The sequence below is a fragment of the Cohnella sp. LGH genome (assembly GCF_017671885.1).
Taxonomy (GTDB): Bacteria; Bacillota; Bacilli; order Paenibacillales; family Paenibacillaceae; genus Cohnella; species Cohnella phaseoli.
Genome location: NZ_CP072117.1, coordinates 7,086,628 through 7,144,298 on the forward strand (window position 1 = coordinate 7,086,628; position 57,671 = coordinate 7,144,298).

A 57,671-nucleotide genomic window follows, 5' to 3' on the forward strand; every position below is an offset into this window, starting at 1 on the left:
CGAGAAGCCGCCGTCCAGCCGCTTATCTCCAACCATGCGGTAGCCGAGATTGGCAATATGCGTCGAGACGGCGGGCACGCCGCCCCAGATCGCTTCCGTACTCAGTCCCCAAGCGGAAAACCAATCGATGTTCCAGTCGAGCATCGTCCTGAACTGCTTGGCGTCGGAAGACCCCTGGAAGCTGTGGGCGACGATCCGCGAATACAGCGCCTTGGAATCGGAGCCGGAGTTGATGCGGCCTTCGTCGATGCCGTACTTCAGATTCCCCAGCCCGTTGGCGACGGCGCGCTTGCGCAGCGTCTCGATCGTATCGACGAAGCTTTTGCCGTTCGGCATCCGGACTCCCGGCTTCAAATCGTAGAACGATGCGGTCAAAAAGTCGATCTGCGTTCCAGGCAGCCCCGTCTTATAATTGGTGCCGTTCGGGCCGACTCCCGCGACGTGATCGATGAAAGCCAGCTCGTCCCATAATCCTTCGGTTACGGTCATGCTATGGGCTCCGACCGTTAAGTTGGACGCCCCGATCGCGTCTTCCAGCGCCGCTACCGTATAATCGTAAATTTTGAAAAAGGCCGTCTGGGTGGATGCGGAACTTATGCCGTCGTCGAACCATTCCGGGTTCTCGTATTCGGTAAAGACGCCCCATGTCCAGGTTTTCACTTCCGCAAGCCCGAACTCCGCAACAAGCGCATCGGCCAACGCTTTAATGTAAGCGTAGTACTGATCGTAGTCGCTAGGAGGCTTAAGATTCGCTTCCATAACGCCTACCTCCGGGTCATCGGACAGCTTCATCGGGATGTTGCCGGTTTTGATGTGCGGCTTCAACCCTTGATCCACGACGTGATGAAGCGCTCCGATCAGCCGGGAGAAGTCGTAATCCGTCAGCGTCGTGCGGTCGGATGGATCGGCGAACAGGTCGCGGTTGGCGCTGCAGCCGGGGAAACCGACATAGCAGCCTCCGGTTGCCGTCATGAACTGAACGTTCTTGACGAACGGGTAGTTGGTCGCGAACGTATTCGCCGGCTTGCCCGCCGCTTTTGTCGTCCAATCGATCTCGTAGTCCCAGGCGTTAATATCGGAAAAGGCATTATGAATCGTACGGCCTTGCGCGGTCAGATCAAACGACAGCTTGGGGCCTGAAGCCGCGAAGCTCGGCTCGGCCGGAATCAGCAGCAGCGAACCGGATAACGCGAGTGCACAGCCCAATGAAGCCATCCTTTTTCCCATCCCAGACGTCCCCTTTCGCTAGGGCGTGTATGCCCTAGGTCCGATTATTGTTGTTTCAGAAGCTCGAAGATTGGCGCAAGCTCTTGCTGCTGCTCGACCGCTTTGTCATGCCAGTAAGCGAAAATATCGTCGACCTTGAAGTCGTCCAGCCCGGCGATGAAATTGTTTTGCAGCTTCTCGAACTCGGCGTCGTCCTTGGCGAGGATGAGATTGAAAATATTTTTGAACGTATAGTTCTGCAGATTGGTTCCTTGCGTCTTCAAGTTCTCGGGCAGCTCTCCGAGACGGTACAACGCATTCTCCTGATACACTTTGACTTTGGACGAATAGAGATCGAACAGGCTATCGGCCTTGTAGTGCTCCAGCATGTCTTGGTGAACCGGCTTCAGCTGACGGCTGACCGCCTTATCCGACCACTCGAACAGGTTAACCGGCACTCCCGTCTTCGGATCGACCGTTCCGCTGCCGAAGCCGACGAAGTGGTAATACATTAGCGCGCCCGTCCGCTTGTTGAAGGCCAGATCGCTGGAGCTTTGCTGCAAATAGTCGTCGGTCGGAACGGGCTTGCCGTTCTCCATGTTCCAGTTCTCGCCTTCCGGTCCGTTCCAGACCGTGCGGGCGTTATCATAAGAAGAAAGCCAATTAAGCAGCTGCATTGCTTTCTCCGGGTTCTTCGCGTTCTTCGAAATCGCGAACGTCCGTCCTCCGGAGGCCAAGTTGTTGATCAGCATGAATGCGTCGGTGTTCATCGGCGGCAGCGCCACCATGCCTTTATCCGGCATTCCCGCCTTCTCGTAGTGGCTGTTGATATCGGTGACGAGCCAGCCCGGCACGTTGTACAGATAACGGCCCGACTTTACTTTTTCCTCGTATTTGTCGGACTTCTGCGTGAACGACTCCGGATCGAGAATGCCCATCTGATTCGCTTTGTTATAGAACTTCAGAGAGCGCCAGAACATGCCGTTCTTGTCCTTCAGATCGTTGTTCGGGGAAATCTCGTTCGTCGCCAGATCGTAATAGACGGTCCGATCGCTTGTCAGATAGCCTTTGCCCTCCGTGAAGGACAGCGTGTAGGTGATCGGCCAGTCGCCCCAGCCCAGACCGTCCGCGAACCAGCCGCCGATCGCGTACACCTTCTGCCCGTCTTTATTTTTTGGCTCCAGCTTTTGCATCTCGGCCAGCACGTTAAGCAGGTCCGTATCGAAATTCTCCAGCTTCGGATAGCCGAGCTGCTTGTAGAGATCCCAGCGAATAAAGTTCGCGCCGAGCGGCTGAGTGCCTGCGGTCGTCGCCCCTCTCAGCATGCCGATCGTGTACAGCTTGCCGTCCGGGCTTAACGTCTTCTTATGCAGCTCGATCATCGCCTTGCCGCTCGGATCGGAGGTGATATTATCGCCGTACTGGGCCAGCAGATCGTCAAGCTCGTACAATTGATTAGCTTTGACCATCATCGGAATTTGCTTGGCCGGGTCCGGAACCCAGAACAGGTCCGGCAGATCGTTGCTCGCGATCATCGCGTTGAGCTTCTCGCCGAAATCGGCTCCGACCGCTGTCATGTCCATCTGGATGCCGAGCTCTTTCTCGATCGTTTTCGCGACCGGATTTTGCATAACCCCGTTCGGCTCCGCCGCCGCGATGCTGGCGGCCACCTTGATCTTGACGACCTCCTGCTGCTTCTCTCCTCCTGCGGAGGCCGATGCCCCGGCCTCGCCGGAACCGGAGCTGCCGCCGCTATTGCCGTTGCCGTTCGAGCAGCCGAACAAGAGCGTTAGCGCAAGCGCCGCTGCGACTCCCTTTGTCACCTTTGTTCTCATTCCAATACCCCTCTCATTCTAGTAGTTTATATGAAAACTCCCGCGAAGAGCCGGAGATTTTCAGCTTAGCCTTTGATCGCGCCCAGCATAATGCCTTTGACGAAGTATTTCTGCATGAACGGATAGATCAGCATGACGGGAATAACCGTAATGACCGTGATCGCATACCGGATTGACATCGGCGTCACCCTGCCCGTGCTTGCCAGGTCGGCGCCCAACGTCGTACCGGAGGCGCTTGTCCTCATGATATCCGCCATATTCGATTTGAGATTCGTATACAGCAAATATTGCAGCGTATTCAAGCTGCTGTCCGTCACGAGGTAGAAATTGTCCGCCCAGGAATTCCATTGCCCGACGGCGGTGAAGACGGCGATACAGGCGATAATCGGCAGCGACAGCGGGAGGATGATTTTGAAGAAGATCGTCAGAATACCCGCTCCGTCGATCTGAGCCGATTCCTCCAGCGTAGAAGGAAGCGATTCGATGTACGTTTTCACCAGGATAATGAAGAAGGCGGACACCGCTCCGGGCAGAACGTACAATAGAAAATTGTTTTTCAAATACAGCGTCTTCATCAGCATGTACCAGGGAATCAGCCCCGAGCTGAAAAACATCGTAATGATGATCAGCCGATAGATGAAGCTGCGGAACGGCAGCTCTTTCTTGGTCACCATGTAGCCGACGAAGGCGCTGCAAAACACGGTAATGATCGTGCCGACGACCGTCCGCGCCACGGAAATGAAGATGCTCTGAAAGATGGTCGGAATCTGCATCAATTGTTCATAGGAGGACAGGGTAATCTCCCTCGGGAAAAAATAGACGCCCTTGGCGCTCTCCGTCGGATGGCTAAGCGAATTGATGATGATAAAGTAAAATGGGTAGACGCACAGGAACGCAAAGATCAGAAGCGTACCCGAGTTGGCGAATTGGAATAGATATTCTCTCCAGCTCTTGTTCATGGGGCGGTATTCTCCTTTCGCTGGAACTCCCTCATATGATGCTTTGCTTGCGAATCGCTTTGGACAGCCAGTTGGCCGACAGCAGCAGGACGATGCTCACGATGGACTTGAACACCCCGATTGCAGTCGAGAACGCATACTCGGCCCGAGCGATTCCGAGCGTGTAAATATACGTGTCGAGCACTTCCAGCTTGTCGATGTTCAGCGGATTCTGGAAGACGTAGTACTGCTCGAAGCCGTTGCTCAGTATGCCCGAGATGGCCAGCAGCAGCAGAACGAAATAAGTCGGCATCAGACTGGGAACGGTAATGTACCAGATTTTCTGAAACCGTCCCGCTCCGTCGATATCGGCGGCTTGGTACAGCTCCTGGTCGATGCCCGCGATGGCGGCCAAATAAATGATCGCTCCCCATCCCGTTCCTTTCCAGGTTGCAACCATCAGCTGGAAAAACCAGGCATAGCCGTCGCTGCCGAGAATGTTTGTCCCGGTCTCGATCAGCCCCATATCCATTAGCAGCTTGTTGACGACCCCGTCCTCCAGCGAGAAGAACGTAAAGAAAATCGCGTATACGAGCACCCAGGAAATAAAATGGGGAATCGCTGTCACCGTCTGTATCCATTTGGACAGCCACTTTCCGCGAACCTCCGCCAGCGCAATTGCAAAAATCATCGGAAGCGGCGAGGTCAGAAGGCCCAGCATACTCATGGCCAGCGTGTTGCGCATGACGATTGCGAAATCGTTGCCTCCCTCGAAAATGATCCGAAAGTACTTAAAGCCGACGAAATGCTGCTCCATCAGCGGAACTCCCGGGCTGTAATCGACAAAGGCATACGACCAGCCGAACAGCGGCAAATAATTAAATACGAATACGAGTGCGACGAAGGGGAGTATGAGCAGCAGCATGCCCGCTCTCTGTGTCTTGTTCATCCTAGGCGCTCCTTTCTATAGTTCACATCATAGGGCACGCCCGAATGCGCTCTCAATTGTAAAGATTGCAAATCTGTAATAAAAACTATAGATAGGCCCGATCCAAGGCAGGAATCGGGCGCTCTTCGTCAAATTTCTACTGCCTAGAAGCCGACTTCACGACAGACACGAAGGGTGGGACAAACGATGCGCTCTCTCTTTTACAATTACATTCGGAATCGATTTTTCAATAAGCTGCTGCTCCTCTATTCCGTCATTATCCTCCTCACCGTCAGCGCTCTTATTTTTATCATTGTTACGAATATTACCGGCCTGCTGAAGGAGCAGGCGATCACCTATAACAAGCAGGTGCTTCAACTCGTCGGAGACTACTTCCACGAACAGAATCGCAACCTGAAAAATCGAATGACGAGTTTGTACACCTTTAACGATCCGGACAAGAAGGATTCGGTCTACGAAGCGTTCGCCGACATCAGCCACGGAGCGGCTCCGGGCGAGATGACGGGCAATCTGCGCGAGAAAGCCGCCTACGTCAATCGTTATATGATGGATACCGTTCTCTCCAGCGATACGAACATTCTGGATATGGTGATGATGAATCGGACCTTCGACTACGAGATGAGCGCGACGCGGTATTCGGCGGGAACGAAGCTAAGCGACTATGTCGAGCACGTTCGCCAAGCTTTAACGGATAGAACCCCCGCCGACATCAACGCCCGAAAAACGTACATTCTTCCCGCGTTCGACGGCTCTCGCGGAAGCGATCCGCTCACCGTCTATGCCGTCTACGACTACATTCGCTTCCCGAACGATCCTTCCGGCTTTTCCGGGTACATGCTGCTGACCTACGATACGGAATCGTTCCGGCGCGCCTATGAGCCCTATCGCAAGTATTTGATCGGAACGCAGCTCGTGCTGACGACGGAGGGAGAGGTCGTCTACGATTCCTCGGGAAAATATTACAAGCAGCCGTTTCCTTATTGGGACCTCGTGCAGGAATCGTCGGACAGCCGCATCGTCGACGGCCGCGAATCGATCGTTAACGTCAACAAGGACGACGAATTCGGCTTCGTCACCGTCGGGATCATTCCGCTTGGCGAGGTCAATCAAGGCATTAGCTACATTACGCGGATGGTGCTGATCGCCGCTTCGGTCTGCCTTCTGGTCACCATTGTGCTGACGGTTCTCAGCACGAGACATTTTTCCAGGCGACTGAAGGACGTTCTGTACAGAATCAAGGAAATCCGCAAAGGCAATCTGACCGCCATACCGGTTAAGGAACACCACGACGAAGTAGGCATCATCTCCAGAAACCTGAATCAGATGAGCGAGCAGCTGGACGATTACATTAAACGCGAGTTCGTGCTGGAGCTGCGCCGGAAGGATTCGGAGCTGAAGCAGAAAACCGCCGAGCTGTACGCCCTGCAATCGCAGATCAATCCGCATTTTCTATACAACACGCTGGAAGCGATCCGGATGAAGGCGCTAAAATCGGGAGATACGGAAGTCGGGCAGATGATCAAAATTTTGGCCAAGCTGTTCCGCAGCAGCATTAAAGAAGAGATGATCGTCACGGTGCGCGAGGAGATGAACTACTGCCAATCCTTGCTGGAGCTGTACTACATCCGTTTCCAGGGCCGGCTCGAAATCGAATTCGACGTGGAGGACGGTATTCTCGATTTCGGCGTGTTCCGCCACATGCTGCAGCCGATTATCGAAAATTCGATCGCGCACGGAATCGATCTGGGCAAAACGAGAAATCTCATTACCGTACGCGGACGCCGAGCCGGCGACTCGATCGTCATTTCCGTGACGGATAACGGGGAAGGCATCGACAAGGCCAGGCTGGCCTCCATTGCCGAGCAGCTCCGCCAACCGCTAGTTTACGGCTCCGGAAGCATTGGCCTGCTCAATGTTGAAGCGAGAATCAAACTGATCTTTGGAGACGAGTGCGGCATACACATCATGAGCGAAAAGGGTCGGGGAACCGAAGTCCAGGTAACCGTTCTGGCCCGTTCGAAGGAGGCGCTTCGAGATTATGTACAAGGTTTTGATCGTGGATGACGAGCCGCTTATTCTGGACGGCTTGCAATATGTGATCGATTGGGAGGAGCACGGCGCGGAGATCGTCGCCATGGCCGGCAACGGCGTCGAAGCGCTTCGCGCGCTGGAGCAGAGTTCGATTCATATCGTCGTCACCGACATTAAGATGCCGGTCATGGACGGATTGGAATTGATTCGCCAGACGAAAAACCGAGGCTTAAACGTCAAGTTTATCGTGCTCAGCGGCTACGACGAATTCGAGCTTGTGAAGAAGGCCGTCGTGTACGGCGTGGAAAACTATTTGCTCAAGCCGCTTGAAGAGGAAGAGCTGTCCAGCACCTTGCTGAATACGATCGAAAAGCTGGATCACGAAATCCAGCTCTCGATTCACCACCGGCAGAACTACAGCATCGTCAAGGAGAACATCCTATTCCGTTGGGTCGCGGGCCGCATCGGGCACGACGAGTTGACCAGCCGCGCGGAATTTCTCGGGATCGACCTCTCCTTCGAGCACTACCGAATTGCAAGAGTGATTCAGGAGGGGCCGCCTCGGGAGGGGGAAGCTTCGTCAGGCCTGCTTGCTTCGGCCATTCTGAACGTCTGCGAGGAGACGATGAACGGATTCGCGGGCTGCATTGCATTTCGGAGCTTGCATGGAGAGCCGATTCTCCTGTTCGGGTGGAGCGGCGAAGAAAGCATGAACGGAGACGAACTGGAGGAGATGCTGGAAGAGAGGCTGGCAGCTTGCTCCTCCAATGTGAGGCGTTATTTGAAGCTGGACGTCTCCATCGTGCTCGGCCCGGTCGTATGCGGCTACGGTTCCGTAGCCGCGAGCTACAGAGAGACGTTCCGGACAGAGGAGGCTCCCGGAAGCGTAAGAACCGGCGACACGGAGGCCGCTCATCCGACGGTCTTGAAGCTGATTGAGTACATCGATCGAAACTATGCAGAGGAGATGTCCCTTAAGACGCTCTCCGACATCTTCAACCTTAACGCCGCCTATCTCGGCCAGCTTTTCCGCAAGACGACGGGGGACATGTTCTCCGTGTATCTCAATCGCATACGCATCGAGAAATCGAAGCGACTGCTGGAAGAGTCCCATCTGAAAATGGGGGAAATCGCCGCTGCGGTCGGCTTCAGCAACGTTCAATATTTCTCGAACGTCTTTCATAAGCTTGTAGGCGTCTATCCGACCGATTACAAAAGAAAAATCGCCTCGGCGGAATAAGAAGCTGCGAGCTGCCGCAGCTATGCCGAGACGATTGTGTAGTGGGGAGAATGAGCAGAGCTTAAATCAAGCCGGCTTGTTTGAGCAGACGTTTGACAATAACCGCTACCTCAGCTCTTGTGATATTCGCTTTTGGCGCGAGCGCCGATTCGCTTCTGCCCGATATCAATCCGGATTTTACGCTGCTTGCAATACCGCTTCTGGCCCAAGCCGATGCATCGGCCGCATCCGTATAGGAACGCAGCGTCTCTTCAGCCGCTTCGGCAGTCAGGGTTGCCGCTCCGGGTCCGTTTGTCATTTTCATCGCTTTAGCAAGGATAGCCATCGCTTGTTCGCGTGAAATCTTGTCATTCGGCCGGAAAGTCCCGTCTTCGAATCCGTCGATCAAGCTATAGGCATACGCCGTTTGAACGGCGTCGCTGTACCAGTCGGCGGATTTCACGTCGGAGAACGCTTCCCGGTCGTTTTCAAGCTTTAATCCGAGCCCGCGCACGATAATCGCCGCAAATTCCGCACGCGTAATATCGACATCAGGACTGAACCGTCCGTTTCCTGAACCGTCGATCACCATCCTCGAGCCCATATCGTTAACATCCTCTTTCGCCCAATGGTTCGCCATATCGGCAAATTCAAGAGGATGCCATACAACAGTGTAAATACTGTTCGTCAGACTATGGATATGCGCGATATAGTTCCCATCGACAACTTCAATTCGGGTCGGGACATGGCGTACCGTTCCATCCGGTTCAATCGCGACTCCCGTCGTCATTTTGCTCGCATTTGTACCTTTCGGCAAAGTGATCGTTCGTTCAATGTAAGTATTGAACTTCGATATTTCCTCAATCTTGCCCGCATGCGAAGCTCTTATCGTGAAACTCGCAGGAGGAGCGGCAACCGTAAACGATCCTTTCTTAGCGGCACTTTCCAGCAGCTGCGTCATTTCCTTTGTCGGAGCTGCTATCTCGATCTGTACAACAATGTCGTGCAGGTTAATCGAATTGCCGTACTGTTTAACCAGGTCATCGATGTTAAATTGCTGTGCAGGCAGCCTGTACGTAGCTCGCTTTGTTTTTAACTCTATTACGGCTTGCATTTGCTCCAGAGTCTTAATGATTTGCCCGTTCAGTTCTCCGATCAGAACGTCGGATTCCGTATTCATCGGAATCGTGAGCACTGCTCGCGGCCCTTCTCCCGCAAGCATTTTTTCCAGTCCGCGCTCATCGATCGTAAGCGTTGCGACGGACCGGCCGTTTTGTCGGCTGGTTGTCAACTTGCCGAGCTTAAACGCTTTGCCGTTAATCAAAACGTCCGTATAGAGATCGGGTTCATTTTCTTTGGTAGCCTCGGGCGTATTTTCCGTAGTGCCTCCGGATGTACTTTCCGTATAAATCACAAGGGTCAACTCGGCCTGAACCTCGCTTTCGTTCCCGGCAGGATCGGTTGCGTCAACGGTGATTGTGTACGTTCCATTAGACAAGTTATTTACCGGCCTGAACTGCCACTCGCCGTTACTGTCCGCTTGCACGCGGCTTTCGTTGCCATTGATTGTAATCGCAACCGTACTTCCCGGTTCCGCTGTTCCTTTAATCTCCGGACGTTTGTCGGTCGTTCGCGTTTGGTTGCCCGGGCTTAAAATAATCGGTACCGGAGGCGTCTTGTCGAAAACGACAGTGCTTGCATCCGTCGTCTCGACGACCGCTGTCCCTGCATTTCCCGCCAGATCGCCAAACGCAATCCGCAGAGGAATCGCGCCTTCCGCCTCGGCCCCGGTCAGCTGATAGACTGCGGTGTATACGCCCGCAGCTTCTGTCAGGGAGGCAGCCTGGTCCGCAATTGTCACCGTCGGCGAATTCGCCAGCGTTTCGTTCGCGCTGAAGGTTACCTTTACCGTATTCCCAACCTTCGCAAGTGAAGGCGACGTATTGTCGCTGGAGATACTCACCGATGTTAGTACGGGCGCAGTAGTGTCGTAGACGGTGCTGTAAGGCGTCGCAACCGCTAAGTTAGCGTTGCCCGCCGCATCGATTGCCACGCCGGCCGCAACAATTACCGTTACCGGCCCATCTGACGCTGGCGTAATTTCTGCCGTATAGGTCACATTGTCCGAAGTAGCCAGGTTGCTTGCGGTTCCGTTCGTTACTGAAATGTCTCCTAGCACAAAACCGGTGACCGCTTCGCTGAAGGTGAACGTCGCCTCGAACGGAGACTGGTTGGTCGGATTCGCTGCCGACGAAGTCACGCTTAGCGTTGGCGCTGTAGCGTCGTAGACAGTGCTGAACGAGGTCGACGCCGCTGTGCCCACGTTGCCCGCCGCATCGTTCACCACGCCCGCCGCCATATTAACCGTTACCGTTCCGTCGGCTGTCGGTTGGATGACTGCCGTGTACGTCAAGCCATCGGCCGATTGCAGTTGGCTGGCCGTCCCGTTCGTTACCGCAATATCGTCGGCCGAAAAATCGAGCGGCGGCTCGTCAAAAGCCAGCGTAACGACAAACGACGACTGATTCGTCGGATTCGCGGCCAATGAGGAAATATTCACCTTGGGTCCAGTCGTATCATAGGTAACGACATAAGGCGTTGCCGCCGTGTTCCCATGACCGTAATTGTCCTGCGCCGCGTTGGCGGCAATATCGATTGTAACCGGACCTTCTGCTGCCGCAGTAACATCCGCCGTGTACAGTATACCGCCTATTTCCTGAAAATTGCTGACACTGCCGTTATCGACGGAGAGGCCTGCCGCCGAGAATCCCGTTACCGGCTCGCTGAATAGAATCCTAATAGCAAATGTAGCTTGCGCAGTCGGCCTATTTATGGCCGATGAAACCGCTACGGACGGTGCAGTAACATCCGATACGAGTACATGGGCAGTGTTGCTTTTTACGCTTGACGTTTTCATACCGGGCGCGCTATTCGTCACCACTACGTAGTAGTACGAATCGTGAGCCCCGCCTGCCGACACCGTTAACGTACTCGTTGTCTGACCGCTCAGAAGAAAACCGCTCGACGTGCTGTTCGTCGTATTGCGATACCACTGATAGCTTAATGATCCGCTATAGACGCTTGCCGAAACGCTGAGAACCGGATTCGGATCGCCCTCTTCCAGATCCTCGTCGCCTACCGGCTGTGTTGTAATCGTCGGCTCGGGAGCGATCGGCAGCGCGTTCACTTTTAAGTGGGCCGATCGGCTTGTTACACTGGTTACACCGTCGGAAACAACAACGTAGTAGTCCGACTCAAAGGCAGATGCCGGGATCGGGATCGTTAATGTGGATTGCTCTTTACCTTGCAGTAGAAAGGTGCTGCCTCCATCAGACCTATACCACTGGTACCTCAAGGGGCCATCGCCTGTTGCCTCGACAGAAAGCGTTTGATCCGGGGAACCTTCAGGCACCTCAATATCCTCCGGCTCTTTAGTGATGGTCAATGTGGAAGCCGCATGCACGTTCCCTTGTGCTGAAGACAAGCTCCAAATCAAAATAAAGCAGATGGTTAGTATAGCGAATATCCGTCTCTTAAACGGGCTTGTACGACTAGACCCGGCGTCTGTTCCCGATATCATAGCTTCAAACTCCCTCCCCTGTAAAAACAGAAGTTTCACTCGAATTTTGACGACGATTTTATTCTACAGCAATCCTTTAGTCCTGACTAGAAAAAAATTCCTGTTATAAAAGTAATTGTATATCATAAACCTATAAAATTTACTAAAAATTCCACACCCTCGGAAGGAATTAAGATGCCGGAAAAAAATCAACGGCTGTCCCGTAAGCGGAGTTGCTCGCTTCCGGGACAGCCGTTGATGTTCTACCTATGTTTTCCTCAAACCAGACGCTCCAGCTTCGTTTCCTTGATCTCGCCCGCGAAGCCTTCCGGAAGCTTGATCCGCACGCTCACGTCCGCCGGATAAGAGACGGATAGCTGCATGCGCCCAGCCGCTTCGTCCGCGGTCCAACTGACATCGATTCTGCCGCCCGCCGGATGCGGCACGCTGCCGCGAGCCCACGAGAGTCCGCATGGAACCGGAGCGATCTCGACCTCTGTCCAGCCGGCCGAGAGGCTGCGTACCCCAAGCGTTTCGCGGCCGAGGAAATACGCCGGAGCGGAAGACCACGCGTGACAGTGGCTGCGCGTCAGCTCGTCGGGGTTGGCGCGGTTTTCGGCGAAGTTCGGATATTGCTCCCAGCAGGTCGTCGCGCCGTGGCGAATCATGTTGCCGTAGTTTTTGCGGATATCGTCCAGAATGACCGATACGCCGCCAACCTTGGCCAGAGCCTCGTAATAGAAGAACGACATGAACGGACTTCCGATCTGCACGAAATTCGTCGGCGTAGAGAACAGATAGGCGTCCATCTTCCGCTTGCGTTCGCCTTGAGCAACGCCGGTTAGCGAAGCGACTACCTGCGTCTGCATGCTCAGCACGCTCGAACGGCGGCCGTCCGCATGGATGCAGTCGATGTAGGCTTGCTTCTCCTCGTTCCAGAGATGTTCGTTAATGGCCGCCGCCAGCCGATCGGACGCTTCGCGATACCGGGCCGCTCCCTCCGCATCCCCGGACAGCTCGCCCATTTCCGCGGCTACGCGCAGCGTCTGCGCCAGGAACAGGTTTTGATGCGTCACGACGCCCTCGTTCGGCTGATCGATCGGGGACCAGTCGAGCAGGTTCCAGCCTTTGACGTTAAAGAGCCCATTTTCGTCGATTTTCTGCAAATAATGCTCGATCGTGAAACGAACATGCTCGTACATCTCGACCGCAAACGCCCTGTCCCCCGTCTGCTCGTAATATTCCTTGCAGGCGATTGCCCAGAAGAACGTCCAGTTCGGAATAACGCTGCTCCATCCGCTCGGAACTTGATCGGCATATAGCGGCGACTGGTCCTTCGATCCCGGAACAAGGCGCAGGCAGCGCTTCAGAATGTCCTGTACGCCGTACAAATAGTTGCTGACGAGCGCCTCGTTGCGGCTGTCGCCGACCCAGAACGTCTGCTCGTAAGCCGGGCAATCGACGAACGTATCCTCCATGCATAGCTTTGTCGTGTGCCGGCTGATTTCCCAGATGTCGTTCAGCAGCGGATCGGAGCATTCGAACCGTCCGACCTCCGCGACCGGGTAATTGCTTTGCGTGAACGCGACGTTGTATATTTTCACCGGGGCGGAAGCTCCGCGCACGTTAAGCGCCAAATACCGCAGCCCTCTGCGGACAGGCGTCGAATACGATTGGCGTCCCGCCTTGGTTACATACCGAACCGTATTGTCCAGTCCGTACGTCTGCTGACGGTACTCTCCGGCCATGTACTCGAAGCCGTACCAGTCCAGCACCGTTCCTGGCTCCGCTTCAATCTCGAACGACAGATAACCGGAATACTCCTTGCCCAGATCGAACAGCACCTCGGTGTCGAAGCCTTCGAACACAGGAACGACTCCCGCTTCCTCATGCGGGATGACCGCGTTCTGAAGCTGCGCGGGAACGGCCAGCTTCACATCGTCTTTCCGCCATACGCATAGACCGAAGACGTCCGCCTCCGCCACGTATTTCAGCGGAATCGGCTTCGACACGGCCGCGTACCGCCCCAGGTCCTCCGCTCCCTTTACGTCTCCAAGCACGGACTTGTACGCCTCGTCCTCCCAGTTTACCTCGCGTGAAGGCTTATGATCGTAGTTAACCGCCGAATCATAAGGCCCGACCGCCAGAAACGCGGACTCCGACTCGCCCGCACCCGGATAAACAAAGCTCAGTTCAGCCGGATCATCCGCATATATGCCGATGTTCAGCTTGCCGTGATGTACTCGCTCCGTGGAGACATCGATCAGCAGCAGATTGTCCCCTTCCTTCAGCTCGACGTCCACATACCGCTCCGGCATAATGCCGTAGAAGCGATCCGACCCGACGATCTCTCCATTCCAGGAGAAGCTCTTCAAGCACTCTCCCCAAGCCAGGAAGCCCAGCGTCGCACGCGCAGCTTTACCGGCCCGAATCGTCGTCGCGACGTAGCCGGTGAACTGCACGATATCCGAATGCTCCTCGCTGCCCGGAGCCATGACGCTGCGCACGTCGATGACGGTCGACAGCTTAAACGTGCTTACCTTAGCCAACGCTTCGACGCGAACCGGATAAATAAGCTCTTCCGTCAGCATCGGGATGTCGCGAGGCTTCATGGACGTCCACGGAGCCATTCCGACTTCTCCCAGCTCTACCGAGCCCGTCCATCCCGAGTCGTCGTAATCGGCATTCATCCAATTGCCGTCCCAATCCCTCGCATCCACATACTCCGCGAAAGCCTGCTGACACGACATGCGCGGCGATCTCGGATGCTGCCCGTTATGGATGGAAGTGAGCCAGGAGGCGTCCGTTTTTAGGCCGACCTCGCCCATGCCATAGTCGAGCTGGGCCAGCAGCCCGCCGCGCCCGCGCAAATAATAGAAGGTCGAAACCCCAAAATGGAGGACAAGCGCCGCAATCGTGTTAGGCTCTCCCGCCCGCAGAAGATGGCCGACCTCGTACGTATCGTAAGACTGCTCGAACGGCCACGACCGTACCGGGCCTCTTCCTAACTGCGTTCCGTTAACGAACAACACATATCTTGAATCCGCCGAAATCCGCAGCGAAGCCGATTCCGCTCCTTGGGCCGGAACGTCAAACGTTTTGCGGAAGCATCTCCACTCGTTGCGCGGGCTTTCCTCTCCGTCTCCCCATATCCATAACGCCTGCCAGCTCATAGGTACACACCTTTCGTCAATGTAATCTCTCTTAATTGTAGAAAATCGGGCGGGTAACGTTATGGGTTGATCGCGACTTGGAATAGGTTTATGATGACTTCATTCACATTCAAGCAGCGACGAGTGGACATGAAAAGGCGGAAACGGAGGATGAAGATGAAGAAATCGGGGATTTGGCTGGAAAAGGGAGAGCTATTCTTTCATAACGGGTTGAATATTTTCGTCAACAGAGTGAGCGAGCGGTTCGACCTGCCCGAGCACGAGCACGATTTTATCGAGATCTGCTACGTCTGGTCGGGCGGCGGATTCCACTATATCGGCGACGAGACGATCCGCGTCTCCCAGGGAGATCTGTTTTTCCTGCCCGTCGGCGTCTCCCACATCTTCCGTCCGTCTTCTCCAAGCGCCAAGGAGCCGCTGCTGATCGTCAACTGCATTTTCGACGAGAAGCTGTTTCGATTTCTGACCTCGCTTCTGCCTGCCGAATACGGATTGTACCGCTTCCGCCGGCTCGTGTCCGAGCCGGGCAGCTGGCTGCGGATGCGGGAGACAAACGGCGAATTCGGGCGACTGTTCGAGTCGCTGCATGCCGAGTTCGAGAGCAAGCGAACCGGCTTCGAGACGATGCTCGTCGGCCTGCTGCTGCAGCTTCTGATCGGGATGGAGCGCGCCATGGAACCGGGTGCAGACGCCGTTGCTGGAGACGCCGTTCCTTACCGGATCGAACGAGCGCTGCAGTACATTCGGGAGCGGCTTCACGAAAGGATTACGCTGGCGCAAATCTCCAGGCACGCCGGCATCGGCGAAAGGCAGCTGCAGCGCGATCTTGCAGAGCAAACCGGGCTTAGCTTCTCGGCGCTGCTCCGCAAAGAAAGGATCGACCGCAGCCGCATGCTGCTCGCCGATCCTTCCCTGAGCTCCTTAACCGTCGCCGACATTGCCGCTCAGTCCGGGCTTCCCGATCTCAAGCGGTTCCACCGTCTGTTTAAGCAGGCGACGGGGATGACGCCGGGGCAGTATCGAGCCGGGCCGCGCTAGGCGACAGAGCGCTTTAACGGGACTCGGAGCTTCGCAGCTGCTTGCGCCATTCTGCCGGGCTTTGCCCATAATACGACTTGAACAGCCTTGTAAAATGATGAACGCTGTTAAAGCCCGTCTCCTGCACGATGTCCGCGATCGCCAGATCGCTGCCCGACAAATAGCTGGCGGCGGCCTTCAGGCGGAGATCCCGCAAATATTCGAAGGGCGTCTTATTCATATGCTTCTTGAACAGCCTGACGAGGTACGACGGATCGAGCGCGACAAGCTGAGCGAGCGCCTCCAGCGTCACGTTCTCCTTATAGCGCCAATCGAGGTAATCGACAACCAGGTCCACCGCATCGCGGGCCCCGACCTTGGGCTTGCGAGAAGGACTTGCAGCTCCGGAATTCGCGGAGAGTCTCAAAATATGTGCGATCAGCCGATAGATTTTGCGAATTTCGAGCAGGCACACCGCCTCCAGATCGTCGTCCTGTCCGGCCGCTCCCGTCGTATGCAGATGATAGACGAAGTCGAGAGCCTGCAGGACCGAAGCGGCAAGCACCGTTTTGGCGTACATGTCCTTGCGCGCCTGCATGAAGTTCCATTCGTCCACCTGACGATCGGTAAACCGGAAATCCTCCGGCTCGAACAGCTCCAAAAACCGAAAACGGGACTCTGTTTGCAAGCTTTCGAGCTCGTGAGGCGTCGAATCGGGCAGCATGAATACGGCCGGCGCTTCCGCCTCGCACATATTCCCTCTCCACTTGAACCGAACCTTTCCCTCAGTAATATACAGAAGCTCGTGGCAGGAAGGATGCATGCCGCCGCCCGGCTTCTCCGCCCCTCTCAGCAGCGTGCCGGCTCCGCACAATCTGATCTTCATGTCGCGCCCCCTCGATGTCAATAATGATCAAAAAGATGGTCCATGACCTACGGAATAACCATTGTAATTAAACACTAATTTGATATAAACGAAAACAATCATATGCAAATACATTTCCTCCCTATTGTACATCTAACTCGGAGGGATTCAATAACGGAATCGGAAGGCGGAGCGCCGTGCCGCGCCGCACTTCCTTCGCCCCAGAAATTCTTGCCTTATCAACGCTTCTCCTCCCTGCATCGCAGCTACCGCGATCTCGTAACATTCCGTTCACGCTCCGTTCATAATGCACGACTACAGTTATAGGCAAAACCATCTAAGTTGAACCAAAGACGTCAAAAAGATAACCAATTGAAATGGGGAAAGGGAATGGTTTTGCCGCAGTTTTTGAGGGATATCCCATAAACAGAATTGCCTGAGATAGAATCACGATCCACAATGTTTCCATATAATTACCAACAGTTATCCGTATAATCATCGAAGACGCTTTAGTGACATTCCCCCCTTGATCTTTGGTCGCTTTGTACGATTTTTCGCATAAACGTCTGCCATTTATGCTTGATTCGGGCTGCTTTGTACGATTTTCCCTACAAACGTCCGCCGCCTATGCCAGATTCGGGCTGCTTTGTACGATTTTTCGGACAAACCTCCGTCGTTCGCTCATGCCTGATTCGAGCTGCGGTTTATGATATTTCCGTTGTAGAACAGCCCCAACCCAACAACCAGGCCGAAGTCGGCAAAACAAATTTATATACAAGGAGAGATTTTCGTCATGATCGCTTACAGCAAATGGTTGATCCGAATCGCGGCGATATATTCGCTAATCGGCGCGCTGATCGGTTCGGATATGGCCGGCAAAGAAGACTATTCGATGACTCCCGTCCATGCGCACATTCTTGTTGTCGGCTGGCTAACACTGTTCGCTTACGGCATTTTTTATTACGTCTTCAAAGAGATCGGCATGGTTCGAACGGCCAAGCTGCAAGCTTGGGCCGCTCTGATCGGGGGCGGATTAATGCCGTTCGGCATGCTGGCTTACTACAAAGCGGAAAATACGGCGACGCTGCTTTCGTTCATTATTCCGGCATCCATCCTTCTCGTCGCCATCGTGCTGTTTATCGCGATCTTGTTTTTCGATAAGAAGCTATTCACGCGGAGCCATGCAAGTTAGAGATTTCGAAATAAAAATACGGCCTGGCGCTCGGGGGAATCTCCCCAAGCTGCCAGGCCGTTTTCATCTTTCACGTCATTGCTCAGATCTACGTCGAACCGCATTAACGATATAGGGAATCGTTACGCCGTCAACCTTTAACAGCGCCGCTCGTAATGCCTTTATAGAATTGCTTCTGGCCGAACAGGAAAACAAGCACCAGAGGCATGACGGTCACCGTCGTTAGCGCATAGACCGCTCCCCAGTCTTTTGTCTTCTCGGACATGAACGCATAGATGCCGAGGGCGATCGTATGCTTGCTCTCCGAAGAGATGAACAGAAGCGGCGTCATGAAGTCGTTCCACAGCGCGATAATATTGGTGATAACGACCGCCGAAGTCGCGGGAAGCAGCAGCGGAAACACAATATGAAAATAGGTTCGCAGAAAGCCGCTTCCGTCGATGTGAGCCGACTCCTCCAATTCCCGCGGCACGGATTTGACGAAGCCGGTGTAGATCAGAATGACCATCGGCATCGCTCCTCCGATCGGAATCAGAATGAGCAGCAGCAAATTGTCGATCATATGCAGCGATTTGACCATCTGGTACATCGGAACGATCGAGCCGATAAAAGGGATCATCATTCCGCTGAGAAAAAACAAGTACACGCCGTTCGCCCACCGCTTCCGCGAACGCCCGATCACATAGCCGGCCATCGAACCGACGATAACGATCAGGATCATCGATACGGTCGTAACGAACAGACTGTTTCCGAACATTCGGAACACATTGGATTCGGCAAATACGGTGCCGTAGTTGTCCCAGTTCAAGCTGCCGGGAAGCGACAGAGGCTTGGCGTTTTCCTTCATCGTCTTGAAGCTGGACACCGTCATATAGAGCAGCGGAAGGAGCATCAGAAGCGCGGCCGCCCCCAGCGCCGTCTCCGCCAGCCAGCGCCAACGCTTGCTTGTCGCCGTCATGCCTCCACCTCCCGCTTGCGCGTCACGAACAGCTGCAGCCCCGTCAGCAAAGCAATGAACAGCATCAAGACTATGCTGATCGCGCAGGCCAGCGCGACCCTTCCGCCCGCGTTCAGAGAGAAGATGAACGTCGCGATCGTGTTCGTCGCTCCGGCCGGACCGCCCTTCGTAATGATGAACGGAAGCTCGAACAGCTTAAGTCCGCCGGAGATGCCGAGGAAGGTCAGAATCGTCACCGCAGGCATGAGCAGCGGGAACGTAATGTGGCGGAACCTGCTGCCCGCCCCGGCGCCGTCGATCTTCGCCGCTTCGTAATAGTCCGTCGGAATGCCTTGCAGCGCCGCCAGGTAGATAATCGCCCCGAAGCCGGTCCACTGCCATACGTTGATGCCCATCAGCAGCCCGAGCGCCGTATCTCCGTTGCCGAACCAGTCGTTCACGAGGGATTCCAAGCCCGCGGAGCGCAAAAACTCGTTCAAGGCGCCGTTGTAGCCGAGCAGATAGGTGAAGATCGAGGACAGAACAACGCCGCTGAGCAGCGCGGGAATGTAGAAGGCTACGCGGGCGAAGCTTCTCGTCTTCAGCTTGCTGTCCAGAACGAGCGCCAGCAGAAGCTGGAGCAGGTTCTGGATAACGGTCGTGAAGACGGCGAATTTCAGCGTATTGACGAACGGCTGCAGCAGATCCGGAAACGTGAACAGACTGCGGTAATTGTCCCATCCGATAAACCGGACGCCGGACATCGAATAGCCGTCCCAATTCGTAAACGAAAGCACAAAATTGTACAGCAACGGATAAATCACGGTTGCGATAAAGAAAAACAAGGCGGGAACCAAAAACAACAACGTCCAAATTTTATTCCTCATAGGCTCGGATTTCCTTTGCCATCATTGCTCCTCGAATGGAACGGCGACTTTCGGATTTTGCAGTTCCTCCTTCAATTGCTTATCCAGCTCCGCAAACCGCGCGTCCGTCGCCCCCTTGCCCGTAATAATCTCGGGAAGCAGCTTTTCGGTAAACGTCTGGTACGCTCGGCCCGGCAGATAGAAGCCTTGAGAGAAGGAGCGAAATTTGGCCGCGCTCGCTCCGAGATCGAGAAGCGCTTGCGGCAAAGCTGCGTTCGTGTCCCCTAGCGTAGGGATGGCGTTTAAGCCTTCGATATGCATTTTCATAATATCCGCACGGGCGAAGAAATCGATGAACTTTTGCGCCAGCTCGGGGTTTTTACCTTTGCTGCTGTATACCAAGGATTTGTCCACGATCATGAGCAGTCCGGGATCGCCTTCGTCCGCAGGGAACGGAAAATAGCCCAGTTGAGCGTCGGCCTCCAAGGTCGAAGCCGTTCCGACAACATAGCTGCCGGACGCGATCATCGCGGTCTTGCCTTCGAGCACGGAAGCGACGGATTGCTGATAATCGATGCCCAGCGCGCCTTTGTTGATATAGCCTTTGTCCTGAAGCTCGGCCAGAGCCAGGAAAGGGCGTTTGAACGCGGCGTCCGACATCGACGCTTTCCCGTCGTACAAATCTTTGCCGAAGTTCGGCTCGTTCGGCTTGGTCATGCTCGCATACATCGGCAGCGCCATATTTTCGATCGTCCAGGAATCCTTGGCGCCAAGCGCAAAAGGTTCGATTCCCGCGGCCTTGATCGTCTCGGAGACGGACAGTAATTCCGCAAAAGTTTGGGGAGGGGTCAGGTTCAGGCTCTTGAACACGTCCTGATTGTAGAACACGCCGTAGGCCGAGTAGTCGACCGGAAGCGCGTACAGCTTGCCGTCCGCCGATTTCTTCTGGAAGCCCGGCAGCAGCCGGTCGTAGAAGCTCGCTCCCGACAGCTCCCCGATCAGACCGTTCGCGGCCAACTCGTCGACCCTGCTTGCGAACATGAAGAACAGGTCGGGCGCATCGTTGGCCAACAGCTTCGTCTTCGTAATGTTCTCGTACTGATCGCCCGGGATAATGCTGAAGTCAACCGTGACTCCGGGATTTTCCTTGGCGAATTGCTCCCCGATCTTCTCCATGGCCGGCTTCATCTCCGGCACCCAACTCGTTACTCTAAGCGTGACTTCCTTGGCCGGAGCCTCCGCGGATGCGGAGCCGCCGGACGGCTGCGCCGCGGAATTGTCCGCACTGCCGCTGTTCCCGTTATTCCCGTTGTTGCCGCCGCAAGCCGATAAGGCCATAAGCAGTGTAAGGCTTGCTGCAATCGTCGTCATGCTTTTTTTCATTGGATAGACCTCCTCGTATTTTGCGAAAAACGTTACAGCAGCGCTCTGTATGCCCATTCTAGCCCAATGTCCGGCGGTGAAACAATTTGACGATTTCAATCTTCGCTGGTACTATTTCAACCTGTTTCGAAGATGGCGGCACGCAAAAAATTCCCTGACCAAAGTCAAGGAATCATTTCAACGGTTTTGCGGAACTCTTGCGGGGAAAGGCCTTGCGTCTTGCGAAACTGCTTGTTGAAATAGCTGTAGTCATCAAACCCGACCATGCGCGCGATGTCCGACAGCTCATATGCCTTATGGCGCATCAGCTCCTTGGCCATGCTCATCCGATAACCGAGCAGAAAGTCGGTGAAATTCCCGCCCGTCTCCTGCTTAAAGATTTTGCTCAAATAGACCGGATGCATGTATAAGTGCCCGGCAAGCACCTGAAGATCGACTTTCTCGCCGTAATGGGCGTACACATACTCGCGCATCTTGCGGACGGCGCTCGACTTCTCGCCTTGATCGCCCGCGTCGTCCGCAACCAGCAAGTAGCGGTCGGCGACGCTCTTCAGCAATTCCCGGAATTCGTCCGCCTGCGTCATCCCTTCCGCCCGATCGTGGACCGCCCTTTGCTCCTCCTGCAGATGAGAGGTGGAATGCCCCTTGCGCGCCGCCATCATGAAGATTAAGCCGCAAATATGACGGAATAGAAAGCCGAGCTGTAACGGTTGGCGAATCCGACTCCCGTTCAGCGAGCCGAACAGCTTGTCGATCCGTTCGTTAAACGCCGGTCGGTTTAAGCCGTCCAGCAGCTTAAGCAGCTCCGTCTCTTCCTCGACGGGAAGCAGGTCGAAGCGATCTTCCCGCTCCTTGCAATCGGAAGGAGCGATCACGCGGTCGTTGCCGAGCTCCACCCGGTAATCCAGACTTCTTCCGGCCTCCGCGTTCGATTCGCTCAGCCGTCCCAGTTCGTCGACAAGACCGCTCATTCCGATCGTGACGGTGAAGTATTGGTACTGCTTAACCGACGCGGCGATCTCCTCGGCGACTTGGCGCACGTAAGGCTCCGTCTCCTCCCAGGCCTCCTGCTGAACGTTCAGCACGACGGCAAGCTCCCCGGAAGGAAGCTCGGCCATCGCGCCGATCAGCCCGTATTTCGCGATCACTTCTGCGGCAATGTTGCGCAGGGAGAACGACATCAGCTCGATGTCGTTGAAATTCAGATGCTGCCTAATAGATCGGTAGTTGTCGATGGCGATGCGCAGCGCGACGAAACCTCCGAACGGGAAGGCGAGGCCGAACTGCTTAAGCTTGGCGGCAAGAGCGGCCTCGGCAAATTTCGTGCCGTCCAGCAGCGCGTTCAGGAATTGGTTTTTCAGCATGCCTAGCGAATGCCTCGCCATAGCCTGATCGCGAACGTTCTGTTCGAGCTGGATCGTCCTGCTCTTGGCGTTAAGCAGCACCTCCAGAAGCTTGCCTGCGTCGATCGGTTTTAGGATGTAGTTGAATGCTCCCAAATTCAAAGCATCCTGCACGTAATTGAAATGGCTGTATCCGCTGATGAAAATAAACAATGTATGCGGGAGCTTCATTCGGACCATCTTAAACAGCTCGATGCCGTCCAAGCCGGGCATGCGGATATCGGCGATGACGATTTGCGGCCGCAGCTCCATAATTTTGCCCAGCGCGTCCAAGCCGTCGTCCTCTTCGCTCGCGATCTCGAAGCCGTGCTCCTCCCAAGCGATGGAATGTTTGATCGATTGCCTAACCCACTTCTCATCGTCAACGATAAACACTTTAATCATCCGTCCCACCCCGTCATGTTCGAATCTAATGCTGTCTGGTCGGCGACGCCGATACGCTCCGGCTAGGTTTAAACGGCAATTGCAGCTCGGCTACGACGCCTTCCCCCGTTTCTTCGTTGCTTCTCAGGCTCAGGCCGTATTCGTCCCCGTATAGAAGCTGGACGCGGGCGTTGACGTTAAACACGCCCGCCTCGCGATCGGCAAGCGACCTTTGCTCCTCCGCCCCGGTTTGCAGAAGCTCGTTAATCTCGGCAAGCCGCTCCTCGGCCATGCCCGCTCCGTTATCGGCGATTCCGACAATCAGGAAGTTGTCGCGCTTCCGGGCGTAGATGAGCACCTCGCCTGTCCCTCTTTTAGGCTCCACGCCGTGAATGATCGCATTCTCGATCAGCGGCTGCAATGACATTTTGAGCGCCTCGCAATCCAGACAGCCCTCTTCGATCTCGAAGCGGCAATCCAATCGATCGTCGAAGCGGATCTGTTGCAGCGCCAAATAGTGCTTCGCGTTGCCGAGCTCGTCCGCCAGCCGGACGGTCTGCTCATGCGTATCGAGATTATATCTGAAAATGTGCGACAGCGAGGCGATCATCCGGATCGCCGCGTCGTTGGCTCCCGACTGCGGCGCTTCGCCCGATTGCAGCAAACCGATGATCGACGACAGGGAATTGTTCAGAAAATGCGGATTGATCTGGTTTTGCAGCACCTTCAGCTCGGCCTCGCGCTTATGCAGCTTCATCGCGTATTTCTCGTGAATAAGCGAGTCGATCTGCTTGACCATTTGGTTAAAACCTTTGCTGAGCTGCGCGATCTCGTCGGTCCCCCGCACCTCCGCCCGAACGTCGAAGTTTTCCTGCTCCACGCTTTTCATTTTCCCCCGAATCTGCACGATCGGCTTGGAAATATGATGAGCCAGCCCCAGCGCGATGCCCAGCGTCGTCAGCAAATAAATGACAAGAAAGTAGCTAAAGTAGTTCTTGACCCGATCGCTCTCTTTGAGAACTTCCGATTCCGGCGTTAACAGCACGACTTTAAAGCCCGAATACGGCGATTCGCGCATCGCGAGCAAGTAGGGGCTGCCGTTCAGCATCGCCCGGTTATCGCTCACGCTGCCCGTGGCCCCCGCCACATCCTCCATCAAGCCGTCCAGCGAGCGCGAATCGACAAGCTCGGAGTTGCTGCTGTAGACGAGCTCCCCTCCGTCGGTCAGGACGGCGACGTCGCTGTCGTAATCCATCTGCACATCCAGCAGGTTTTGCTTGATTTCCCGCTGATTTTCGTTCACTCGGATGACGCCGATAATCGTAAACGCGTTCAAATCGTAAATCGCACGGGACATGGACACGACGAAGTCCTCGCGGCCTTCCCTGGCCACCCGCTCCAGAAAAATATGCCGCTCTCCTTTCTGGGCCAGCGTATCCCGGAACCACTCTTCCTCGGCTTCCTTGCCCGTCGTCAGGCTGCCGTTCACGGCGATAACCCGATCTCCCTGCAGGTTGAACAGCTCAAGGTCGTAAATTGAATTGCGCGAATAAATGGAGTTGTAAAACACTCCGGTAAGCAGCTTGTAATTGCTGAAATAGTCAAACTTCCCCGTGCCCATAAGCAGGTCCGTCAGCTCGTCCGAATAATAAACGGGGGTAATGATTTTGTCCAGCTCCTGCATGTTGCTGTCCAGATTACTCGTAATTTGCTGCACTAGCCTCTGCGTGTAGTCGTTGTATTTGTCGTTCGTTTGATCTTGAAGGTAACGGTAGAGGAAAAATCCAAAAACGACGATCGGAATAATGCTGACGAACGTGATTCGATAGAAGAGCTTCCATTTCAAGTGGCCGTTCAGCCGTCTGAGCAAATTCAGATCGCTTCCCCCTTGCGGATAAATAGGAAAAACAAGGAGAACGGTTTAGCTCTTCTCCCTGTTTTTTCCTTTGCTAGTGAAGCAAATCGTTCTCCATCCTCTTGAGCATCCGGAACAACGCTGCGGCGGCTTCCCCCCGGGTCAGCTCCTTCCGCGGATGCAGCAGCTTGCCGTCGCCCTCCATAATGCCCTCCGCAGTCAGAAGCTCCAGGCTTGAACGAGCATACGGGGACACTTCGGCATCGTCCGCATAATGCGCCAATCCGTTGTCGTTTCCGTCGGACGGCGCTTCCGCCGCTCCGGTCCGCGAGAGCAGTCGGGCAAACAGCACGCTCATATCCTGCCTGCTGAGCGAGCCGGCGGGGTTAAACGTATTGTACCTGTCTCCCTGTGCGATGCCAAGCGCTTTTGCCGCTCTGACCGCATTGTAATAGTAGCTGCCCGGCTTCACATCCGGGAAGTCGGTCTCCGCAGCAGCTTCGACAGGCTCGCCTTCATCGAGCATTCGCATCAGCATGACCACGAATTCCGCGCGGCTAACGGGGAGATCCGGCTTAAACTCCGTACTTGTTACTCCCTTGATGATATCCCTGGCCGCAAGCATATGGATCGGCTCCAACAGCCAGCTTCTATTCCCGAGATCGCTAAAGCTTTTCCTGACGACGGCGGTCTCGTAGCGGAATAAGTCGCTTCCGTTACACCATACCTCGCCTGCCGCGGAGTCGAACCTGGACAGCGCCAGCGTCGCGGCTCGGCCTTCCTTATCGATTCGGCGGACAACCGCACGATCTCCTTCCTGCCCGAATGCGGGAACCGGCAGGGCCAGGCGTATCGATTCCGGGAAGGAAATTGGCTTGCCGTCGGCCGTCCAGCGTATAGCGACGGACGAGCCTTCGGTCGCTAGCGCAATTCCGATGCGGGCAGCGTTGCTCCACACGCTGCCCTCCGGCAGGTTAAGCGGGACAAGCAGCTTGCCGAGCGGCGTGACGATTTCGAGCCGCTGACCGGCCTGACCGTCTCTTAAGGCAGAGGCGGGCAGCTCCAGAGTGTAGGAGGTTGCGCCTGCCGCGGCCGGAAGCTTGATCGCAACCGTCTCCACCCCGTTCGCCGAAGGCTTCGTTCGGGCGAAGCCCTGCCCTAGCAACGCTGCGTCGATGCGAAACGCGTTCGTGCCGTCGGCCGGTTGCAGCAGCGCAAGCTCCGGTTTGCCGCCCGAGCCGTCGGCCCAGCTCGACGCCCCGCCTCCGACCTGGCCGGTCTGCGCGCCGCCGGCTCCGCTGCCGCTATTGCCGCTACCTCCAGAATTGCCCGTTTCTCCTCCGTTTCCGTTATTTCCGTTGTTGCCAGTTTCCCCGCCGTTGCCTTCTCCGTTCCCGTTGCCATTACCGGGATCGACTGCGGGCGGTTTCCCGTAGATCGAAAACTCCACGCTGGAAGCCCAGTTCGGCCATTCGCTCTTGGCGCCGGTCACCGTCATCTTCACGTAACGGGCGGTTCCGTCAACCGCGTGAGAGAACGACGAGGTCGCTTGTTGGTTGGTCGTACGGTCGATCCACTCCGTCCAAGCAGTGCCGTCTGTCGAGCCTTCGAGCCTGTATTTCCATTGATCCTCGTTAAAGAACGTCTGGTCGATCCGATCGACTTCGTAAACCTGCTGCAAATCGACAACGATCCATTGCGGGAACGTGCCGTCCGATGCGATCCACGCCGTACTCTCGTTCCCGTCCGTCGCCGCCTCCGCCGGGCCGTTCACGCTCGAAGCCTGCACCGGCTTGTTCAGCGACAGCAGCTCGCTCTGGGGCTCCGTCGACTGCCCCGAGATTGCGACCGACACGCTGGCTTTCACCGCCGAACCGTCAAGCGCCGCAGCCGTTACCTTCACGGTTCCGTTCTTCTTGGCGGTCAGCAAGCCGCCCTTCGAGATGGAAGCCAGCGTAGTCGGCGCATCGTCCGTTCCGGTTACGGTCCAGACAACTCCAAGCTCGGACGCATCGGAGGGCTGGGCCGTCGCCGTCATCTGCAAAGTCCCGCCAGCCGAGACGATTTCGTTCACGCCTCCGGCTCCTTGTACCGTCAGTTGCTCGATCAGCTTATCCCCGGGAGACAGATACACCTCCAGCTCGTTGATTCGCGCCACCTTCTCGCCCGGCTGACCTTCCGAGGGCTCCGTATCCTGCTGGACGTTGCCTCGCGTCATCCATACCCGCAGCTTGGAGGCCGCGACCGGCTCGAACACGTGCGCCCGATGATCCGCCGTGTTATCCGTCACCGTCGGGAACAGATCGGTCCAAGCGTTACCGTTCCAGATCTGCATCGTATATTCTTTTTGCTCATAGTTTTTCTTCGTATACAGGTCGATCCGGTTAAACGTCTTCTCGCTGCCGAAATCCAGCTCCACCCACGCCGGGAACAGCTTGGCCGCCCAGCCCGACCAGGTCAGCGTATCGCTGTTACCGTCAATTAGGTTAGCCGCGGAATAAAACTCGTTCTCTACGGATGAGACGGTAACGGCCGCCGTCCTTGCCAGATTAACTCCTTTGTTGGATACCGTCTGCACGGTATAGGAACGAACGGTCGAGCCGTCTTCGGATTCGACGGACAGAGTCATGCCGTTGCCGACGCTTCCCTGCGTAACCTCCGTAACCCCATCTGCGAGCAGAAGCCGCATAGACGCATTAACGCTCGGAACGACGTCGTCCATAAACTGCTGCACCGACGTCCCGGCCGGCACCTTGCTGACCGTCCGTTCACGGTCGTCTACCAAATACGCGGTCGATCGGACAGCCGCGGCCGAATTGATTTTCGCGTACACCTTGAACTCCGTGCTCGACGCCCAGTCGTTGGAGGAACCGGTCGCCAGCAGGCGGACGTAACGAGCCTTGCCGCTGACCCGCTCGGCAAACTTCGTACCGTATACGGGCGCGCCCGTACGGTCGATCAAGCGCTGCCAGCTTTGACCGTCCGTCGAGCCTTCGATGGCGTAGTTCCAGTCGTTCGCGTTATAGAACGTTTGCTCAATGCCCGACAGCTCGTAGATTTTGCCCAAGTCCACTTGCAGCCATTGCGGGAACTGGCCGTCCGCCGCCGTCCAGAACGTGCCGTAGTCTCCGTCGAATGCCGCATCGGCGGGAACGAGCGTGCCTTGATTGATTGTCGAGGCGCTTGCCGGCTTGCCCTGCGATACGAGCGTTTCCAGCGACGCGGGGACAAGCGTCGAAGGCGACGGAGTCAGCTTCTTCACCAACAGCAGCCAATCTTGAGCGTCCGGCTTCTCCGGAACGGACCAAGCTCCGCCGGCCGGCGTAAACGAACCGTTGATCGTCGTATAGGCTCCCGTGCGCGGATTAAACCAGCGGCTTTCGTAGGCGGTCTGGGAATCCAATTGCGTAAGCGTACCTTGCGAAGAGGTATCCGCATTGAAGTACACCGTCACCGCATTGGCCGCATCGTCGGCGCGAAGCAGCGGATCGGTCAGCTCTTCCGCATGCTCGCCTGTCCAGGTCGCCCACCCCGTTGGGCGATACGTCATTCGCTGCCAATCAAGCGAACGGTAGAAATCGATCAAATGGGTCATCTGGTCGGCGCCGACGAAATCGATCGCGTCGTACCAGTTGCGATGCCCGTAGCCGTAGTCGTTCGCCGTGTCCGCATCGTCCCACGATGCGTTCCAGATTCCGTGCGCGCCGTAACCGTAGCCCATCCCCCCGGCTTGAACGGAGCGGTAGGCGGACTGCCGCACAATCGTATCGGTGGCCCATCCGTTATAGATTTGCTCGTAATTCGCTTCCGACTCCAGGAACGGAAGCCCGTATTGCCGATGATAGTAATCGTAATCCCCGCTCGGCACCATTTTCTGATGGCCGCCCTGGAACATTTCGAAGTCGAACCAGCCCTCCCCTTCATAGAACTGCGGCAGACCGAGGCTCTCCTTCTCCGTCAAAGCCGTGCTATGAGCCGTCTGCGGATGATTGTAGCCGTCGTACTTGTTGATTGCCTTGCCGACGCTCCTCCAACCGTCAATCCGGGCTTCGCGGGGACCTAGGTCGTAGCCCGCTCCTTCACCAGACGTAATCCAGACGACCGGATAAGCTCCATAGCGCGCCGCGACATAAGCGGCCAATCTTTCGGAGCCTTGCACGAAGCCGTCGATATTCGAGTGAAAGCCGATTCCGAATGCGTTGACCAGGCCGCTGTCGGCGATGTAAGCCATTTTGCGGTCCAGCTCGTTCTTGAAATAATCCGGATTGATCTCCGTTCCCTGCTGTCCTGCGGCCCAGTAGGAATCGTGCGGGCCAAAAATGACGCTCTGGTACACGGTAAAATTCTGTGCGACTCTTCGGTCGACTATGCTTTTAAACTGCGAGGACGTGCCGGGCTTGTTCGAAGTATCCCAGGACTCGTTTTTATCGAAGAACCAGTGGGTGTCTCCCAGCCAGAAAAACGGCGTTCCGTCCGCATAGGACAGATGCGACCCTTCATCGCTAACGTGAAGAAAGCCGCGCTGGTAGATTTCCCGGTCCCCGGAATACGGAACGGCCGTCAGCGTACCATTAAGCTTCAATCCCGCGTTGAGGGGATCGCTGCTGGAAATCCGATAGCTCCACTCTCCCAGAGCGGTCGGGGCAAACCTCACCTTCCACTCGTTCCCGCCGTCCCAGAAGCCCGGACGAACGATCACCTCTCCGCCCGGTCCCGTGAAGGTCGCCGTCACCTCAACATCCAGAAACGGATTGCTGTACGCAACCGCGCTGCTCATCCCGATCTCCGCCACCCGCCACATTTCCGCCGTCAGCGTCTGCCCGTTCGCCGATGCGGTCGAGCTCCGTGCAAACAGGTTGACTCCGAACATTCCGATCGTCATGCATAGCGATAATAGGACGGTCATACTTCGTTGAAAACGCAAACCGATCTCCTCCTCGATGTGCGGCAATCCTCGCGAATTGTGCGAATTCCCCTCGCGGATCGCCAAGTGCCTTGATTGTAGCAGAGATGGTTGCGCTTTCAGTTGGACGATCTTAATCTCCTAAAGGTATTATTTAAATCCATTGTCGGGTAAGGAAACATAGGGGGGGCAATGTCGCCAAGAGGAGTTGAACGTTCGGAGAGAAACTACTGGTCAGGCGATCGCAAATCGATAGCGGCTTTAACACCGCATTCGATTAACGATCGCCCATTCATTCGCCGGCCTTACATTATGGCTTGGACACCGACACGAGAAGCTCGTTTGGCCCGGAAACAACAGTCACCTCGGAAGGCAGATCCAAATCTCTTACGAACCGCGTATCGCCGATCTCCATCTCGCTAATGTCCAGCTCGACCGAGGACGGCAGATTTTTCGGCAGTGCTTCCACTTCCACGTACGGGTCCTGAACCTGCACGATGCCGCCCGACTTCGTTCCGATCGGAGTGCCCTTGAGCTTCACCGGGAGCTTCGTGCGAACGATCTCGTTCGACTGAACGAGCTGGAAGTCGACGTGAATCAGCGAGCGGGTTACCGGATCGCGCTGAAGGTCCTCCAACAGCACCGTCACCGAATTCTCTCCCTCCATCTGCAGCTCGATAAAACCGGAAGCCCCTTGCTTCAGCCATTTCTCAAACTGACTGGTGGAAATATGAATATTTTCGTTGTCCGCTTTTTTGCCGAATACGACACCCGGCAGACGCCCCTCCCGACGTAAATTCCGCAGTCCGGAAGAATTCAATAGCGGACGTTTTTCCGCATGAATGCATGCAGCCATGCTCTACCTCTCCTTTACATGAGTGATCTTAGCGCTTTAACGGCAGCCGACGGATCTCCCCAGAGCGGGGACAAATAGAGAAACATAGCATCACGACCTCCATGTCCTTTCGGAATAATAGGGATACATTAAATGTAAAAAACCACAAATATAGACGAAGGCACCCCACTCTGGAAGGAGTGGAATGCCTATGGGTTTCCTACAACCATATCATAGTTTCGTCGCGGTGTCGACCGGCAGGATTCAGCTCCTTTTTTACAAGCAGCCTAAGCGCTAACGTAAATTTCTCGTTTCTTCATATCAATAACCGCACCAATGGCAGTCAAGAAATCTGTCCCGATAATTCCGTTAATCTCCATTCCATAGTCCATCGCGCCGATCTGAATTGTAAACAGCGGCACCGAAGCATCACCCAGCTTTAAACGTTCGATCCGCTTCTCATAGACAAATTCTTCGCCGCCGATTCCACGCATAGTTCTAATGACGTCCGTTAACTCCGGTTCCAGCCCTAATTCCAAGGCGGTATCAGCAGATAAAAGTGTAGCGGCCGATCCCGTATCAATCAAGACATTTGAAATCGTGCGCTCGATCCCTCGATGAGCAAATACCATCTCAACAAACGGCAAACCGCACTCCAGCTCCATTCTCATTGAAGTGCCCGCCCCCCCGTCCAGGCCGTCACTTCAATATCCAGTAGATCACGGGACGTATGAATGACATACAGTTCCCGCTGCTTGTTCTCCCGGTGCAACTTCAGATAGGTTCGAAGCGCTTCCTTGCTGTTTTCGTTGAAAGAACCAACCACGGACAATTCATCGACGACACGCTTATTTCCTTGAGTAGCAGCCACGATTGCTTCGACCAGCACCCATTGAGACGGATAATGTTTGCGAACCTCTGACCATTGCATAGGAGCGATCCCTCCGTTCAATGAAAGTCGTTATCTTAATTATATCAAAGGCAGTCCTATTTGCGTAATTGAACTAATCATTCTACCGATTTTTCATTCGTCGCGGTGTCGACCGGCAGAAAAAACGAGAACACGCTTCCTCCGCCAGGTTCCGAAGATACTTTCATATAGCCGCCTTGCTCCGTCACGATTTTGCGTGCCAAGTACAGTCCAACGCCTACGCCTTGCGTATCCGAAGAGGAGGCTCCCCGGAAGAAGCGCTGGAACACCTTGGCGAGCTCGGCTTCGGGAATACCGAGGCCGTTGTCGGCAATATCGATCCTCGCAAACATTTCGTACCGTTCGATTGTTACCTTGATTTTGCCGCCTGCGGGCGTGTATTTGATCGCGTTGTCCAGCACGTTGCCGATCGCCTCGCCGGTCCACTTCGCATCGTGCAGCAGCGGGACGGGCACGCCCCCCTCGAACGAAATCTCCAGCCCCTTCTCCTCAGCGGCGGGATAAAAGGTCTTAATCGCAGCCAAAACCGTATCCATGAGACTCCGTCGTTCCGCGCGAACTTCGATCATTCCGCTCTCCAGCCGGGACAGCTTCACCAGGCTATCCATAAGCCAAGTCAGCTTTTCCGTCTGATCGCACGCGATCCGGGCGAATTCCGTCCGCTTGTCTGGCGGCAGCCCCTCGTTCGCAAGCATACCGTTATACATGTTCAGATTGGCGAGCGGGGTCCGAAGCTGGTGGGTGATGTCCGTAATGAGCGACTTCATCTCCTCGCCCTCTTCCTTGTACTGAAGCTTCTGCGTCCTCAAAATGCCCGATAGCTTCAGCACCTGACCCTGAAGCTTGGAGAGCAGGTTATCCTCGAATACCGGAAAGTATTCCCTGTCCTGCCCGTCGATCAGCGATTGTACGGTCAGAGACAGCTTGTCCAGTATCGCGATCATCCCCGAACGCAGAGACAGCAGATAACCCGCGAAAATAATCGTCGTCGTCAGAACGAACGCGGCCGCCGCCCACACCATTTCCTTGCTCGCGCCGGAGCGGATGAGAACGGCAAAAAACGCGCCGCAAGCGAGCGCGTAAATCGCCGAGTATATCGTTATAATGCGGGTAAAGGAGCCTTTCATCTTCTACTCTCCCCAGGTGTATCCGATGCCGAATACGGTTTTGACGAAGGCGGGCCGCTTCGGATCGTTCTCGATTTTGCTTCGGAGTCGCTTGATGGTGACGCTGAGCGTATTCTCGTCCACGAAGCTGCCCTCCGAATCCCAGAGCTTCTCCAGAAGCACCTCCCGCGTCAGCACCTGACTGCGATTCTGGGTCAGCGCCGCGAGCAGCTTGAATTCGTTCGTTGTCAGCTTGAGCTCTTGGCCGCCTTTGAACACTTTCATTTTATCGTAATGAATCGTCAAATCTTGATAGGCGAACAACGATCCGCTCTCGCCGCCCCCGCCTCTTCGAAGCACGGCCCTCACCCGCTCGCGGAGCACGGCCATGCTGAACGGCTTGGCCATGTAGTCGTCCGCTCCAAGCTTAAAGCCGAGCACCATATCCTTCTCCGTATCGTTAGCCGTCAGAAAAATAATCGGAACGTCCGAGGCGGAGCGGATCTTCTCGCACAGCTCCGTACCCGGGCGGTCAGGGAGGTTCACGTCCAGCAAAACCAGATGAACCTCTTGGCTGCGAAAGACGCTCAAGCCTTCCTCGTACGAGTAAGCCGCCATAATCTCGTATGCCGTCTTCTGCTTGAAAAAAAAAAACCCCTCGTTAAGCAGTCGATCGTCTTCCACAATCATAATCGTTGCCACGGGTTCGCCTCCTCCCTCATTTCGTCCCAAGTTCGCTTATCCCGTCGGCTCAGCCCGTTTCCCGCAATCGTTCTACGATGCTCGTTGTCCGGAATCTGCCGTAAGCGATCAAAGGCACGCTCCAGCAAGCTGCAAGAATAAGCGCGAACGCGATCAATAAGGGCACGACCGGGAACGTATAGATCGCGTAATCCGCCTCTTGACTGAACAGGACGAACGCGCCGTAGCTGATCGTCGTACCAAGCGTCGAGACGAGCAGGAGCGAAATAGCCGCATAGCCCGTTCCTTCCCATAATAGCAGTTTGCGTAGCTGCTTGCTCGTCATGCCGACGCTTTCCATAACCGCGAATTCCTGCCGGCGAACGATGACGCTCGTCAGCATCGTGCTAATGAAGTTCAAGATGCCGATGAAGGCCAATATTAACGTTACGGCTCCGCCCAAAATGTAGAAAACGATTTTGGCGGATTCGAGCTGCTCCGCCCAATCCAGCTTGGAAGACAGCTTCAGCTCGCGTTCGTCCGCGATCAGCCGTTCGAGCTGCTCCTGAATGAGCGAATGTCGCTTCTCGTCGGCCTGTATGGCCAGCCGATACGCCGTAGGCTCTTCGCCGAGCCACTTAAGCATCGCTTGCTTGCTCACGTATACATTCGGAGCGAAACCGCCGAAAGGAATTCCATATCGGTCGGGGACGGCCCCCCCGATCTCGAACTCCAGTTCGGCGGAGCCGCCCGGCACGCCAAGCGTAACGCGAGTTCCTTGCTCTACGTCCGGCGTGTTCAACAAGGCGATCTCGCCTTTCTCGAACCGCTTGAGGTCGATCGGCGTCTCCAGCTCCTTGTTCAGTTCCTGCACGTCACGGGTGTCCAGACCGACCGCAAAGCCGGCAAAACCTTCCCGGTTCGAAGACAGTTCCTCATCGGAAGACCTCATAAAGCCTCTCTGCGCGGCCATCTCATCCATATATTTGCCGAACACGTCGGCTGAATACGGCATGTAAGCTCTCTGCACGTAAGTCGCCCGGACATCCGTCACTCCGTCCAGCTCGGCGATTCGGCGAATGAGCGACTCTGTCAGAATGGGCCTCGGTTCGCCTTCATAGCGAAAACTGAACGTTTCGTTCTCGATCTCGAAGTCGTTGCCGACGTAAGTGTCGACGAAGTTGTCGGTGTCCATGCTGAGCACAAGCGTATTGACCGTCAGGAACGTCGTCATGCCCAGGAACAGCGACAGGAACACGGTCGCCGCCCTCTTCTTGTCGCGGAACAGGTTGCGCAGCGCCATGCGATACAGCTTGGCTCCGCCCCGGCCCCGCTTCCTGGAAGCCCGTACATATTTCGAGGCTTCGATCGGAGAAATCCGTCCGGCGATCCGGGCCGGCTTCCGGCTCCCGGCCATCGTCGTCAGCCAAGCGAATAGTGCCGCGCCGACGAAGATGGCCGGATGAAACGAAATTTCGACCCCGGTTTCAAGCGTGAACGTCGCGAGCGCCATCGGCACCGCGACGAGCGACGTGATCGCTCCGGCGGCAAGTCCAAGCGGAATTCCGATCAGCGCCAGCCGATTGGCCTGTCCCCGGACAAGCCTCCTGATCTGCCTCTGCGTGGCGCCGATCGTTTTCAGCAAGCCGTACTGCTTCGTATCCGTGGAGACGGAAACGTAAAACACATTAAAGATCAGCAAATAGCCGCTGAACATGACGAAGGCGCTCATCCCCGCCATTCCCGCGTATGTCCATCCTCTGTCCCCGGGATCGCTCGCCGCTCCGCGCACCGGTTCAAGCGGCTGCTTCTCGTCCAGCGCCAACGCTTCCTCTGTTCGCTGGATCGCAGCTTCGACCGGTTTCCCGTTCTTGAACGAGACGGATGCGGCCGCATCCGGACCGAGCCCGGTTCCTCCCCGAATCTCGTCCGCGAAAGCCTTGGAAACGACAATCGTTCCCGAACGCCCCATCAAATGCGGGTAATCGATATACCAACCGCTCAGGGTAAACGGCTCCGTACGCTCGATCGGCTCGCCACCATCCGGGGGACGGACGGAGTAGGTCAGAGGTACGGTCATCCCCTTCTGAGGCTCTTCAAGGCCCAGCTCATCCAAAATCCAGGTCGGAACGATCGCCTCGTTCCGCTCGTCCGGGTATCCGTTCGCGCTCGGGCCCCAGAGTGGCGACTTCATCCGGCTCCATTCCGCATCGTCCAACCAACTGAAGGACGCCGCGAGAGCCTCGTTCGCTTCCTCCGGAACCCAACGAGCAACGACGATCTCCACCCCGATCTCGTCCACGTCAGCCAAACCTTTAAGCCGCTCCAGCTGCTCGTTCGTCGGGCTCGCCAGTATCGCGTCCGCCTTCGTTCCCAGCATTTTTTGCGCTTGCGCCTCGAAGGATTGCACGTAGCTCATCCCGATGCTGAACACGGACGCAATGAGCCAAGTGGTCAGGATGATCGCCAGCACGATGTAACGGTTTCTTGAACGATTCGCCTTTAAGCTCCGCTTGATCAGCTTGTCTATCGCAGCCTTGTTGCCATTCGGGAACATCATGGCCGCATCCCCCCGACGATTAGGCCGTCTCCGATCCGGATAACGGTGTCGGCCAGCTGCGCAATCTCCTCGCTGTGGGTAATCATGACGATCGTCTGGTTAAACTGCTTGCTCGTCACCTTCAGCAGCCCGATCACTTCCTGGCTCGTGCGGCTGTCCAGATTCCCCGTCGGCTCGTCCGCCAACACGATCGACGGCTTCGTCGCCAGTGCACGGGCGATGGCGACCCGCTGCTGCTGTCCTCCCGACAGCTCTCCGGGCAAGCTGTCCAGCTTCTTCGCAAGGCCCAACGTCTTGACGATATGCTCCAAGTACGTCTTATCGGCGGCGTTGCCGTCCAGCTCGATCGGCAGCACGATATTCTCGTAGACGTTCAGAATCGGCACCAGGTTGTACTGCTGGAACACGAAGCCGATTTTGCGCCTGCGGAATACGGTAAGCTCGTCGTCGTTCATCTCGAACAGCGATTTTCCTCCGATATGCACCTCGCCGCTCGTGGGACGATCCAGCCCTCCGAGCATATGAAGCAGCGTCGACTTCCCGCTTCCCGAGCTGCCGACGATCGCGACGAACTCGCCTTCCCGCACTTCCATCGACACGCCGTCCAGCGCTTTAACGAGATTCGGCTCCCGTCCGTATATTTTCGTTAACTCCTTCGTTCGCAGCAAGATCATTCCGGTACACTCCAGACTTATTAAGAGAATTATAGTCTGTATTATACCGATCGCTTCTTACATTCTCGTGACAGGTCCGGCATCAGACGGGAAGGAGTGTTCCCCGACTTTTCTACAAGCCTCGCTCAAGACCGGACGGACGGAACTTGACTTGCGTCTTCCGCCATCGCTTGAACGAATCCAGCAGCACAGTCGCCCCGAAGCTTTGCAGAATGAACACGCATGGAAAAATATCGATCCGGTACCGGGTCTGCATCTCGATGACAATATGAAGCGCCGCATAGCCGAGCAGCAGCAGCATAAACATCGATGCTTCCGCACTTGCCCCCCGGTAGGCCATCACTCCCGCGGCGATTAAGGCGAATTGCGCCAGCAGCACGTATTGAATCCGTTCTATCTGAATCAATCTTTTCTGCAGCTCCGGCCGAATCTGATCCTGGATACTCCACATTGCAGCCGAATCTTCCGCCCCCCACATCGACCGCGCTTTGCTGAGAAACAGCTCCCCGACCTGCCGCTTATCGGTCAGACGCTGCTTAAGCAGCTCCAGCTCCGCTCGATTCCTTTCCTCTCCTTGCGGAAATTGCAGCACATACACCGTATCGTCATACGACCAGCCTCCGTTCGTATCCGGGTTAAGGCCGATCATGAACTTCCAGTACGGCTCCTGGTTCGACAACGGGGAAGCTGTAACCCCGGTTTGCACAAGGGCGAAGCTGGCGAGCTGCTGGACGAGGAGATAGACGGCGATCGCCCCGGCCGTTCTGGCAGCCAGCGCGCCCCACTTCCTCTCCCGGATACTCGGCAGCAGCTTAAACAACACGATGTAAGCGACCAGACCGACAACGAAAAAGCTGCCCAACGGCCTCATCAAATGAGCCAATCCGAAACAATGCCCGACTGCGAGCCAATCCCACTTACCGGCCAAGCCCCGGCGAATGATTATATAGACGCCAAGAAAAAAGAAAAAAGCGGAGATATGCTGGTTGGTCAGCACCGAGCACATCATTATGTTCGGTACGTATACGGCATACAGCAACGCCGCCGCCCTTCCGCCCGTTTCGCTGAACGCGCGGGCCGTCGACAAATAGACGAGGATTGCCGTACCGGCCTGAAACAGCACGTTAAACACCTTCAGCACGATCGGATCCGTACCGAACAGCGTAATGATGAACGCCTCGTAGAGCGCAAAACCGATCTGGTATCCCCACCGGGTAAAGTAATCGTTTGTTCCGAACGAAAAATCTCCGGAAGCGGCGCTTAATGCCCCCGAATGCATATCGAGAAAATCCGATATGGGCTGCGTATCGACGGTAAAAATCCATATCAACCTTGCGCCGATTGCAATGGAGAGCACCGCAGCTAGAAAGACGCCCCTCCCCAAATACCGCGTCGCGGCGAAGAGAAGCAGCAGCAGGACTACGGCCGCCCCTCCCGTCAGGAGCACCACGGCGGTCCTTCCCGATTCGAAATAAGAGCTCGCATTGGCAGATGAATACCACAGCATCCATGCGAACAAACCGAAACCGCACACCGCGAGAAGCCGGGATACCCACTTCGAGGTGGAGCTAATCATCTTTCCAGGTTCCAAGACACTTCGTCCTTTCAAGTTAACGCCTGTCTTTCACTACCCGGCACGAGTATGCACGAGCCGTCGCAAACCGTACACGACTAATACTACTTAATCGCCGGAATCGCCGCTGGAGCCTTTGATCCCGTCCGGCGGCTCCGCTGAGGAGGCACGGACGATGAGCTTCGTCGGCACGCGAAGCATCGCTCGGTCCTGAAGCGGATCGCCGATCAAGGAAAGCAATCTTCGCCCCGCCTGCACGCCGATCTCCTCACCTTGCTGCGCGACGCAGGTGGGCGGAATGCGAGCATACTGGGAATGATCGTAATCGTCGAAGAAAATGACGGACAAATGCTGCGGAACCGATCTTCCGTAAGCTTCGGCCATCCGCATCGCGATAAGACCGATTTCCTCGTTAGCGGCGAACAGCGCGGTCAGGTCGGGCTGCTCGTTCAGAATTGCGCCAAGCCGCTCGGGTTCCACGCTCTCGATCACCCGCCCCCGGTCGAACATAACGCCGTAGTCGTTCAGCGCCTGCCTATAGCCTTCCAGCCGCTCCTCCAGACTGGTCGTTCCGCTGTACGGGGACGTGACGAAAGCGATCCGGCGATGTCCGAGCCGCAGCAAATGCTCCGTCGCTTCGTAAGCGCCGGCATAATGATCGGAGCAGACGCAGTTCGTCTCCACCCCGCGCAAATAGCGATCGATCACGACGATCGGATAACGGTCCAGCGACAGCCTCAGCATCGCCTCGTTATAGGTCTGTCCGTCCGAGGGATAGACGATGATTCCCTTCGCTCCCGCGGCGAGCGCTTCCTTGAGCTTCTCTTCCTCTTGCTTCTGCGAATCCCCCGTCGTCATCAGCATTATCCGGCAGGGCGAGCCTTCAAGCGCCTTCTCGATGCCTTCGACTAGACGCGTCATCAACAATCCCCGCAGTCTTGGAATTAGCACGGCGACAAACTGCGGCCCCCGGTTCTCTGCAGGCCGCCCGGCATAGCGGATCGGCTCCCCGCCCTCCTTGGCGCGGGAGACGAACGAGCCCCTTCCCTGAATCCGATAGACGATTCCGTCCTCGACCAGCTTGTCCATCGCTCCCCGGATCGTGATCCGGCTGACGTCAAACTGCTTGCACAATTGATTTTCCGACGGCAGTCGGCTTCCTTCCCGCCATTTGCCCGCCCGGATTTGGTCCAGTACATAGGCTCGCACCTGCTCGGATAAGGGCGTTCGTTTCGTTCCGCTCATTTCCAATTCCTCCCGATCCGCAAAACAATACAAATATACAACTTTATCTTCAAAAATCCGACTTTGATTGTTTACTCTAAGTATTATATCTATTACTATTCACTATAACACGTTATACCAAACTTGTATATTTGTTATATGGAGGTTGTTCGAATGAGCAAAAAAGTGGCCCACGTCATTCCCCATACCCATTGGGACAGAGAATGGTATATGCCTTACGAAAAGCATCATGCGCGTTTAATTGCCCTGATGGATACGCTTTTGGATACGCTTGAAAGGGACGATCAATTTCGCAGCTTCCATTTAGACGGACAAACGATCATTCTCGAGGATTATTTGCAGGTGCGCCCGGAAAACCGCAAGCGCCTGACCGAGCTGATCCGTCAGGGAAAAATCGCGATTGGACCTTGGTACGTTCTGCAGGACGAATTTCTGACCAGCAGCGAAGCGAACGTCCGCAACCTGCTCATCGGACACAAGGACGCGCAGGCCTATGGCCCCGTCGCCAAAATCGGGTATTTCCCCGACTCCTTCGGCAACATGGGGCAGGCGCCCCAACTGCTTAAGCAAGCGGGCATCGGCAACGCCGTGTTCGGTAGAGGCGTAAAGCCGACGGGCTTCAACAACTCGGTCGCGGATTCCGCCGCCTACGAATCCCCGTTCTCGGAAATTGTCTGGCGCGCGCCGGACGGCTCCGAGGTGCTCGGCCTCCTGTTCGCCAACTGGTACCACAACGGGATGGAAATTCCCGTCGGAGACGAAGAGGCCCGCGCCTACTGGCCGGAGCGCTTCGCCAACGTCGAGCGCTTCGCGTCGACGCCGCAGCTTCTGTTCATGAACGGCTGCGACCATCAGCCGGTGCAGACCGATTTGACCGCGGCGCTGGATACGGCGCGTCGGCTCTATCCCGATTACGAGTTTCGGATCAGTACTTTCTCCGAATACGTCGCGGCGGTAGAACAATCGATTGACAAGCCGCTTACCGTAGTCGAAGGGGAATTGCGCAGCCAGCGGACCGACGGGTGGGGCACGCTCGTCAACACCGCCTCCGCGCGCGTGTATGTGAAGCAGGCGAATGTTAAGGGTCAGGCGCTGCTGGAAAAAATCGCCGAGCCTTCCGCTGCATTCTCCGCGCTGCTTGGACGGGAGTACCCGCGGCCTCTGCTCGATTACGCTTGGAAAACGTTGATGCAAAACCATCCGCACGACAGCATCTGCGGCTGCAGCGTCGACGAGGTTCACGCCGAGATGATGACCCGGTTTGCGAAAAGCCGCCACGTCGCAGAAGTCCTGGCGCAAGAAAGCGGACGCTTCCTTGCCGGTCGGACGGACACCTCCGCTTTCGCAGGGCGGTCCGCCGTGCCGTTCGTCGTCATGAATTACGCCGGCCGGGAGCGGTCGGGAGCGGCAGTCGTGGAGCTGGAAATCGCGAAAGAGCCGCTGGGTTATGACCGTTCGGCGGAAATCTATGAGGAGCTGGAGAGACTGGACATCGTGGGCGGAGTGATTGTCGACGAGAGGTTGCAGCCAGTCGCCGCCGATATTGAGGACCTGGGCGTGAAGTTCGGCTACGCGCTTCCGGACGATCGTTTCCGGCAGCCGTATATGGCCCGGCGCATCAAGGTTACGCTTAAGGCGGAGCAAGTGCCGGGAATGGGACACCGGGCGTACGCTTGGCTGCCCGCATCCGAAGGCATGCGCCTCCCCGCTGCGATTCCGCCCGCGGATGAGCTCGGCAACGAGTATTTCTCGATTGTCGTCCAATCGAATGGGAGCCTGACGCTGACGGACAAGGAAACGGGATCGGTCTACGAAAATCTGTGCGTCTATGAAAACGTGGGCGATATCGGCAACGAATACGTGTTTAAGCAAGACGGAGACAATCGGACTCTGACAACTCGGGATTTGACGGCCGAGACGCGAATCGTATCCGCAACCGCTGTAGCCACGGTCGTCGAGATCGTACATCGCTGGGAAATTCCCGCGGAAGCCGATGCCTCGCTGCAGTCGGAGAGAGCCAAGATCGTGCCGGTCAGCCGGCGCGCCGCAGGACGTTCGGAGCGGACCGTACCGCTGGTCATCTCCACCCGAGTGACGATCGAGCAGGGCTCACGGGCGCTGAAAATTACTGCTTCCTTCGACAATCAGGCTAAGGATCATCGGCTACGGGCGCTATTCCCCAGCGGCATCGCCTCCGACATCCATTACGTCGATTCGGTATTCGAGATCGCCGAGCGGCCCAACGAACCGGCCGCAGAGTGGATCAATCCGAGCAATGCCCAGCACCAGCAGGCTTTCGTCGCGCTCGACGACGAAGCATGCGGGTTGGCCGTCGCCAATATCGGACTGAACGAATATGAGATACTCGGCGACGATCGCCGCACGATCGCGATCACCCTCCTGCGCGCCGTAGGCGAGCTGGGAGATTGGGGCGTCTTCCCTACTCCGGAAGCGCAATGTCAGGGCCAGCAAAGCGTCGAGTTCGCCATTATTCCGTATGGCGGACGTAATGATCGTTGCGAAGCGGCCGCAGAAGCGTACGCCTTCCAGACGCCATGGACCGCCGAACAGACGGAGGTTCATGCCGGCGACCTGCCTCCGGTCCACGGCTGGCTGGATTGGAGCGGCGAGCAGCTTGCGCTGTCAGCCGTCAAAGGCGGCGAACTCCCCGGCCAATATGTCGTCCGCTGGTATAACCTGTCCGGCTCGGCGACGGAGCTGGTTCTGCGTCCCGACAGCGGACGGCCACTGCTTGGAGACGACGGGAAATCGCCTACCGGCTGGCGCTTCAGCAACATTCTGGAGCAGCCGCTGCATGAGCTTGAAGCCGATTCGGACGGCGTTGTCCGCTTGCCGGTCAAACCGCGCGAGATCGTGACTCTGCTGTGGAGCCCGCCGGTGGTCTGAAGTCGGAGAAAAAGGTTCCCTATTGACCGCTTAGAGGCACTCATCCGCTTGGGTTCGCTCGTGTAACGGTCTGCGAGACCGTTAGAGGCTATCATCTGCTCGGTTTCGCTCGTGTAAGGGTCTGCGAGACCGTTAGAAGCTAGCATCTGCTCGGTTTCCCTCGTGTAACGGTCTGCGAGACCGTTAGAGGCTATCATCTGCTCGGTTTCGCTCGTGTAAGGGTCTGCGAGACCGTTAGAAGCTAGCATCTGCTCGGTTTCCCTCGTGTAACGGTCTGCGAGACCGTTAGAGGCTGTCATCCGCTCAGATTCCCTCGTGTAACGGTCTGCGAGACCGTTAGAGGCTATCATCCGCTCGGTTTCCCTCGTGTAACGGTCTGCGAGACCGTTAGAGGATGTCATCCGCTCGGATTAGCTCGTGTAACGGTCTGCCAGACCGTTAGAGGATGTCATCCGCTCAGATTCCCTCGTTTAACGGTCTGCCAGACCGTTACACTCAATCGCCAGCTCGTATTCGCTCGACAGGTTATGCGCTCATGGTTGCGAATGGGGACGAATAGGCCCGGCGTAGAAAAAAAACCGTTCTTTGGTAAATGGAGGTGCGATCCGCCATTTGCACAAGGAACGGTTTTTTATATTCATATGGGTTCCGACGTTTTCTGCTTCGGGGGTTTGCCCACTTTAGGTGATAGCCTCTTTACGAGACATCGCGAATCTCCCCCGTTCTTCATCAACCCTTCGACACCACGGCCGTCACCGGATAATGATCCGAAGGGTAACGACCGTCGTACTGCCCGCGATCGACCTCGACACTGACGATCTCAAGGTCAGGCGACGCGAATACGTAATCGATCGGCTCTCCCGGTTCTCCGCCCAGAAACTCGTGGAACGTCCGTCCGACGCCGCGGCTGCCTTCCTCCAGAACGGAATAGGCGTTGCGATAGCCCGCCCGCTCCAAGCCGGAGACGACGGCGTGCTCCGGGTAGACGTTGAAATCTCCCGTTAGCACGACGGAAAGGCCAGTCTGCTGGCGAAAGCGTTCGATCCGCTCCCGGATCAGCTCCATGCCTTTCGTCTGGGCTTCGTCGCTGATATGGTCCAGATGCGTGTTAAACGCGACGAATTCCGCGCCGTCGGCCGACTTGAACCTTGCCCATGTACACATGCGCGTACAAGCCGTATCCCAACTCATTGTACCCAGCTTCTCCGGCGTCTCCGACAGGCTGAAATGACCGACCTCTCCTGCACTCCACTTGCTCTTCTTGTACAGGATTGCGCTGTATTCGCCCTCCTCCCCGCCTTCCCGGCCTTCGCCGACCCAGGCGTATTCCGGCAGCAGCGGCTCCAAATCCCTGATCATGGCAAGCAGTCCCTCTTGAATGCCGACAATGTCCGCATCGTGGCGTTTGATCGCCTCAGCCGCCGCCTTCACCCGGTGCGGCCAAGCGTTTTCCCCGTCGATTTCCACGTTTAACCGCAAATTAAAAGTCATGATTTTCGCCAGCATGATGGTCCCTCCCTGATCGTTACACTTCAACCATTGTACACCTTCGGGCAGGCTCGTTCACCCCGGCCGTCAAGATTTGATCGAGCCCTCCGTCAAGCCGCCGATAATGAACTTCTGCGTGAACGCGTACAGAATCGTGATCGGCGCCATCGACAGCGCGAATGCGGCAAACGCCAAGCTGTAATCGAAGCTTGTCTCCGATTTGAAATTGTAGATGAACAGCGGCAGCGTCCACATGCCCGGGCTGCGGTTCAGCATAATGAGCGGAAGCTGAAAATCGTTCCAGATCCACAGACTGTTCAGAATCAGAATGGTAGCGACGATCGGCATCATAAGCGGATAGATAATGCGCGTGAACGTCAGCCAGACGCCGCAGCCGTCGATTTTGGCCGCCTGATCGAGCTCGAGCGGAATGTTCTTGAGAAAGCCGACGCTAAGAAACAGCCCTTGGGCGAACGACAACGTCACGTACATAATGATCAGGCCGCCCTGGTTAAGCAGGTCGAGGCTGCTCATATGCCGGAAGATCGGCAGCATAACCGCCTGGAACGGCACGAAAATACCGGACAGAATAAGCAGATAAACGAACTTGTAATAGAGACGGTCCATATTGCGCGAGATGGCGTAGGAGACCATCGGAATAACGAGCAGCATAATGAGCAGCGAAACGACGGTAATGAGCACCGAGTTCTGAAAAATGCTCCAAAAGTGCGCTTTGTTGATGACGCTGGCGAAATTGTCCAAATACAGGCTGTTCGGGAGGGAGAAAAAGCTCTTCGTCGTCTCCTCCCTCGTCTTCATTGCGACGGCCAGCGTCAGGTAAACGGGAATCAAAATGAATAGCGTGCCGACCGACAGGAAGGCGTAGGAAAAGGCGTTAAACGCCAGGCGTCTGCTTCTCATTGCTGTCCCGCCTCCTTCCGCGACAGCAGCTTAATCTGAACGAAGGAGACGAGGCCGATCAGCAGGAAGACGTAGATCGCCTCCGCGGTTCCGTAGCCGAATTTCATTTCGTTCATCCCGTGCTGGTAGATCAGGAAGCCGAGCGATTCCGTCGACTTGGACGGTCCGCCGCCCGTCATCGCTACGATGTAGTCAAACACGGTCAGGCCGCCCTTGATGGCGAGCACGACGTTCACGGTCAGCATCGGAATGAGGAACGGCAGCGTAACCGAGAAGAAGCGCTGCCTTGGCGTCGCCCCGTCGATCAGGGCCGCTTCGGTCAAATCCTTAGGCACGCTGGCCAGACCGGCGATGAAGATGACCATCGGCGTCGCGAAGCCCTGCCAGATGTTCGTCAGCGCAACGCCGTAAATCGCCGTATCGGGGTTGCCCAGCAGGTTGCGCGACAGCCATTCGATGCCGAGCGCTTCTCCGATCGGCGGGAACAGCGAGTAGAAAAACTGGTTGAACACCATACCGACTGTAATCATGCTCAGCACCGCCGGGAAGAAGTAGATCGAGCGGAACAGTCCCCGCAGCTTCAAGGACTGGCTCAGCAGCATCGCCAGAATCAAGGCTATACCGAGCTTAAACACGACGACGATCGCGGTATACAGTAGGGTGAACGACATCGCGTTCAGAAAGCGTTTGTCCTGCAAAATACTAGTGTAGTTTTTAAGGCCGACCATTTTATAAGATAAGGAGAATCCGTCCCAGTCGGTCAGGCTGTAGTAGAAGCCGATGAACACCGGCACGAGAAAGAATGCCGCGTACAGCACAACTGCAGGAACGGTAAGCAGGGCGAACGCCGCGCCCGGCCCGAATCCTCGAGTTTTCATCGTAATCCCTCCGATTGAAAAGGCGGGAAGCCTTGTCTCCGCGTATGCCGGCCAAGGGTTCCCGCCTCTGTCGCTTGCCTAGAAATCCGATTACTGATTAAGCACGTTATAGAAGATGGTGTCCAGAGCATCCAGATATTTTCCGATATCTTTGGTAATGAACATTTCTTGCGTCGCCTTGCCCACTTCCGCGTTAAGTCCCGGCGGCCACAGGCGCTCGATCGTCGGATAGATTTTGCCGTCGTTGATCAGTTGCGTCAGCGAGGTAATCTCTTCTCTACCGCTTTGCACATCTTTGATGCCCGACGGATAGCCGGCGGTAGCGAGATACTTCTCGACCGACTCCTTGGTCGTCATGAATTCGATGAACTTCTTGGCTTCGGCTTGGTTTTTGCCGCGAGTTGGAATGCCGATAGCGGTGTCGACGGAAACCTGGGTCTTCAGATCGGCCGCGTTCTCGGTCGGGAACGGGAACATCGCGAAGTTCAGGTCCGGATTCGATTTGGCGATTTCCTGAATCGCCCAGATGCCGGTGAACCACATCGCCGTCTTGCCGGTTGCGAAGTCGCGCAGCGCGTCGTCGTAGCTCGTTCCCATCATGTCCTTCTGCCCATATTGACGAATGTCGAGCAGCGACTGAGCGAAAGGCTTAAACGCTTCGTTGTCCGTAATATGCGCCTTGCCGTTCATGACGTCGTCCAGGAATTGCTCGATGTCCGGAAGCGTTTGTCCCATCTTGAAGACAACTTCCTGGCGGATACCGTTGTATTCTTTATCATGGAAGTAGAAGGGCGTAACTCCCGCAGCTTGCAGCTTCTCCGCCGCCGCATACAGCTCGGCCGTCGTCGTCGGCAGCGCAATATTGTTGCTCTCGAACAGATCCTTGTTGTAGTAGACGCCCAACGTCGCCAAACCGACCGGAACGAGATAGTTTTTGCCGTCAATCTTGCTCAGGTCGGCGATGGCCGGCTGAACGTTCGCCATCAGCGGATCGTTCGTCAGGTCGACAACCTGTCCCTCCTTGGCCATCTTCTGGAATACGGAGTTATGCGGATAGTGCGTGAACACGGCCGGCGCATCGTCTGTAGAGACGCGCATCGTCCATACGTTCTCCGGGTTCGGGACGTTGTTCTGCTCGACGAGAATGTTCGGATTGCTCTCCTGAAACTTCTGAAACAGCTCGTTGACGACGTCGACGCCCTCCGGCTTCATTTGGAAATACTCGATTTTGACCTGACTGGCCTCCGGGCTTGCGCTTCCCGTGTTGGCGCTTTCAGATTTGCCGCTTGAGCAGCCGGCGGCCACGACCAGCGACAGCCCCGTCAGCGCGGCGATCCCGCCTTTGACCATACTCTTTCTCATGTTCTCAGCCCCTCTGTTGAAGTCGTACGCGGTGTACGGTTCTCATTGTAGCAACGGCCCGGAGGCGATTTATAGGAGAAAACTGACCTGCGTCATAGGACAAAAATGTCTATCCGGTTAAGGCTGTCCGCCCGGTGAGTGACCGCTTCTGAACTTGCCCGGCGTCTCTCCGTATACCTTCTTGTACATCTGGATGAAGTAGGAGTAATCGTTAAACCCAACCTCCGTCGCGACGTCCGCCACGCTCAGGGAGGGATCCCGCTCCAGTATCCGCTTCGCCTTCTGCATTCGCACCGTCAGCACGTACTGGGCGAAGCCCATGCCGCATTTCCGCTTGAACAGGCGGCTCAAATAGCTGGGATCGACGAAATACGCGCTCGCCGCCAGCTCCTCAAGCACGATCCGGCTCTTGTAATTTTCATCCACATATTGTTTTAAATGTTCCACGATATCGGCTTTCGATTCATTTTCCTTCACGCGCTCCACAATCTTGTGCAGCCACGCAGCCAGGTCGTCGCCAAGCGCCTTGGGCGACGCATACTCGAACAAGCCGCGCCAAGCGATGAAGCCCGTTCCGGCATCTCCCGGCAAGCGTCCGGCGAGCGCGTTCAGCAGATTCACGACCGTAGCGAACCAATCCTGCAGCATAAAGGCGGAATACGAACGAGCGACAGCCTCATCCAGCCATTGGCGGATCATCTCGACCGCTTCCTGCGCCTGAAGCTTGTCGGTCTTGCGGCGGAACGCATCCGTCCATTCGCGCAGCGCCAAGGCATCGTAAGGATATTGCGCAGCCAGTTCCGTGCCCTGAACAGTCTGCCCGCCTTCCGTCAGCGCGCTTTGCAACGCGGCCGTCTTCGCCTGCTTGTACGCCTCTTCAAGCCGATGGGGCTCCGTGAACAGACTGCTGACTCCAGCTGCGGTCACCGTCTCGCCCGCTTCCTCGGCCGCCTGGCGCACATAGGTGTCGCACATGAATTTTAAGCCGCCGGTCTCGTCCATCGACTCGCTCCGATAGCAGGCCCATATGACGAGCAGCCCCGCTTCATGCTTGTCCGGAACGATCAGGCCGTCGACGCAGCGCTTGGCTATCCATTCCTTGGCGCTCTTGGTCAACGCCGCAAGCCGTCCGGAGGAGGAGCGAATTACCGCCGTCTGGGCGTACAACCCCGGCTCGGCGACTAATTCGGCGCCGGTGGTCTCCTCTCCGTATACAGCGTCCGCCAGCGCGGATTCCCTTGCGGCTTCCCGCGAACGGGCCTGCAAATACTTCCAGCGGTCCAGCAGCGGGTACAGCTCCTGCCGGTCGATCGGCTTAAGCAAATAATTTTCAACCTTGTACTTGATTGCCTGCTGCGCATAGGAGAAATCGTCAAAGCCGCTAATGATCGCCACCGGCGTTCGCAGACCGCGCTCCTGTATGAGCGCAGCCAGCCGAATTCCGTCCATGCCCGGCATGCGAATGTCCGTCAGCAGCAGCTCGGGGCTCAGCGTCTCAACCGCCTCTAACGCAGCCGCGCCGTCCTCCGCCTCGATAATTTCGATGTCGGGGTCCCAATCCGCGATCATCTGCACAATCGCTTTCCTCGCGAAATATTCGTCGTCCGCCACAATGATTCTCATGGTCTCTCGTCCTCCTTGCTTAAGGGAATGTTCATCTCAATCGTCGTTCCCTCTTCCTCCCGACTGTGCACCCTCATCCAATAGCCGTCGCCGTAAAAATGCTTAATCCGCGTATGCACGTTGCGCAGGCCGAAATGGCGTCCCGAATCCGCATCTTCTCCCGTTGCGGCTCCGTCTTCCTCCAGCATCGCCGTCAGCTCCGCCAACTTTTCGGGCGCTATGCCCGCCCCGTTGTCCTTCACCTCGATGTGAAGGAACTGACCTTGACGCTTGATCGTCAGCGTCAGCAGCCCCTGTCCGCCCTTCGGCTCCAGGCCGTGGTAGAAGCTGTTCTCGATAATCGGCTGCATGAGAAATTTCAGGATTTTATAGGACAGCACCTCGGGGTCGACGCGATACTCCACTTGGAATCGGTTCAGGAAGCGGATCTGCTGGATTTTCACGTAATTGTCGATCTGCTCCAGCTCCTTGGCGACCGTTACCTCGTCCCCGTACTTGATGTTGTAGCGGTATAGGCTGGACAGGCTTTTCGTCATCGTCGAAATCGTATCGATGCGGTGAAGCTCCGAAATCGAGTGAATGGCGTTCAGCGTGTTGTATAGAAAATGCGGATTGATCTGCGCCTGCAGCATTTTCAGCTCGGCCTTCTTCTGCTGCTGCCCCGCCGCGATCTCGGATGCCCGACTGCTCTTCAGACGCTCGATCATCGCATTGTAGCTCATAATCAGGCGGCCGATCTCGTCCTCCCGGTCCGTTTTGACCGTCACGTTGTGAAGATTGCCGGTGTCGACCATCTTCATCGCCCCGCTCAGCTTCAGGATCGGGTTGGCAAAATAGCGATGGAAGAAAAAGGCCAGCGCCAACGCCGCGATCAACGCCAAAATACCGAACAGAGCGTAGCTGACCGTATTGCCGATAAACGTATTGGTGATCTGATCGGAGGGAATAAACTGCAGCACGGTCCAGCCGGTAACTCGGTTGAGGCTGCCGCTGACCATATAATGCTCGCCGTTCCACCTGAGATTGGAGACGATGCTGCCCTCCTGCGTCAGCTTCATTTTCGCCAGACCGGCTATCAGCTCTTCGTTGTCCGACGCGGATTGAATCCGGGAGCGCCCGTCCGAATTGTAGATGACCCGATCGCCCGCCAGCACGATTGTCCTCAGCTTCTGATCGCCTACCGAGATACCGCCGAGCATATTTTCGATCGACTTGTAGTAAATATCGATCTGGGCATAGGCTTCCCGCCCGTTATTGAGATTCAGGTCCGACAAGTAGCGGACGATCGAGATCGACTGGTTGCCGCTATTGCGATTCATATCGAACGCCTTGGGGACGTGGATGTACATCTTGCTCTCCCGCAGCTTCTCCCTGCCGATCTCCTTAAGCGTATCGAGCAACTGATTGGCTTTATCCGATTTGCTCCCATAAAGACTGCCGTTCGGCGCCTGAACGTAGATCATTGCGATGTTGCCGTTGATCAGCACGAATTGCTCCATCGCGTTCTGCATGTAATTGGAGTCGCTAAGGTACTGCTTGTCCGAGGACGGCAGCGCCTTGTCCATAATATTGTGAAGCTTCGTATCGGTCAGATAGAAAAAAGAATTGCGGGCCAGGTTCGTAAAGAAGTCGTCGATGGTCACGTTGGTCCGCTGGTTCAATTGCTCAAGTATGTCCTCGTAATAGGTCGTCGTCTGCCGGTACAGCTGAGTGCCGTAGATGAACAATGCGGAGAATACGGGGATTACGATCAGCAGAACGTAGGTCAGCACAAGCTTGTTGCGGAACGAGGTTCGATGGAACCTCTTGATCAAGGAATCGGGAAACACATCCGTTCATCTCCTGCCGGACGCGCGCCGCCGGCGGCCTCCGGATTGTGGTTTTTAAGCATGAAATCTATTCTAATACAATCCGCGGGAGAAAAAAAAGCCCGGTCACAGGACCGGGCGAATCCATTTGATGTAAAAAGCGAGAGCCAGCGCCAGCGCGACGGCCGTCAGCAGAAACGGCAGACGGTAGTCCTCCCCGGCGAGAATCCAGCCTGCGGCATAGGTCGCTCCCGAGGAGCCGGCGCTGCGAAATACCGATCTCATCCCGGCGAACAAATTGCGCTCGCGATCCGCGAACGCCGACATCAGCTGGCTGTCGAGCAGATTGGACAGCATCGTGGTTCCCCCGCCGCGAAGCAGAAACAAGGGCATGAACAGCAGCTCGGGCAGCTGCGCGTACAGTAGCGCGAACAGGAGCAGGTTGCTTGAAAATACGGCGATTATGGCTGTATTTCTCCCAAACCGCTCGATGACATAGGGGGTCAGCAGCGAGCAAATAAATAGAATGATTCCGTTCGCCGCCAGCAGCTGCGATACCCTTTCATCCGCCCAGTCGAGCCGAAATTTGACGATGACGTTGAGGAAGGAACCGGTGAGCGCCAATGCTCCGCTAATTACAGCGAGGAAGAGAGCGAACAGCCACAGCTTGCGCCTCGGACGCGGCTTGTTCGTTGGGGTCGGGGTCTTATCCTCAGCTTTATCCGCTTTTCCCGCCTCTAGCGCCGTTCCGTTCTGTTCGCTAGTATGCTTGTCCTCTACGACGGCTCGTTTCTCGGGCGGTAGCCATAGCGCCCGCGTGATGGAGAGCGTCAAGAGAATCGCCGCCGCAAGCAGCAGCGGAGGCCGGTAATCCCCGCTCCCTCCCGACAAATACCCCGCCGCCAGCGTCCCCGCTCCCGTAAACGCGGTAAACACCGCGAACATCAGCGAATACGCCCTCGTCTCGTCTTGGCGCGTGGCGCAATAACGGAACAGCAGCGGCGTCTCCGTCGTCTCGATAAGCGTCAACCCGATGGAGACGATCGACTGCGCCGCAATGTAATATCCAAAGCTCCCGTCGGCCGAATATGCCAAGCTGCCCGCCGCCACGAACCCTGCTCCGATCGAGAGCAGCCGCTTGCGTCCCAAACGACTTGCCAGCATCGAGACGGGAATCGCGGCGGCGCCCATAATCAGAATTCCGAGGGACGCAAGCGTCCCTACTTGCTCGGCCTTTAAGCCTCTGGACAGCAAATGCAAGTTCAGCACAAGCGAATACATACCAATGCCGATGCCATACAGCGCCTCCGTAGCCAGAAAACGCCTCACTCCGACGGGAAGTCTCCACAAATCCCGCAAATATGCCATTTGTCGCTCCTTTCCTTGCTGCCTGACCGTCCGGTCCCTTGCCTCTCCCGCGGGATGCCGCTTGGGATAAGTCCCTCAGGCGGACTTATACGCCTCGTCCGCAGCGTGTGATGCTGGAAATTAGAAAGACCCCTTAATCGGGGTCCTCCCTCATCTAAATGTTACTTCAATTGCGCCTTCTTCAAGTACGCCCGCCAAGTGATGCACCATTGGGCCGGATCGTCGAGAGACGATTCGTCGTTGCGGTGTACGGTGCTGCTGTGCGGAGCGGTTTTCACGATGTCCGGGTTCGTGTACGCCTCCTCGGAAATGTGCGCCAAAGCCTGAATATACTCATCCAAATCCTCTTTGGAATAGGACTCGGTCGGCTCCAAGGTGAACGGCTGCGGTACGATATACGGATGGTGGGATGTCCAGTAATGGAGTCCGAAGTCGCACATCCGACGTGTAATATCCTCCGTCGTCACGCCCGTCTCGTCCGTCAATTGCTTCCAACTGTAACGCACCTGCTCCAAGCGACGACCTTTAATATAAGGAGCGCTGGCACCGCGAATTTGCAAAATTTTATGATACAGGTAGTTGTTGTTCAGCACGGCAATGCGAGCGACATCGCGCAGCCCTTCCGCACCGAGAGCCATAATCCAAGCGTACGCACGCAGAACCGTCTGGGCGACGCCGTGGAAGCTGCGCACTTTGCCGATGCTCGCGTCCGGCTGATCCTTCAGCGCATATTTGCCGTCTTCGTGCACAACGAGCGGTCCCGGCAGGAATTGCACAAAAGGCTCCGCCACACCGAGCGCCCCCGTTGCCGGGCCTCCGCACATATGCGGAGCGGCGAACGTCTTATGCAGATTGAAGAAGCACATATCGAAGCCCGCTTCTTTCGCCCGCGTAATGCCGAGCAGCCCGTTGGCATTCGCCTGATCGTAGAAGCAGACGCCGCCCGCCGCATGCACGACGTCGGTAAACTCGCGAATCCGGTGATTGTAGATGCCGGTATCCTCCGGATTGGCGACGACGAATCCTGCCGTACGTTCAGAGACGGCGTCCTTCAGCTTCTCCAGATCGGGAAAGCCGTCCTCGTCGGGATGCAAAGTGATGATTTTGTAGCCTTTGACCGCTGCGGTCGCCGCCTGAGAAGGGTGGGAGAAGATCGTCGTAATGATCTCGTCGCGCTGCTCCCCTTCGCCGCGAGAATCATGGTAGGCACGGACAATCGAAGCCATCGCCAGCAATGCCTGCGTGCCGCTGCTCGGCTGAAACGAGAATGCGTCCATACCGGATATTTCGCGCATCGCCAAATCTAGCCGGTGATAAACCTCCAATATCCCTTGAGCCGAGTCCGGGTCCTGCAGCGGGTGCAGCTCTATCATATTAGGCGTGCGGATCAGCATCTCGTTAATGCGCGGGATATATTTCATCGTGCAAGTTCCTTGCCCGATCTCGACGTTCAGATCGGAGCCAAGCGTCTCCTGAGACAACCGCAGATAGTGGCGCAGCACCTTGGCCTGGCCGATCTCCGGCAACTTCGGCGCTTCGCTCCGGCGCATCGCGGCCGGGATGAGCGAAGCCGCTCCTCCGACCTTGGACGCAATGCCTGCCTCCGTTCCCGGCGGGATCACGCCCCGTTCGCCCGGACGGTGAAGCTCGAATACGACCGGCTCATCCCATTTCGCCTGGTGGAAGTTGCGGACTTTATGATCCCGGCGAATCCGCTGCATAGGGCCGGATGATTTGTTCGTCGGTGCGTGGCTCATTGAGGGCTCACAACCTTTCTGATCGCGTCCGCGAGCCGATCCAGATCGGCCTGGGCATGAATTTCGGTTACGCAGTAGAGTGCGCATTGTCCCCATTCGGGATAACTTGCAGATAAGTCTTTGCCTCCGAAAATGCCTTCGGCCAGCAGCCGCCGATTGATCTCGGCCACCGTCAAGCCCGTACCGCCGAAGTCGACGACGAATTCCTTGAAGAAATCCGTCGCGGCAAACCGCAGCGTTACGCCGGGGATATCCGCCAGCTTGCGAGCGGCGTAACGCGCCTTCTGCACGATCGTCTCGCCCAGCTCGCTCATGCCGTGAGGCCCGAGCAAGGACAGGTAAACGCCTGCCGTAATACCCCATAGCGCGGTTTGCGTACCGACCGACTCCTTACCTTTCTCGCGCAGAGCGAACGACGTCCGCTCATAGGCGACATCTCCGAAGCCGTACTCTCCCTCCACCTCCGTCGGCACGATACCGAACAGGCGGGAAGGATACTCCATGACAAACTTCTCCTCGTCATGAGTAGCGATAAAACCGGACTGGCCGCCGCCGTAATTCATATGCATGCCAAGCGGTTGCAGGTCGCCGCAAACAATATCGGCGCCGTAACGGCTCGGCGGCTCCAGCAGGCCAAGCGAAATCGGGTCTACGCCGACGATCGAAATCGCTCCAGCCGCATGGGCCAACGCCGCAATCTCTGCGCCGCGATCCTCAATGATGCCCAGATAACCCGGATTTTCGAAATAAACGGCAGCAACCTCTTCCGTCAGCTTGCGGCGAAGGTCTTCCATGTCGAGCTTGCCCGTAACGGGGTCGATCTCCAGTTCGCGCAGCTCCATGACCGGCGTGCAGTAGTTGCGGATGATTTTGGCTTTGTCGGGATCGACCGACTTTGGCAACAACGCGACTGGGCGGGCGGTCATTCGACCCGCCATGCGAATCGCTGTGGACGCAGCTTGCGCCCAGTCGAACGTCGGCACGTTAACGACGTCCATGTCGACCAGTTCGGCGACGAGGCTCTGATATTCGAACAGCGACTGGAAGCGGCCATGATCCTCATACGGTTCACCGGCGTACGCCGTGACGAACTCGGAGCGCTGGTTAATCTCGTCGCAAATCGCCGGAACAAAATGCTGCCAGCAGCCCGCGCCAAGGAAGTTCAAATAGCCGCCCGCTCCGGCGTGCTTGTTCTTCGCCAGCAAACCTTCCACATGTCGGCGCAGCTCGTACTCGTTCATCGCCGGAGGCAGGTCCATCAATCCGTCCAGCTTTAAGCTGTCCGGAATGGCCTCGTGCAGCTGCTCGATCGACGTCAGGCCGATCTCCTTCAGCATCGCTTCCTGAACCTCTGGCACCGTATTCGGAATATAGGGATGAGCAAAAGCTCTATTTTCGGACAAAGGGAACGCCTCCGTTTCTATAGGGTTGAACATCAACCTAAGCTGATCTAACTCACGCAATACCGCCGCCGTCGACGACAAGCACGCTGCCGGTCACCCACGACGACAAGTCGCTTGCGAGGAACAGCACCGCATTGGCGATGTCGCGCGGCGTGCCAAGCCGCTCCAGCGGCCGGCCTTTGGCGGAGTCGACGAGGAACGCCGCTTCGTCCCGCTGCAATTGCTTCGCTTCGTCGCGCAGCAGCGGCGTGTCCGTGTCGCCCGGAGAAACGCAGTTGACGCGAATGTTCTGCACGCCGTGATCGATCGCCATCGCTTTGGTCAGATTCACGACCCCCGCCTTGGCGGCGCAATAAGCGGCAGCGCGATCGCCGCCCTTCAATCCCCAGCCGGAACCGGAGTTAATAATGCTGCCGCCGCCCCCGCGCTCCATAATCGGAATAACGTACTTGGACAGCAGGTATACGCCCTTGAGCGACACGTCCAGCACAAGATCCCAGTCGCGCTCCTCCAGCTCGACGACGGTCCGTCGACGAATGATGCCGGCGTTGTTGAACAAAATATCGATCCGGCCGCAGGCGGAATCAATCTCCGCCGCTACTTGCTTGCAGTCCTCGGAAGAAGAAACATCGCAGCGATAGTAGCTGGCCGTTCCTCCCTGGCCGCGAATGCCCGCGACCGCCCGCTCTCCCAGTTCATCGTTAATGTCGAGCAGCACCGCATGCGCTCCGAAGCTCGCCAGCAGCTCCGCCGTCGCCAAGCCGATGCCGGAAGCTCCTCCTGTGACAACCGCCACTTTACCCGTCAAATTCAATACGTCGGCTGTGTTCAGCATCGTTTATTCCCCTTTCGTCCATTGCGCCGCTTCCGCAGCCATTCGCAGACTCAACCTGTCCGGTGCATGATTCCCCGCCAAATAAGGCGCCAACAAAATGCGGAACCGGAACTCCTCCGAACCGACCGCGTAAGGCGGCAGCTGCGCCGGACCGCAGCTATTGCTGCCCAGTCCGTTCTGACGATAATCCAAATTCAATGTGATAAATTCCCGCGGCTCAAGATCGCTCTCATGTTTTGCCTTCTCCAAGTCGCGATCCGTATACCGCCGCGCGCTGAATTCCAGCGTCGGCGCCCCGGCCGCCAACAGGCCGATGCCCGCTCCGTCCGTCACCGACATCCAGCGAACATCGGTGCGATTGCCGTTCTCCTGCGGATATACATAACGCGTAAACAGCTCGTCTACGGTTTTGGCGTATACGCCGAACTTGCCCGCTTGCTTGCTATCCGAGTAATTCTCCCCCGGCCCTCTGCCGTACCATTCCACATGTTCCGCATCTCCGGGCAGCTCCAGCTGCAGTCCGATCTTCGGCAGCATCGCCGGCGGCTTGCCTATCGGAACGCCGTGCACATCGATGACGATCAGCCCCGAGCCCGTTAACGTATACGACGTCTCGCAGCGGAAGCCCCAGTCGTGCACCGGCGGCGCAATCCGCGAAGTCCAGTTTGCGCGAATCGCGCTCTCGCCGAGACGCTCCCAGCGGAAGCCGTCGACCCGCTCCGTCAGCTTGTCGAGATGCGCTTTGCGCCAGTCCGCTACAACATACATATCGTTGTCGATCGGCGCGCGCCAGAAGTTGAGGCGAGGTCCGCCAAGCGTCAGCGTCTTTCCGTTCGCCGTCCAACAGCCCAATCCCGGCCGCGAAGCCTCCAGCGCCGCTCGGAACTCGGCGTTGCCGACTATAATTCGGCGGCCTTCCTCGGAGCACGACAAGCTCTCCAGCGCACCGCCGCCCGCCGCAGCCTGCAAACCTGCCTCGCTGCCAACTGATGCCTCCTGCAAGTTCGCCTCACGCAACAGGATTTGCGCCCAAGCGACTTCATGCCCGGCTTGCGCCCACGGCTGGTCCGCCTTCAACGCAAAGCTTACGTTCAGCCACTTTTCTTCCCCGCTGCCTGAACCTAACTCGCCGCACGGCACCTCCAGCTCGGCGCTTTCCCCCGGAGCGATGCGCGGCAAAACCAGCAAGCCGCTCTTGACCGCCCGACCGCCAACTGCAAGCGACCAGGAAGCGCTGAGGTGATCCAGCGTCAGAAAATCGTAACGATTCTCGATGCGCACCCGGTTGTCGCCCAGATGATGCACGCGAACCGGCTCGATGATTTTTTTGTATTCGATCAGACCCGGAGACGGCGTACGATCGGGACGAACAAGTCCGTCAATGACAAAGTTGCCGTTGTTCGGCTCGTCGCCGTAGTCTCCGCCGTAGGCGTAGTCGATGCAGCCGTTCTGCTTGCGGAAGGTGAGCCCGTGATCGATCCACTCCCAGACGAAGCCGCCCTGAAGTCTGCGGTACGCATCGAACGTCTCGAAATATTCCTTCAACCCGCCGGGACCGTTGCCCATCGCATGAGCGAACTCGCACAGCACATGCGGCTTCGGATGATCCTCCAGCTTGCCGAAGCCTGCCATTTTCTCGACCGAGGAATACATTGTACTAACGACATCGCACACTTCCGCTTCCCGATCCTCCTCGTAATGGATGAGACGGGTCGGATCGGCCTGCTTGCACCATTCCGACATTGCGCGGAAATTGCAGCCGAAGCCCGATTCGTTGCCGAGCGACCAGAACAGCACGGACGGATGGTTTTTGTCCCGCTCCACCATGCGGCGCATCCGGTCGACGTATGCCTCCTTCCACAGCGGATCGTCGCTGAGACGAGAGATGTTGCCAAGCGGCTCGAAGCCGTGCGTCTCCAAATCGGTTTCTTCCATCACGTACAGGCCGTATTCATCGCACAGGTCGTAGAAACGCGGGTCGTTCGGGTAGTGCGCTGTCCGCACCGCATTAATGTTATGCCG

General features: G+C 56.5%; 38 protein-coding genes (2 of these 38 only partly in view). 5 read left to right on the forward strand and 33 right to left on the reverse strand.

Features of this window, described 5'->3' with window-relative positions:
- From J4772_RS29290 to J4772_RS29305, 4 genes are all read right to left on the reverse strand, one after another.
- Positions 1 to 1,227 carry the 5' portion of a discoidin domain-containing protein gene (locus J4772_RS29290; RefSeq protein WP_209072590.1) on the reverse strand. Its footprint begins 1,779 nt before the window's first position, so 1,227 of the gene's 3,006 nt are visible here — the first part of the coding sequence; it begins with the start codon at positions 1,225 to 1,227; its stop codon lies off the left edge, out of view.
- A gap of 44 nt (positions 1,228 to 1,271) precedes the next feature.
- Positions 1,272 to 3,041, reverse strand: coding sequence for an extracellular solute-binding protein (locus tag J4772_RS29295; protein ID WP_209072591.1), 1,770 nt, complete (start codon positions 3,039 to 3,041; stop codon positions 1,272 to 1,274).
- Positions 3,042 to 3,106: 65 nt separating this feature from the next.
- On the reverse strand, positions 3,107 to 4,000 hold the full coding sequence (locus J4772_RS29300) for a carbohydrate ABC transporter permease (protein ID WP_209072592.1): 894 nt from the start codon (positions 3,998 to 4,000) through the stop codon (positions 3,107 to 3,109).
- 31 nt (positions 4,001 to 4,031) lie between these two features.
- A complete protein-coding gene (locus tag J4772_RS29305; RefSeq protein ID WP_209072593.1) occupies positions 4,032 to 4,928 on the reverse strand; it encodes an ABC transporter permease in 897 nt (298 codons plus the stop codon).
- A gap of 186 nt (positions 4,929 to 5,114) precedes the next feature.
- On the opposite strand from J4772_RS29305, the gene J4772_RS29310 reads away from it, so the two are divergent.
- Complete coding sequence (locus J4772_RS29310) at positions 5,115 to 6,992, forward strand: sensor histidine kinase (RefSeq protein WP_209072594.1); 1,878 nt, start codon at positions 5,115 to 5,117, stop codon at positions 6,990 to 6,992.
- Positions 6,967 to 8,199: a response regulator gene (locus J4772_RS29315; protein WP_209072595.1), complete on the forward strand. Its 1,233-nt coding sequence runs from the start codon at positions 6,967 to 6,969 to the stop codon at positions 8,197 to 8,199. Before J4772_RS29310 ends, J4772_RS29315 begins: the two co-directional genes overlap by 26 nt.
- 61 nt (positions 8,200 to 8,260) lie before the next feature.
- On the opposite strand, the gene J4772_RS29320 is transcribed toward J4772_RS29315, so the two are convergent.
- Both J4772_RS29320 and J4772_RS29325 read right to left on the reverse strand, forming a co-directional pair.
- Positions 8,261 to 11,590 (reverse strand): Ig-like domain-containing protein, encoded by a 3,330-nt coding sequence (locus J4772_RS29320; RefSeq protein WP_209072596.1) that lies wholly within the window; start codon positions 11,588 to 11,590, stop codon positions 8,261 to 8,263.
- Positions 11,591 to 12,015: 425 nt separating this feature from the next.
- On the reverse strand, positions 12,016 to 14,910 hold the full coding sequence (locus tag J4772_RS29325) for a family 78 glycoside hydrolase catalytic domain (RefSeq protein ID WP_209072597.1): 2,895 nt from the start codon (positions 14,908 to 14,910) through the stop codon (positions 12,016 to 12,018).
- 150 nt (positions 14,911 to 15,060) lie between these two features.
- Here J4772_RS29325 and J4772_RS29330 point away from each other — a divergent pair, with 150 nt between their 5' ends.
- Complete coding sequence (locus tag J4772_RS29330) at positions 15,061 to 15,948, forward strand: AraC family transcriptional regulator (protein WP_209072598.1); 888 nt, start codon at positions 15,061 to 15,063, stop codon at positions 15,946 to 15,948.
- A 13-nt stretch (positions 15,949 to 15,961) separates the two neighbouring features.
- On the opposite strand, the gene J4772_RS29335 is transcribed toward J4772_RS29330, so the two are convergent.
- Complete coding sequence (locus J4772_RS29335) at positions 15,962 to 16,813, reverse strand: AraC family transcriptional regulator (protein ID WP_209072599.1); 852 nt, start codon at positions 16,811 to 16,813, stop codon at positions 15,962 to 15,964.
- 772 nt (positions 16,814 to 17,585) lie between these two features.
- On the opposite strand from J4772_RS29335, the gene J4772_RS29340 reads away from it, so the two are divergent.
- A complete protein-coding gene (locus J4772_RS29340; RefSeq protein ID WP_209072600.1) occupies positions 17,586 to 17,984 on the forward strand; it encodes a hypothetical protein in 399 nt (132 codons plus the stop codon).
- A 130-nt stretch (positions 17,985 to 18,114) separates the two neighbouring features.
- Here the strand turns inward: J4772_RS29340 and J4772_RS29345 are convergent, their stop codons facing one another.
- From J4772_RS29345 to J4772_RS29415, 15 genes are all read right to left on the reverse strand, one after another.
- Positions 18,115 to 18,942 carry a carbohydrate ABC transporter permease gene (locus J4772_RS29345; protein ID WP_209072601.1) on the reverse strand — a complete coding sequence of 276 codons (828 nt, stop codon included), beginning with the start codon at positions 18,940 to 18,942 and terminating at the stop codon, positions 18,115 to 18,117.
- Positions 18,939 to 19,808 (reverse strand): carbohydrate ABC transporter permease, encoded by an 870-nt coding sequence (locus J4772_RS29350; protein ID WP_116059902.1) that lies wholly within the window; start codon positions 19,806 to 19,808, stop codon positions 18,939 to 18,941. Before J4772_RS29350 ends, J4772_RS29345 begins: the two co-directional genes overlap by 4 nt.
- 21 nt (positions 19,809 to 19,829) lie before the next feature.
- Positions 19,830 to 21,170: an ABC transporter substrate-binding protein gene (locus J4772_RS29355; RefSeq protein WP_181917536.1), complete on the reverse strand. Its 1,341-nt coding sequence runs from the start codon at positions 21,168 to 21,170 to the stop codon at positions 19,830 to 19,832.
- Positions 21,171 to 21,334: 164 nt separating this feature from the next.
- Positions 21,335 to 22,957, reverse strand: a complete 1,623-nt coding sequence (locus J4772_RS29360) for a response regulator transcription factor (protein ID WP_209072602.1) — start codon at positions 22,955 to 22,957, stop codon at positions 21,335 to 21,337.
- Positions 22,958 to 22,982: 25 nt separating this feature from the next.
- Positions 22,983 to 24,806, reverse strand: coding sequence for a cache domain-containing sensor histidine kinase (locus J4772_RS29365; protein ID WP_209072603.1), 1,824 nt, complete (start codon positions 24,804 to 24,806; stop codon positions 22,983 to 22,985).
- Positions 24,807 to 24,885: 79 nt separating this feature from the next.
- A complete protein-coding gene (locus J4772_RS29370; RefSeq protein WP_209072604.1) occupies positions 24,886 to 29,715 on the reverse strand; it encodes a discoidin domain-containing protein in 4,830 nt (1,609 codons plus the stop codon).
- A gap of 289 nt (positions 29,716 to 30,004) precedes the next feature.
- Positions 30,005 to 30,550, reverse strand: coding sequence for a 50S ribosomal protein L25 (locus J4772_RS29375; protein WP_209072605.1), 546 nt, complete (start codon positions 30,548 to 30,550; stop codon positions 30,005 to 30,007).
- Positions 30,551 to 30,816: 266 nt separating this feature from the next.
- Positions 30,817 to 31,200, reverse strand: a complete 384-nt coding sequence (locus tag J4772_RS29380; protein WP_209072606.1) for a retropepsin-like aspartic protease — start codon at positions 31,198 to 31,200, stop codon at positions 30,817 to 30,819.
- Complete coding sequence (locus J4772_RS29385; RefSeq protein ID WP_209072607.1) at positions 31,197 to 31,460, reverse strand: hypothetical protein; 264 nt, start codon at positions 31,458 to 31,460, stop codon at positions 31,197 to 31,199. Before J4772_RS29385 ends, J4772_RS29380 begins: the two co-directional genes overlap by 4 nt.
- A gap of 77 nt (positions 31,461 to 31,537) precedes the next feature.
- On the reverse strand, positions 31,538 to 32,587 hold the full coding sequence (locus J4772_RS29390) for a sensor histidine kinase (RefSeq protein ID WP_209072608.1): 1,050 nt from the start codon (positions 32,585 to 32,587) through the stop codon (positions 31,538 to 31,540).
- A 3-nt stretch (positions 32,588 to 32,590) separates the two neighbouring features.
- Positions 32,591 to 33,268: a response regulator transcription factor gene (locus J4772_RS29395; RefSeq protein ID WP_209072609.1), complete on the reverse strand. Its 678-nt coding sequence runs from the start codon at positions 33,266 to 33,268 to the stop codon at positions 32,591 to 32,593.
- Positions 33,269 to 33,317: 49 nt separating this feature from the next.
- On the reverse strand, positions 33,318 to 35,807 hold the full coding sequence (locus tag J4772_RS29400) for an ABC transporter permease (protein WP_209072610.1): 2,490 nt from the start codon (positions 35,805 to 35,807) through the stop codon (positions 33,318 to 33,320).
- Entirely contained in the window at positions 35,804 to 36,481 is a 678-nt protein-coding gene (locus J4772_RS29405; RefSeq protein WP_209072611.1) for an ABC transporter ATP-binding protein, read from the reverse strand. The genes J4772_RS29400 and J4772_RS29405 overlap by 4 nt, the downstream gene beginning before the upstream one ends.
- Before the next feature lie 112 nt (positions 36,482 to 36,593).
- Positions 36,594 to 38,072 carry an ArnT family glycosyltransferase gene (locus J4772_RS29410; RefSeq protein WP_209072612.1) on the reverse strand — a complete coding sequence of 493 codons (1,479 nt, stop codon included), beginning with the start codon at positions 38,070 to 38,072 and terminating at the stop codon, positions 36,594 to 36,596.
- A gap of 90 nt (positions 38,073 to 38,162) precedes the next feature.
- Positions 38,163 to 39,299 (reverse strand): GntR family transcriptional regulator, encoded by a 1,137-nt coding sequence (locus tag J4772_RS29415; protein WP_209072613.1) that lies wholly within the window; start codon positions 39,297 to 39,299, stop codon positions 38,163 to 38,165.
- Between the two features lie 153 nt (positions 39,300 to 39,452).
- Between J4772_RS29415 and J4772_RS29420 the strand changes: the two genes are divergently transcribed.
- Positions 39,453 to 42,206, forward strand: coding sequence for an alpha-mannosidase (locus J4772_RS29420; protein WP_209072614.1), 2,754 nt, complete (start codon positions 39,453 to 39,455; stop codon positions 42,204 to 42,206).
- A gap of 729 nt (positions 42,207 to 42,935) precedes the next feature.
- Here the strand turns inward: J4772_RS29420 and J4772_RS29425 are convergent.
- From J4772_RS29425 to J4772_RS29475, 11 genes are all read right to left on the reverse strand, one after another.
- Positions 42,936 to 43,712, reverse strand: coding sequence for an endonuclease/exonuclease/phosphatase family protein (locus J4772_RS29425; protein WP_209072615.1), 777 nt, complete (start codon positions 43,710 to 43,712; stop codon positions 42,936 to 42,938).
- A 69-nt stretch (positions 43,713 to 43,781) separates the two neighbouring features.
- On the reverse strand, positions 43,782 to 44,615 hold the full coding sequence (locus J4772_RS29430; RefSeq protein WP_209072616.1) for a carbohydrate ABC transporter permease: 834 nt from the start codon (positions 44,613 to 44,615) through the stop codon (positions 43,782 to 43,784).
- Positions 44,612 to 45,493: a carbohydrate ABC transporter permease gene (locus J4772_RS29435; RefSeq protein ID WP_209072617.1), complete on the reverse strand. Its 882-nt coding sequence runs from the start codon at positions 45,491 to 45,493 to the stop codon at positions 44,612 to 44,614. The genes J4772_RS29430 and J4772_RS29435 overlap by 4 nt, the downstream gene beginning before the upstream one ends.
- Before the next feature lie 90 nt (positions 45,494 to 45,583).
- Complete coding sequence (locus J4772_RS29440; RefSeq protein WP_209072618.1) at positions 45,584 to 46,855, reverse strand: ABC transporter substrate-binding protein; 1,272 nt, start codon at positions 46,853 to 46,855, stop codon at positions 45,584 to 45,586.
- Positions 46,856 to 46,972: 117 nt separating this feature from the next.
- Positions 46,973 to 48,478, reverse strand: a complete 1,506-nt coding sequence (locus J4772_RS29445) for a response regulator (protein ID WP_209072619.1) — start codon at positions 48,476 to 48,478, stop codon at positions 46,973 to 46,975.
- A complete protein-coding gene (locus J4772_RS29450) occupies positions 48,475 to 50,307 on the reverse strand; it encodes a sensor histidine kinase (protein ID WP_209072620.1) in 1,833 nt (610 codons plus the stop codon). Before J4772_RS29450 ends, J4772_RS29445 begins: the two co-directional genes overlap by 4 nt.
- Before the next feature lie 105 nt (positions 50,308 to 50,412).
- Positions 50,413 to 51,654: an MFS transporter gene (locus tag J4772_RS29455; protein WP_209072621.1), complete on the reverse strand. Its 1,242-nt coding sequence runs from the start codon at positions 51,652 to 51,654 to the stop codon at positions 50,413 to 50,415.
- A 161-nt stretch (positions 51,655 to 51,815) separates the two neighbouring features.
- On the reverse strand, positions 51,816 to 53,375 hold the full coding sequence (gene gcvPB / locus J4772_RS29460) for an aminomethyl-transferring glycine dehydrogenase subunit GcvPB (RefSeq protein WP_209077512.1): 1,560 nt from the start codon (positions 53,373 to 53,375) through the stop codon (positions 51,816 to 51,818).
- A gap of 32 nt (positions 53,376 to 53,407) precedes the next feature.
- Positions 53,408 to 54,814 (reverse strand): aminomethyl-transferring glycine dehydrogenase subunit GcvPA, encoded by a 1,407-nt coding sequence (gcvPA, locus tag J4772_RS29465; RefSeq protein WP_116059871.1) that lies wholly within the window; start codon positions 54,812 to 54,814, stop codon positions 53,408 to 53,410.
- A 52-nt stretch (positions 54,815 to 54,866) separates the two neighbouring features.
- Positions 54,867 to 55,649 (reverse strand): SDR family NAD(P)-dependent oxidoreductase, encoded by a 783-nt coding sequence (locus J4772_RS29470; RefSeq protein WP_209072622.1) that lies wholly within the window; start codon positions 55,647 to 55,649, stop codon positions 54,867 to 54,869.
- 3 nt (positions 55,650 to 55,652) lie between these two features.
- Positions 55,653 to 57,671, reverse strand: the 3' portion of a protein-coding gene (locus J4772_RS29475; RefSeq protein WP_209072623.1) for a glycoside hydrolase family 2 TIM barrel-domain containing protein. It continues 1,104 nt past the right edge of the window; 2,019 of the gene's 3,123 nt are visible here — the last part of the coding sequence; the start codon falls outside the window, past its right edge; its stop codon occupies positions 55,653 to 55,655.

Bases quoted from the DNA above. Each gene is read 5' to 3' on its own strand.
- J4772_RS29455 (WP_209072621.1), bottom strand. From the start codon at position 51,654: ATGGCATATTTGCGGGATTTGTGGAGACTTCCCGTCGGAGTGAGGCGT.
- J4772_RS29305 (WP_209072593.1), bottom strand. From the start codon at position 4,928: ATGAACAAGACACAGAGAGCGGGCATGCTGCTGCTCATACTCCCCTTC.
- J4772_RS29345 (WP_209072601.1), bottom strand. From the start codon at position 18,942: ATGACGGCGACAAGCAAGCGTTGGCGCTGGCTGGCGGAGACGGCGCTG.
- J4772_RS29405 (WP_209072611.1), bottom strand. From the start codon at position 36,481: ATGATCTTGCTGCGAACGAAGGAGTTAACGAAAATATACGGACGGGAG.
- J4772_RS29470 (WP_209072622.1), bottom strand. From the start codon at position 55,649: ATGCTGAACACAGCCGACGTATTGAATTTGACGGGTAAAGTGGCGGTT.
- J4772_RS29430 (WP_209072616.1), bottom strand. From the start codon at position 44,615: ATGAGAAGCAGACGCCTGGCGTTTAACGCCTTTTCCTACGCCTTCCTG.
- J4772_RS29325 (WP_209072597.1), bottom strand. From the start codon at position 14,910: ATGAGCTGGCAGGCGTTATGGATATGGGGAGACGGAGAGGAAAGCCCG.
- J4772_RS29350 (WP_116059902.1), bottom strand. From the start codon at position 19,808: ATGAGGAATAAAATTTGGACGTTGTTGTTTTTGGTTCCCGCCTTGTTT.
- J4772_RS29360 (WP_209072602.1), bottom strand. From the start codon at position 22,957: ATGATTAAAGTGTTTATCGTTGACGATGAGAAGTGGGTTAGGCAATCG.
- J4772_RS29355 (WP_181917536.1), bottom strand. From the start codon at position 21,170: ATGAAAAAAAGCATGACGACGATTGCAGCAAGCCTTACACTGCTTATG.
- J4772_RS29310 (WP_209072594.1), top strand. From the start codon at position 5,115: ATGCGCTCTCTCTTTTACAATTACATTCGGAATCGATTTTTCAATAAG.
- J4772_RS29375 (WP_209072605.1), bottom strand. From the start codon at position 30,550: ATGGCTGCATGCATTCATGCGGAAAAACGTCCGCTATTGAATTCTTCC.
- J4772_RS29435 (WP_209072617.1), bottom strand. From the start codon at position 45,493: ATGAAAACTCGAGGATTCGGGCCGGGCGCGGCGTTCGCCCTGCTTACC.
- J4772_RS29400 (WP_209072610.1), bottom strand. From the start codon at position 35,807: ATGATGTTCCCGAATGGCAACAAGGCTGCGATAGACAAGCTGATCAAG.
- J4772_RS29445 (WP_209072619.1), bottom strand. From the start codon at position 48,478: ATGAGAATCATTGTGGCGGACGACGAATATTTCGCGAGGAAAGCGATT.
- J4772_RS29385 (WP_209072607.1), bottom strand. From the start codon at position 31,460: ATGCAATGGTCAGAGGTTCGCAAACATTATCCGTCTCAATGGGTGCTG.
- J4772_RS29295 (WP_209072591.1), bottom strand. From the start codon at position 3,041: ATGAGAACAAAGGTGACAAAGGGAGTCGCAGCGGCGCTTGCGCTAACG.
- J4772_RS29330 (WP_209072598.1), top strand. From the start codon at position 15,061: ATGAAGATGAAGAAATCGGGGATTTGGCTGGAAAAGGGAGAGCTATTC.
- J4772_RS29425 (WP_209072615.1), bottom strand. From the start codon at position 43,712: ATGCTGGCGAAAATCATGACTTTTAATTTGCGGTTAAACGTGGAAATC.
- J4772_RS29340 (WP_209072600.1), top strand. From the start codon at position 17,586: ATGATCGCTTACAGCAAATGGTTGATCCGAATCGCGGCGATATATTCG.
- J4772_RS29380 (WP_209072606.1), bottom strand. From the start codon at position 31,200: ATGAGAATGGAGCTGGAGTGCGGTTTGCCGTTTGTTGAGATGGTATTT.
- J4772_RS29440 (WP_209072618.1), bottom strand. From the start codon at position 46,855: ATGAGAAAGAGTATGGTCAAAGGCGGGATCGCCGCGCTGACGGGGCTG.
- J4772_RS29335 (WP_209072599.1), bottom strand. From the start codon at position 16,813: ATGAAGATCAGATTGTGCGGAGCCGGCACGCTGCTGAGAGGGGCGGAG.
- J4772_RS29300 (WP_209072592.1), bottom strand. From the start codon at position 4,000: ATGAACAAGAGCTGGAGAGAATATCTATTCCAATTCGCCAACTCGGGT.
- J4772_RS29420 (WP_209072614.1), top strand. From the start codon at position 39,453: ATGAGCAAAAAAGTGGCCCACGTCATTCCCCATACCCATTGGGACAGA.
- J4772_RS29315 (WP_209072595.1), top strand. From the start codon at position 6,967: ATGTACAAGGTTTTGATCGTGGATGACGAGCCGCTTATTCTGGACGGC.
- J4772_RS29390 (WP_209072608.1), bottom strand. From the start codon at position 32,587: ATGAAAGGCTCCTTTACCCGCATTATAACGATATACTCGGCGATTTAC.
- J4772_RS29415 (WP_209072613.1), bottom strand. From the start codon at position 39,299: ATGAGCGGAACGAAACGAACGCCCTTATCCGAGCAGGTGCGAGCCTAT.
- gcvPB (WP_209077512.1), bottom strand. From the start codon at position 53,375: ATGCAGCGGATTCGCCGGGATCATAAAGTCCGCAACTTCCACCAGGCG.